Below are 57,506 nucleotides of genomic sequence, written 5' to 3' on the forward strand. Positions count from 1 at the left end.
TTCGGATAGCTTTCGATGACGGCGTTGATTTTTTCGATCGGGCGAAACAGGACGTTGACGAGCAATATAAACGCCATGAATTCGCCGTACTGCAAATCGTCGTTGAATACGAACCAGGCGCCGCAAATCATGACGAACAGCGTCACGAGCCTCATCAGCATATAGCTGAGCGAGCTGTTTTTGCCCATGATCTTGTAAGCGATCAATTTGGCGGTACGATAGCGCTCATTGTTGACGGCGAACAGTTCCTTCTCGTATTTTTCGTTGGAGAAGGCCTGCACGACGCGAATGCCGCCGATGTTGTCCTCGACCCGCGCGTTGAAGTCGGCCATGTCCGTGAACATGCGGCGGAACGCCTTCGTCATTTTCGCATTGAAATAAACCGCCAGCACGATCATGAACGGCACCGTGACAAACGTCAGCAAAGCCAGCTCCGGATGGATGTTCAGCATGAGCGCGAACGCGCCGGCAAGCGTCATCACCGCGATGAAGAGGTCTTCCGGACCGTGATGGGCGACTTCGCCGATTTCGTTCAGATCGTTGGTCATTCTCGACAGCAAATGCCCCGTCTTATTGTTGTCGAAAAAACGGAACGACAATTTTTGAATATGGTTGAACAACGTTTTGCGCATGTCCCGTTCGATGTTGATGCCGAGCATATGTCCCCAATACGCAACGACGAAGTTTAGTACCGTATTGATCGCATAAACGGCCAGCAGCCCGGCGCAAGCCCACAGAATCAGTTCCCAATTCTTGCTCGGCAGCAAATCGTCGACGACGCAGTTGACGGCAAGCGGAAACCCGAGCTCGAGCAGCGCGGCGATGACGGCGCAAGAAAAATCGAGAAAAAACAACGCTTTGTAAGGGCGATAATAGGAAAAAAACTTGCGAACCAACTACGAGGCACCCCCGAGATTCAATCGATTATGTATGAAGCGTCATGCGGCTAACGTCCTCCGATCGCCAAAAATGAGAATGGTTATCAATTGCATTCTATTGTACCGCATTCCCCGCCTCCTATCAACGGTCATTTACGATACTTGGATCGCGTGAAAACAATAAAAACGCCTCCGGCGGGTTTTCCCGCCTGGAGGCGCATTCTCGCGTATCCTCGAAGCCGTTATTCCGTTGCGCCGCTTGCGGCCGGGGATTCGGTTTCGGCGCTTGCGGCCGGGGATTCCGTTCCCGCGCTTGCCGAAGGCGCCGTTTCGGCCGCCGTCGCGTCTTCGCCGGTCAAAAGATTTTTGTATGCGGCGTCTTTCTTTGCCTGCTCGTACCATTCGTTGAAGCCTTCGTTCGCCTTGGCGTCCAGGTAAGCCGCCTTGACCTTGTCATGAACCTCTTCATAAGCCGGAACGGACGCTTCCTGCTTGTCGGTCACTTTTATAATGTGGAACCCGTTCGGAGATTCGACGACGCCGCTCAATTCTCCTACGTTCAGGGCGAATGCGGCCGTTTCGAACGGTTCGTTCATGACGCCTCTTCCGAAAAAGCCGAGATCTCCGCCGCTGTCCTTGGAGCCGGGATCCAGCGATTTTTCCTGGGCGAGCGTCGCGAAGTCGGCGCCTTCCTTCAACTGCTTGAGAACCGCTTCCGCTTCTTCCTTCGTGTCCAGCAAAATGTGCGAAGCCTTCACTTGTTCCTCGGTACCGAAAGAAGCTTGGTTTTCTTCGTAATACGCCTTCAAATCCTCGTCGCTGGGAGCCAGTTTCTCTTCGAAAATGCCGCGGAGCAGTAGTTGCGGACGAATCGCCTGCTCCTTGTAGTCTTCAAGCGTTAAATTGCTGTAAGCGAGCGCCTGCTCGAACTCCTCGTCGGTCGTAAAACCGTTTTGCTGCTTGATCTCCTCGATCGCCGCATCGTACTCCGCATCGGCTACTTCCACGCCGGCCTTCTCCGCTTCGTACTCGAACAGCCTGAGCAGCATGTATTGATCCAAAATTTGACCGGCTTGCGTTTCGCCCCCGATTTGCTTGACGATTTCATCGTAGAGCTCGGTTTTCGTCACCTGCTCGCCGCCAACCTCGCCCACCGCTTCGCTGGCTTCGCTTTCGCCCGCTCCGCCGAGGGAGGTGATGACCAGCGCGATCAGCGCGATTGCCGTAATGATCCACGGCAGAACCGAATTGACGCTCGCGCCGGATTTTTTCGCTGTCGGCGCGATTGGCGCGGCGACCGGCTTGTCCGGTTCCCCGCCGTTTTGTTGCCGTTGACCCTGTTCCTTTTCCAAATCGCTCATCCTTCAAAAATCCTCCCTCAATAAATTAATCTTTTCTCCGTTTTTCTCGCATTTTCTCAGGATTTCAACTTTGACATCCGAGGCTCCCTTGGATAAGATTTGACGCGGAGCGAATATTTGGGATCGACCTGTTGGCGGGAATAGAGGTGGGGACCACCCCGCTTTTTGAAAGCCGTATGGTCGCATATGGATCTCCACATGTGCCCTTGCGGTTTACCCTCCCATATCTCCCTGGGTCGTTGCCCTTACATTCCTTCGTTCTACCTCTCAAGGGGTGGAGGCCAGGTTAGCTCCTTTACGGGGTCGTTGCCCTAATGGAATCGATTACTCCCAGCCTATCCGTGCTTCGTTTGTCAAAGATCAACATGTGTGTAAGCGATGAAACCAAAGTGAGTTATCCATCTGTGAATGAATTAAGCTGCCGCTTGCAATTGAGCCTCCCGATGGGGCCGAGTACTTTGCTGACGTCATAGTTCTTCTGTTTACGGCCTAGCTCAAACATGACTCGAATGAGCTTGCTCGAAATCGCAATCATCGACTGCTTTTTTTTCAGCGGATTATCCCGGCGCGTCGTGAAGTACAGGTGCAGTGCGCGGAACTCCGGATTTTTGGCAACCAAGGTCAATGCCGCCCGGTACAGCAAAGCCCGGAGACGACAACGACCTCGCTTGCTGATGGTCGTTTCCCCTTTGTGAAGCCCGGAGCTGTTTTCTCGCAGGCTGAGACCGGCGTGACGAACGATTTGCCTGCTGTGATCGTAGCCGCTCAAGTCTCCGACTTCCGCCAGGAATCCTGCCACAGTGATGAGGCCGATACACGGAATGCTCATCATGTGGGTGGCGCCCGGAATCTGTTCCACCAGATCCGCCACATGCTCCATCAGTTGTTCGATCTGCCTGCACAGCATGGCGTACTGTTCCAAATACATGGCTAGCTCATGTTTGGCCGCCGTAGCGCCTTCCGTGAGGCCGATGGACGTTTGGGCTTTCCGGTAGAGCAGTCCCGCTCTCTTGGGGCCCACAGCTCGTTTCACATCGTTCTTCTTCCAAGTCGCCACGACTGTCGTTTCGCCGGCGGAGACGACGTCTTGTGGCAGCGGAAAGTGTTGCAACGTAATGAGCGAGGCCTTGCCTTCCCAGTCTTTAAACACTTGCCTATATTCGGGAAAGAAGCGATCCAGCCAATTGTGGATTCTTCCTTTCACCCGATTCAAATCCCCGCATAGACGGTCACGCTGGTTCATCAGTACACGCAGGTCGGCGTAAACACCCTCCGGCAGCTGCGGCTGTGTATAGCGTCCGTCGATGACGAGTTTGGCGACGACCTTCGCATCTTTGATGTCGTTCTTGGTCGGCGAGTTGTCGTCGAGTTCCTTGCTTTTCTTGACGTGATGCGGATTCACGAGCACCACTTCGATGCTGCGCTGCTTCAGGAAGTGAAACAGCGGGAACCAGTAGTGCCCGGTGGGCTCTACGCCAAGTAGTACGTCCGTCAGTCCATGTTCTTGCTGGATGGATTCGGCCCAGGCCAACAAGTCCAGTAGGCCATTCTCGTCGTTCTGGAACAGGCAACGCTTACCGAGCTCAATGCCACGGTAGGTGAAGGCCCGAGCGACATGGTTGTGCTTCGCGATATCCGTCCCGATGACCAATGTTGTTTCAGAAATTCTCGAAATCCGTTGATTTTGCTTGCTCGATTGGTTAAACTTCATAGTGAGCGTCCTCCTCTTAATTAGGGCAGTGAATGTGCACCATTCCGAGACCCAGCATACAGGAGGCGCTTTTTGTTTTGCAAACCGCATTTTAATTCATTACAGGAATGGCTCCTTGTATGAAATAAGCCTATTGGTCTACTATAACAAATTGTCGCGGATTTTCCTTAATGTAACCTAAAAATCGCAAAAAATAAGCGCCCGGACCGAAAAGAACCGAATACCCGTTTACAGATGAGCTCTGTCTATACTATAGTAGAAGAAAGTGAATGCAGACAGGCAATGAGGCCCATTCGGGAAATCGTCCCGAACCGGGTCTTTTTTTGTTTTTTCCAGCCTGCAGGCGCTTACCCGGCCGGATGCCGGAATCACTTCAAAGGAGAGAGGCAAGCGATGTTTAAAATGAATCCGAGAGTTCAGGGGACTTCCGAAGAAGTAATCGCGCTGTATCGGCAAGTGATGCCTTCCACTATCGGCCATATGACGGATTTCGGCTTTCTCAAGGGACTTCGCCCGCTGTTTCCCGGCTCTCGTCTTGTCGGCAATGCCGTGACGGTCCGCATTCCGCACATGGATTCGTCGGCCGTTCATCAGGCGTTGACAATCGCCGAAGCGGGAGACGTCATCGTGGTCGATATGTCTGGAGATACCGAAAGGTCTTGCTGGGGAGGGGTGCTGTCCTATATCGCTAGGCAAAAAGGGCTGGCCGGCGTTGTGGTTGCCGGGTGCGTGAACGACGTGGCGGAAATTATCGACCTGAAGTTCCCCGTTTTCTCTTTAGGGGTCAGTCCCTTGACCACCCGAATCGTCGGGATCGAAGGGGAAATCAATACGGTAATCAGCGTTTGCGGCACAAGCATCCGTCCCGGCGATCTCATTGTGGCTGACGACGACGGTGCGTTTGCCGTCCACCCGGCGGAAGCAGAGTCCTTCGGCCGCAGAGCGGTGGACATCCAGAACGCCGAGGTCGAGCTTAAGCGTAAGCTGCAAGCCGGAGCGACCATCGCCTCGATCAGCGGAGCGGAGGCATTTTTTACTCGGATTGAGGAGACGGGCGAACGGTAACAGCCAACGCGATGGCTTTCGGCTACCCCGTCGCCCGTTATGCGCATCGATTGCGCAAGTACTTCATCGCAGTAGAAAAACCCGGAGCGCCGCTCCGGGTTTGAGTTTTGGGTCGGAATGTTCCAGAGAGTGCCGAATCCCCGTTCCGCCGCCGAGACGGCTGCCGCCGCTCGGGCTCCGGAAGGTGATCTCGGATTTTCATCCGGCTACCGCCTCAGTTGCCCCCCAACCCCTCCAGAAAAAATTTAACGGCGGGAAAAAGCTTGACGCCTTCATGCTTGACGCCGGGAATCTCGTCGAGCCTGACCCGGATGCCGTGCTTCTCCATGCTCCTCTTCAAAGAGCGAATTCGCGCAATCCGGCTGTCGCCCGCATAGTCCACTCCCTCCTGCCAGAACGGACTCTCATCTCCTTTCGGCAGTGTCTCGCAATCTAGCGCTCCGACGACGAGCTGGACCGGGATGTCCCGGAGCTTGTCCTGCTCGATTGGGCTGCCGAATTGCTTCCGGAAATCCCGCGTGCCGACGAACCAGTCCAGCGAATCGTCGAGCAGCGTAACGTTGCCCGGGGAGGCGATCGAGACGGCGCTCAACCTTTCCGGATGCAGGTAGTAAAAACGATGAACGAACTGGGCTCCGCCGGAAAAGCCAAACAGGGCGAACCGGCCGAACTCGACGCCGTATTTCCCGGCCAGCTCCTCGACCATCGCCAGCAGAACAAGGTCGAACCGGATATCGTGGTATTTGACGAACTTGTATGCGTTCAGCTCGTTTTCCTCGATAATGCCGGCCGGAAAAAGCGGCGCCAGCACGAACGCGCCGTGCCGCTCGGCGAAATCGATCCATTCGTCCCGGTAGCGCTGGGCGGCACGGTCCGTACCGTGGACAAGGACGACGAGCGCATGCTTTCCGGGACGAACCTCGTCATAGCTCTTCGGAACGTAAGCGCAGTACGAAAATCGCTGATCGTAACGGGAGGCGCAAAGCATCGTCGCCCCCTTCTCCAGCCAGCGCCCTGATCGGGCGCCGCTCATGCCGTGGCCTCCCCGGCATTGCGCGGATGAAAACAGGCAGCCGCATGTCCGTTCGCGCCTTCCAACCTCGGTGCCGATATTTTGCACCTTTCGTCGGCGTACCTGCAGCGAGTGTGAAACGCGCAGCCCGGCGGCGGATTGCTCGGCGACGGCAGGTCGCCCGTCAGCACGATTCGCTTGCGGGTTCTTTCCTTGTGCGGGTCGGGCAGCGGAATCGCGGACAGCAGCGCCTCCGTATATGGATGCTTCGGCTCGCGGAAAAGCCGGGTGCTGTCGGCCGCTTCGATCAAGCGGCCCAGGTACATGACCGCGATGCGGTCGGAGATGTGCTTGACGACCGACAAGTCGTGCGCGATGAAAATGTAGGCGAGACCGAATTCCTTCTGCAAATCCTTGAACAGATTGACGATTTGCGCCTGAATCGACACGTCCAGCGCGCTGACCGGCTCGTCGCAAATGACGATTTTGGGCTTTAGCGCGACCGCCCGGGCAATGCCGATCCGCTGACGCTGTCCGCCGGAAAATTCGTGCGGGTACCGGTAGTAATGCTCCGGCTTCAACCCGACAATCTCCAACAGTTCCTGCACCTTGGTTCGGATGTCGCCTTTTACCCGATGGGATACGAACGGCTCCGCGATCAGATCACCCACGGTCATTCTCGGGTTAAGGCAGGCATACGGGTCCTGGAACACAATCTGCATGTCACGCTTGACCTGAAGCATCCGCTTCGCGCCGAAGCCGAGAATGTTCTCGCCCTCGAACAGCACCTCCCCGTCGGTCGGTTGTAGAAGCCGGAGAATAAGCCGGGCGAGCGTGCTTTTGCCGCAGCCGGATTCGCCGACAATGCCCAGCGTCTCTCCGGGCCGGATACTCAAATCGACGCCGTCCACCGCCTTGACATGACCGACCGTACGCTTCAAGAACCCTTCCTTGATCGGAAAATGCATTTTCAGATTTTTCGTCTCCAACAAATATGAGCTCAATGCTTGTTCGCCTCCTCTTCCTTCCGCATCAAGCGTTCCAACTCCTCCAGCGACAAATGACAGGCAGCGCGATGACCGGGAAGCTTCTCGGCCAGCTCGGGCTTTATCGCTCGGCATTTGTCCATGGCGAACGGGCACCTGGTACAAAAGGAGCAGCCGACAGGCAGATCGACCAGGCTCGGCGGCTGGCCTGGGATGGACGGCAGCCGCTGCCGGCCTTCATCGTCAAGGCGGGGCAAGGAACGGATTAGCGCCCAGGTGTAGGGCATAAGCGGCCGGTCGAACAGATCCTCGGTTCGGCCTTCCTCGACGACTTCGCCCGCATACATGACCATAATCCGGTCCGCCGCCCGCGCCACGACGCCGAGGTCGTGCGTGATGAGCAAGAGCGCCGTTCCATACCGCTCCTGAACGGAAGCGAGCAACTCGAGAATTTGCGCCTGGATCGTCACGTCCAGAGCGGTGGTCGGCTCGTCGGCGATCAGCACCTTCGGATTGCAGGCGAGCGCCATGGCGATCATCGCCCGCTGCCGCATTCCCCCCGAGAACTGGTGCGGGTACTCGTAAAACCGCTTCTCCGGATTGGCGATACCGACGTCCTTTAGCACTTGCACTGCCTTGGCCTCGGCTTCTTTGCGCGATACCTTCCGATGAAGGCGAATCGCCTCCGAAATTTGCCAGCCGACAGTGCGTACGGGATTCAGGCTCGTCATCGGATCCTGAAAAATCATCGCGATCTCATTGCCGCGTTTGCTTCGACGTTCGGTCTCGTCCATGGTCAGCAAGTCGCGTCCCTCAAGCACGATGCTGCCCCCCGGATATACCGTGGGCGGTACCGGGTTCAGTTGCATGAGCGACAGCGACATGACGCTTTTGCCGCAACCCGACTCGCCGACGATGCCGAGCGTTTCGCCTTTATCGACGGAAAACGAAACGCCGTTGACGGCCCGGACGACGCCTTCCCGCGTATGAAACTCGGTTTTGAGCCGACTGACTTCAAGCAATGCCATGTGCTTACCCCCCCTTCCGGTTGTCCGATATTGGCTCGGTCCGCACGGCGCGGGCGAATTTCGGCCGAAGCCTCTTTCTGAATCCGGCGGAATGGGGACCGGCCAAGTCCCTGAGCTTGTTGCCGAAAATATTGAGCGAAAGCACGACGAGCATCAGGACGATGCCCGGAAGAATCGAAAACCAGGGCGCAGTCGTCAAATAAATTCTCGATTCGCCCAGCATGCTTCCCCAGCTCGGCGTCGGGGGCTTGATCCCGAGACCCAGAAAGCTGAGCGCCGCTTCCGCGAGGATCGCCTCGGCAAAAATAAACGTCGCCTGAACGATAATCGGCGTCAACGCATTCGGCAAGATGTGCCTCGCCATAATGGCGGACGGCTTAGTTCCGATCGCTTTTGCCGCTTCGACATATTGCATATTCGCGATGAGGAGCGTCGAGGAACGCACGATTCGGGTCATGATCGGCCAAAACGCGATGACCAAAGCAACGACCAGATTAAACAAATTGCCACCCAGCGCGGCTACCATTGCAATCGCCAATAGGATGGAGGGAAATGCCATCATTCCGTCGATAATCCTCATAATGAACGAATCGGCCTTGCGATAATAACCGGCGACCAACCCCGTCGCCGTGCCCAGGACGACCGAGAACAGGGTGACGAGAAAGCCTACGCCGAGCGATATTTGCGCCCCGTACACAACTCTTGCGAAGATGTCCCGTCCGAAGTGGTCCGTTCCGAACGGATGTGTCCATGTCGGAGACAGCAGCCGGGCAGCCGACTGGATTTGCGTGGGGGACTGGACAACCCAGAGCGGCGCCGTAACGGCAGCCGCTATCGTAACGGCCAATATCGATCCGGCGATAGATGTCGCCGTATTTTTTCCTCTTTTTTTTGCGGTTGCAGCCATGCGTGCCCTCCTTTGTTAGTCGTAGCGAATTCGCGGGTCGAAGAAGGCATAGGCAAGATCCACCAGCAAATTCACGATAACATACACGACGGCGATAAACAGGACGCCTCCTTGCAGCGCCGGAAAATCCCGCCGCGAGATAGAATCGGCGATCAGCTGTCCCAGACCGGGAATCGCGAAGACCGATTCGACGACGATGGCGCCGCCCAGAAGTCCGGCTACGGACATGCCGACGACCGTAACGGTTGGAATCATCGCATTGGGGAGAATATGCCGGAGCAACACCTTCTTCTCCGCCGCCCCTTGGCCCGCGCCGTGCGGACGTAATCGTGACCGAGCACGTCCAGCATGCTGTCCCGCAGCATGCGGGCGATCAGGCCGATCTGCTGCACGGACAGAACGACGGCCGGAAGGAGCAGATGAGAAATCCAAGGGCCGAAGCCCTCGGCAAGCGGAACGTAGCCGGCGACTGGCAGCCAACCCAGCGTAACGGAAAACAACAATATGAGCAGCAGAGCCATCCAGAAGCCGGGCATGGAAATGCCGAACAAGGAAAACGATAAAAATACCGATTCGAACCATGAATTCCGTTTCCATACCGCAAGCAATGCCAGCGGCACCGCAATGACGAGACTAAGCAGCGTTGCCAGCAAAGCGAGACCCGCGGTCGTACCGAACCGGTTCAAAACGAGAGACAGCACCGGCTCGCCGGAGAACACTGATTCCCCGAAGTCTCCTTGAAGCACATTGACTAACCAATTCAGGAACTGCTCGTACAACGGAGCATTCAAGCCGAGCGACTCGCGCATCGCCTCGAGCTGCTCGGCCGATGCGGTATCCCCCAATATGGCGGTCGCCGCATCCCCGGGCGTCATATGAATAATGAGAAACACGACGATGCTGACGATCAGCAGCACCGGTATAAGGGAAACAAGCCGACGGGCAATGTAACGGGTCATTTCAAGATGCCCTCCCTTGCCGAAAAATCACCGTACCCGATTACTCGTTCACCCACGTGTTCCAAAAAATGATCCCCATCCATTGCGGCAGGTCGTGCAGCTTGTCGCTGTAAGCGTCCAGTCCAACCTCGTTGATCAGCTTGACGATCGGGATTTCCTCGTATACGATTTTGTTTGTTTCCTCCAGCAATTTTTTCTGCTCTTCGGCGTTGCCCGTCGAATTCCAGGCGTCCAGCACGGTGTTCATGGCTTCGCTCGTGTAATTTTCGGACCCCGCGTAGCCCGGTTCCAGCCACAGCGTCAGAGGCAGATCGAACACGGGCGCGAAGCCGATGACGAACAGGTCGAATTCGCCCGGCTGCGTAATCATCTCGGTCAGCGTCGTATATTCGTAGGTTTGCAGCTCGACATTAAAGCCGACTTCCTGAAGCTGCTGCATGACGATTTGTGCCGACTTGTAATGATCGTCGTAGCTTGTCGAAGCGATAATGCGGATAGGTTCGTTGTTATAGCCGGCTTCGGCCATCAGTTGCTTGGCCTTTTCCGGATCGAAGGCGTAGGCCTCCGCATTGGCCGTCGAGTACAATTCCTTTTGCGGTGGAAAGAAAATCGAAGGATCGACCTTGTAAAAATTGGGATCGCCGTACGTCACGAGACCGATTGCGTCACGGTCGAGCGCGTAATTGACCGCTTGGCGGAGACGGACATCGTTGAAAGGAGCCTCGGACTTGTCGGGAATGACCGTAAGGAACTTTTTCATTTCGTTGACCGGCGTTTGCACGCCCTCGAACGTTTGGACGAGCGAATACAAATCCTGCGGCACCGCCATCACATAATCGAATTGTCCCGAACGGAGGCCGTTGACCCGAACCTGGGGATCGGAGACAATGTCGAAGCTGATCTTGTCGGCATAGGCGACTTTCTTGCCGGTAAGCCCGCCCCAATCCTCCTCGCGGGAAACGTAGTCGTCGAACCGCGTAAGCGTAATTCGTTGGCCTCTTTGCCAGCTTTCCAACTTGTACGGCCCGGTGCCGACGACGAGCGAATCGTCTGTAAATCGCGTGTCGCCCGCGGCCTCGGCGATTTTCGCCGGCATAATGACAAGCGCGTTTTGCGGACCGGCAAAAAAGCGGATCAGCGGCATGTAGACTTCGTTCAAGCGGATCGTGAAGGAGTAATCGTCAACTTTGTCAATCGACTCGATTTTTTCCGCAGCGAGCTTGCCGAAGCGGGAGACGACCGTCCACCGGTCGATCGACGCGATAACGTCGTCCGCCTTCATCTCGGCTCCGTTGTGGAATTTGACGCCTTGCCGAAGCTTGATCGCGTACGTCAGCTGATCTTCGCTCAATTCGTATCTGTCGGCCAGCATCGGCTTGACCGAAAGGTCCTTGTCCAGCGCAAACAGCTGCTCGTAAATATGGTAGGCGACATTGGCGGTCGAAAAGGAGCCGGAGCTTGTCCAGTCGAGAGCCGGAAGATCGGCTTCGATGGCGACGGTGATGGTGCCTCCGGTTACAGGTTCCGTAACGGAAGAGGCGGAGGCTTCGGCAGAAACGGAAGATGAGGACGCGGGAGACGAGGTTGACGTCGGAGTCGCCGAATTGCCGCCGGTGCACGCAGCCAATGCCGCCATGCTTGCGATAAGCAGGGTGAGAATCGCTTTTTTGGACAAGCTCTTCGATTTCATTGGTTATTCCTCCTGAAATTTCGATTGATTTTTTTGAATTTTTAATTATTTGACCACAAAATCATGCTGCCGAATGCCGGCAAGATGAGAGCTTAAAGCCTGGGTGAAAAAAAGGACGTCGATAGGCGGTATCGTGAAAAAGGTACAGCCCCAGTCGGCATATCGGGCCACATCGTCAGCAGTAAAGGCCGGAATGCCGATGCCGACGCCGGCTTCGCGGGAAATCCGCACCGTCTCCTTCATCGCCTCGATCACTTCCGGATGATCGAATCGGTCCTGGTGTCCGAGCGATGCGGCCAGATCCGCCGGTCCGATGAACAGGGCATCCAGGCCGTCGACGGCGACAATATCGCGAATGCGATCCACCGCTTCCGTGTCCTCGATCATCCCGATGACGGTTACCCGATTGTTCTGGCGCTTCAAATGCTCCTGAAACGGCACCGCTCCGTAACGGGCGGCCCTGGACGACCCGTCAAGCCCCCGCTTGCCGAACGGACGGTATTTGGCAGTGTCGACCGTTCGCTGAGCCTGCTCCCGGGATGTCAGATGCGGAACCATAATGCCCTCCGCTCCCGCATCGAGAACCCGCAGCATTGCGTCGTAATCGTTTTTGGGCGTACGGATGATCGAATGAATTCCCGCTCCTTCCGCGGCGCGAAGCATATGCTCGGCCGTACCGAAATCCAGCGTCGTATGCTCCATATCGATCACCGCAAAGTCGTAGCCCGCATATCCGGCCATTTCGATAACGGCCGGGTCCTTCAATGTCGCAATCATGCCGTATGCCGGCTGTCTACCGTTTAACCCCGAACGAAGCAGATTCATGTCAGTCGGACTCCTTCTTGTTCCTCATTTCGCTTTTACGTATAAAGTTCGGTTCTTCTGTGTCGATGGGAGGGGAGGGTTTTCCGAACGCTTGCGATCCTGCCGAGGTCGATTTCGCAAGGAATGAGAGCTTCCGATTCTGGACCCGTGACAAGCTGCACGCCCATCGGATCGACGATCAGGCTCTGTCCGGTGTAAAAATCGCTCGCCTGGTTGCAAGCTACCACATATAAGGTATTTTCGAGGGCGCGGGTGGTAACGAGGTTCGTCCAATGAAACTCCTTCATCGGCCCCCGTACCCAGCCTGACGGAACGACGATAATATCCGCTCCGCGCAGCGCCTGGTAACGGGCGATTTCGGGGAACCTCAGCTCGTAGCATACAAAGACACCAAGCTTGCCGAACGGAGTGTCAATGGGGTCGAACAAGACCGGGCCGGGTTCGATCGAATCCGATTCCCGGAAGCCGAAAGCGTCGTACAGATGAGTCTTGCGGTAAACGCCGGCCACTTCGCCGTCGTCCGACACGACGACCACCGTGTTGTACACCCGGTCGCTACGATTCGGCAGCTTCTCCTTCATGCCAAACACAAGCCAGGTCCGGAAGCGGGAGGCAAGCTCCCGCAATTGCGCCGTGAACGGGCCTTCGAGCGTTTCTGCGTCTTCGACTATCGTTTCAATCGGCGTCCCGACGGGAAAATAGCTCATAAAAATTTCCGGAAATACGACCATTTGCGCCTGATACCGCGTAGCCGACCGTTCGACCGCGGCCGCCGCTTTTTCATAATTCGCGCGTTTGTCCGAAACGGAGCCCAATTGGGCCATGACGATTCGAAGCGGGGAGTCGGATGCCGGCAAATCGCTTCACGTCCTTTAGATTGGTTTTTTTGGATGCAAATTAGTATACAAGATATTTTTGGAAAGTTTTTTTGCCGGCCCTCTATGTTTGGAGATAGCCGGTTACAACTTTCCTTTATTCAAATGCTCCTCCAGCAAGAGGACGGCACGATCGGCGTCCTTATCGATGATCGCGTTCAAAATGTTCCGATGCTCTTCAATAAAAATTTCGAGTATGTCCGGCTTGTTTCGCAGCCATTTGCCCGAACGGACCGTAAACTGCCTGTCCCTCGCTTGCCGGTACATTTTGATGAACTGACGGTTTCCCACAATCTCAAGCAAATAATGGTGAAACATCGAATCTTTCTCCAGAAGCTCGTAAAAATCGTTCTTCCGGTAGGCCTCCTCCTGCATAGAGATGATCGATTTCAGTTCATCGATGTGGCGGTCGTGCAGTTGGTGTACCGCGAGCTTCAGGGAGTACGTCTCGATGGCTGCGCGCATCTCGATCAGCTCGTTTCGCTCTTCTACGGTCAGGTCGGTAAACACGATGCCCCGGTTTGGCATGATGCGCAGGAAGCCTTCGTGCTGCAGCCGGTTAAGCGCTTCGCGAATCGGCGTACGGCTCATCTCCAGTTCCTGAACAAGCGTATTTTCGGAGGTGTAGCCTTCTTCTCCCTTCATCATCTTCTCTTTAATTTTTTCATAAGCGATATCTTTTAGAAGAACTTTCCTTTTATCCTGGATCATCGACTCACACCTGTCTGCTATGTTATATACCAACTTGTATACAGCTTGGGGAAGATAAGTTGATTATAAAAGCAGACCCCCGCTTTTGCAATTCTTTTTATGAAACCAACGCGTCCAGGGGATTGACGTATTCGAAGCCCAAATCCTCGGCTGTCTTTCGGAAGGTCATGAAGCCGCCCGCCGTATTCAGCCCCGACTGCAAGGCATGCGATGCGCGAACGGCTTCAGCGGCGCCCCGTTCGGCAATTTGCAGCATATAGGGAACCGTTGCGTTCGTCAAGGCGATGGTGGACGTACGAGGCACCGCTCCGGGCATATTCGCCACAGCATAATGAACCACTCCATGCTTGACGTAAACCGGGGCGTCATGGGTCGTCACCCGGTCGGCCGTCGCGAAAACGCCTCCTTGATCGATCGCTACGTCGACGATGACCGAACCTTTTTTCATCGTTTGCACCATCGCCTCCGATACGAGCTTAGGTGCTTTTCCTCCCGGTATGAGTACCGCGCCTACAACCAGATCGGATTGCTCCAGGCAGCTCGCGATATTCGCCGGATTGGAGATCAGCGTTTGCAGCCGCCCCCGAACGTCCGTTCAAGTTCGCCTAGCCGGTCGCCATCGAGATCGAGCATCGATACGTCCGCGCCCATTCCAAGCGCGATCTGCGCCGCATTGCCCCCAACGACGCCGCCGCCGATGATCGTCACCTTCCCTTTCGGCACCCCCGGAATGCCTCCAAGCAGAATACCTCGTCCGCCTTCTTTTTTCTCAAGGAACCGGGCGCCGATCTGAACGGCCATTTTGCCGGCGATTTCGCTCATGGGCTTGAGCAGCGGGAGCACCCCATTTCGTTCGACCGTTTCGTACGCGATGGAGGTTACCTTGCTGTCGGTCAGCGCCCGAGCCAGTTCCGGCTCTGCCGCCAAATGCAAATACGTGAACAAGACAAGTCCCTCTCGGAAATGGACATACTCCTCGGGCAATGGCTCCTTGACCTTCACGACCATCTCCGCTTGCCAAACCTCGGCGGCGGACGGCACGATTTTCGCTCCGGCGGAGGCGTATTCCCCGTCGGCGAAGCCGCTTCCCTCTCCAGCGCCCCGTTCCACTGCGACATGGTGGCCGGCCCGAACGATCGCGGCCGTCGCCGCAGGGGTCAACGCTACGCGGTACTCGTTGTTTTTGATTTCCTTCGGCACTCCGATTCTCATGTTGATGTTACCCCTCCCGGAATAAGGTTGGCCTATCCTCAAGCTGCGGCATGCGGAAGCGGACGACCGACTCGACGGCGCAAGGCTTGCAGCATTGATTGATCTGCACGTCCCCGGCCACTCCCATCAGCATGTACGCATCCGTTTTCGAAAGCGACCATTCCTGTACGATCAGTTTCTGCATCGTTTCCGCCGCCAGCCGGACGGCCGTCAGCAGCTCGTGATTGGACGCGATGGCGTACCATGATCCGTCCTTGATCGCGATCGGCCATTCCGGCGCCGACGCGGTTTTAAGCACCGTCAGCCGGACGTCCGCGTAACCGGCAATCTCGATGCCGACGCCGCAAATTTCGCCGTCTCCCATCGCGGCGTGCAAATCCCCTAAGGCGAACAGGGCGCCCTTCGCGCGAACCGGCAAATACAATACCGCGCCGGACGTCAGGACGTTCGCATCCAAATTGCCCCCATGGGGACCGGGATGGCCGCACGGGATTTCCCCCTCTGCGGGCGCCGTCCCGATCACCCCGATCATCGGCCGGATTGGCAGCTCGATTCCGTCCGCAAAAAGGGCTTTCCCGTTACGAATCGGCACCGTTCGGACAGCGCTTTGCGCAGTGTGCTCCAGCGTTCCGATGCCGGGGATGGAAGTAACGACGCCTTGGCCGTCAAGACCGATATCCAAGATCTCGACCTTCAACACGTCTCCCGGCTTGGCTTCTTCGATACGGACGGGGCCCGCGGCCGGATTGATTCGGGAATAATCGATCCCTTCGACGGTTTGGCCGGGGGAAGAAATCGCACCGGAAAAGCAATCCAGCGTATGAAACCGAACGACGGTTCCGCTTCGAACCGTCAATGCGGGGACATGGTCCTTGGAAAAGCTGTAAATATGGGTATCTTGAATCGTTTCGAGCAAACCTCTCTCTCCTTCCGGTTATGGCATTACGAGTCCGACTCCGCTCGTCTCCTGTTCGATCATCGCCTTCAGCATGGCCCCGATATAGGCTCCGGCCTCCACCGGCGGCGTGCCGCTCCGATGAATATTCGAGATGACGTTGCGTCGGGATTCGAGCGTTCCTGTACAGGGCCGGTAACACATGTACGCGCTCATCGAGCTGGAGCAGACGAGTCCAGGGCGCTCGCCGATCAGCAATACGAGCGCCTCCGGCTGGAGCGCGTCCCCGATAGGGTCCATGCAAGCCACCCGGCCCCTTTCGACGTAAAACGTCGTGCCGCGGCTCAGCCCGTAATGCGTCAGCGAATCGTACAAAGCGGGAAGCACGTCGCCCAGGTTCGCGGTAATTGCGTTAGCGCTTAGCCCGTCGCTTACGACGATTTGCACTTGCGGCCTGCGCACGCAATTTTCGCGCAGCCATTCGGCGCCGGCCGCAGACAAAACTCGGCCTTCGTCCGGACGCCGGAGGTAGTCCTCCTTGGATAAGCTTGCGGTTTGAATGCTGTGCAGGCCGAACCGGTCGAGCAGCGCGGCGGGAACCTCGCTGTAGACCGCATCGACGGCGGATGCGTGGTCCACCCGAAAGTTCAGCATTTCCCTCGTCGTCGGCCTTGAGCCCGCTCTCCCCACGGCAATTCTTGCCGGCGTGGCGTCTTTCATTTTCCTCAACGCCGCGTTATCCGCCGGATTGGATAAGGACCGGATTTCTCCGGCCGCGCTTGATTCCGGCGTCTCCCTGTTTCGGTCCTTCATGCCGGAAATTCTCACCTCCTCTCGAGAACGAACGGTTTAAGCGAAAAACGAAGCGTCGCCGGCAAGCCCGGTCAGCCGCCCGTCCTTCATCAGGCCGTTGTCCGTCAGCCAGCGTTCGAAAGCCGGGGCCGGACGAAGCCCCAGCAGCTCCCTGACGGTCGCGATGTCGTGAAAGCTAAGTGACTGGTAGTTGAGCATGCAGTCGTCGCCCATCGCGACGCCGATCAAAAAGTTGACTCCCGCCGAAGCCAGCAACACGCCCAGATTTTCCATGTCGTTCTGGTCGGCCTTCATATGATTCGTGTAGCAAACGTCGACTCCCATCGGCAAGCCATGCAGCTTGCCCATGAAGTGATCCTCGAGACCGGCCCTTGTAACTTGCTTGCTGTCGTACAAATATTCGGGTCCGATAAAGCCGACGACCGTATTGACCAGAAAAGGATCGTATCTCCTCGCGAGGCCGTAGCAACGCGATTCCAGCGTCACCTGGTCGATCCCGTGATGGGCTTCGGCCGACAGCTCGGAGCCCTGCCCGGTTTCGAAGTACCACCGATTCGGCCCCGTTGCCGTCCCGCTTGCGCGAATCAGTTCGTCGGCTTCGTCAAGCAACGTCGCATCGATGCCGAACGAACGGTTGCCGGTCTCCGTTCCGGCCAGGCTTTGAAATATCAGATCCGCCGGCGCCCCCTGGCGGATCGCCTTCATCTGGGTCGTCACGTGCGCCAGCACGCAGTTCTGCGTGGGTATGCGCCACTTAACCATCGCGTCCTTGGTCGCTTCCAGAATCGAACGGACGCTGTCGGACGTATCGATGACCGGATTCACGCCGATGACGGCATCGCCGATCCCGTAACTGAGCGCTTCGAACAAGGCGGACACGATACCCTGAATCCGGTCGGACGGATGATTGGGCTGCGCCCTTCCGGTCAGCACTCCTTTTTGCCCGATGCTCGTATTACACGTCGTGATGACTTCGATCTTGGCGGAAGCCGCAATCAAATCCAGATTGCTCATGATTTTGGCGACGGCCGCGATCATTTCGCTGGTCAAGCCTTGCCCCAGGCGAAGAAGTCCGGCGGAATCGGTATCGTGGCTTAAGATATGTTCCCTCAGCTCCGCCACCGTCCATTCCTTGACCGCTTCATAGACTAGTTCGTCTACCCCCTCTTCGATCAGGCGGGACACCTCGTCGTCTTCCGGCGGCAGCAGCGGAAACTCCCGGAAATCCCGAAGCCGCAGTTGCGCAATCGCCAGCTTGGCCGCCATTCGCTCTGTCGCATCCGAGGCCGCAAGACCGGCAAGGCGGTCTCCGGACTTTTCCTCGTTAGCTTTTGCCATCACTTCTTTTAAATTGCGAAACGAATAGCGGGTTCCTCTAAGCGTGATGTCGGTTTTCAAAGGGATCCTCCTTTCGGCAAATCGTGAAAGAGCAGAGTTTTCACCGTTACCGGGATGGCCAGACCGCCCGCAAGCGGCATCCCTAAATCCAGGTAGTCTCCGCGGCTGCCGTCGACTTGATCGATGCAAATAATTTGCGGACCATCCGGACATCGGGAGCTTAGTGCATGCCCTAGCGCCTTGGCCATATCGAGCTCGCACAGCACGATCAGAATTCCGACTTTGCCGAAGCGGCGGATATAAGCGGCGGCCAGCGCATCGGCGAGCGCGACGGTGTCCTCATAGCCGAAATACGCGGGGCCGCTAATATAGACAGCCACCCCTTCCGTATTCGACTCGCCATAAAGCAGCGCCCACCCCCGAACGCTTCGTCGGCAAGCGCTGCAAACCGTTCGTTTTTCGACTCGGCGAAGCTCGGTCCGGCCAGCCGGAGCGGTGTCATCGGAATATTTCGCAGCGGCAAAAGGACGTTCTCGACAAAGCAGGTCGACCCGCTGATGTCGTTGTGCTGCGTGCCGGCCCCAATCACCGTGGCCCTGAACGCCTGCTCCGGAACAACGGGAACGATCCCCCTATTCTCACATTCCCTTTTAAGCATATGGGCCAGCAAAGGACCGATATCGCCATATCGGCTCACGGCTTCCAAATCTTGCGGAGGAGGCCCCTTCATGCATTCGGCGATCCCGCCGGAAAAACCCAATTCGGTTATCGGTGTCAGCGCGGATGTCGCAGGCATGTTCAGTACCAAGCTTCCGAAACCCGGTGCCACGTTCGTTCCTGTCAAGAAATTGATCAGTTCGACGGCAACGCGGCCGAAAATCCGCTCCAACAGACGGTAGGTAACGGTTTGCCCGATCGAGATCTCGAATGACCGGAGCCGGAGCCATCTGGAGAAAAAAGGAGAAAGCCCGGTGACGACGCCTTCTTTCGTAAGCCGCAGCATTCGACCTCCGACATGAAAGCATGCCGTATCGGAAACCGCTCCGGACCGGAACCAGACCGCATTGGCGGTGCCGCCACCAATGTCAATATTGGCCAACTCCCTGCTCGCGGCTGAGGACCTTGCGGCGACGCCTGCTCCTTTTCCGGCCAATATGCCCTCAAGCGCGTCTCCAGCCACTGCGACAACGAAGTTGCCAGCCTTTCCCGCCAGCAGATGCAAAATTTGGCGGGCATTTTTTTTGAGGGCCGTTTCGCCGGTAATGATCACCGCCCCGGTTTGAATGTCCTGCGGATCGATGCCGGCTTTGGCGTACTCCTCTTTAAGCCACTTCCATAGCGGCTGGACAGCAATCAGAAAATTTTTTTTTACGGGCGTTTCGATAACCGGACTTGCGTACAAAAGATCCCGGCCTACGGTTTCATACCGCGGCAACGAAGAATAGGAGGAGGTTTGCTCGATGACGAGCCTGGAGACAACCATTTTCGTCGTGCTGCTTCCCAAATCCAAGCCTACGCTTAAAACGGAATAGCTACGTTTCATGAACCATCTTCCCCGCCAGCCGATGTTTGGATATCCCCGTGGACATGCTCGTTCGCAGCAGCATCCGATGAGCCTCGTCTTCCGTAATCCTCAACTGCTTCATCAACTTTGCTTTCGCGCGCTCTATCTCTTTATTTTGTTGAAGCAGAAAGCGCAGTTTCTCGAATTTTTGGATCAAAACCTGCAGCCTGCGGCGATAAAACAAGGCGCTTTCGATGGCGGCCGCAAGCTCTCCGCCTCTTTCCGGCTTGATCGCATAGGCCGCCTTCCCTCTCTTTGCGGCTTCGCGAACCTCGTGCTTCTGCCGCTCACCGGCCAGGAGAAGAACAGCGCTATCGGTAAACTTCCCGATCAATTCGGCGGCCTTGAGCGCATCTTTTTCCAACCAATCCATATCCAGAATAATCAAATCCGGTCGATCAGCATGTGCCCTTTCCACAACGGCCTCACCCCTAACTGCTTCATGATCAAGTCGGCAATCGGAGGGTATCCAGTCTTTGAGTATGGAAGTCAAGTCGGGCCCGCATGCCGCTAGCGCTGTGTACGCCACAAAAGCGGCCTCCTTTTTTTCTAGATTTATATTTGAAATTATAGAAACAAACTTGTATTCCAACCGGTATACAACTTATTATAGTAAGAGAAAGTGGTTTTGCAATGGTTTTTTTGAAATTTAAAAATTATTCATAAAGGCGAGGTTGGCTTCGGGATTAATTATGGTAAACATTCGATAAAATAAAACTCTGGATATGAAAAAACACCGCTTATCTGCTGGTTAAGCGCAACCAATAGATAAGCGATGTTTGCAGAGAATCACTCATTGATTTCCTTAATTGAAAACTTTAGCTCACCTTATGCTCGATCCGCAGCTTATCCGCCACCATCGCGATGAACTCGCTGTTTGTCGGCTTCGATTTGCTGATATTGATCGTGTAGCCGAACAGGTGGCTGATGCTGTCGATGTTGCCGCGCGTCCAGGCGACTTCGATCGCGTGGCGAATCGCGCGTTCGACGCGGGACGGCGTCGTTTTGAATTTTTCGGCGATCGCCGGGTACAGCGTCTTCGTAATCGCGCCGAGGATTTCGATGTTGTTGTACACCATCGTAATCGCTTCGCGCAAATATTGATACCCTTTAATATGAGCGGGTACGCCGATTTCGTGAATGATGCTCGTAATGTTGGCGTCGAGGTTTTTCGGTTTGCCGATCGGCACGATGTTCGAACGCGCCACGCTGGCGATCGAGGACGTCGATACCGGAGCCGAGACGGCCGAATATCCGGCCAGTTGACGAATTCGATTGGCGAGCACATCCATGTCGAACGGTTTTAATATGTAGTAGGAAGCCCCAAGTTGAACCGCTCGCTGCGTGATGTTCTCCTGCCCAAACGCCGTAAGCATAATAATCTTCGGCATCGGAGACAAATTCATATCCCGAAGCTTTTCAAGCACGCCTAGTCCGTCCAAGTGCGGCATGATGATATCGAGAATCATCACATCGGGTACGAGACGATTTTCTTCCAATTGGCGGATGACTTCTTCTCCGTTGTACGCCACCCCGATGACCGTCATGTCATCCTGCTCTTCAATGTAATCGGACAACAAATTCGTAAATTCTCGGTTGTCGTCAGCCAGAAATACTTCGATCCGCTGCAAGGTTGGTCCTCCCTTATCTACATTTAGGTTAGTGTTGCTCTGTGTATCCAAATTCGACACGACCACTTTGAATCCTTCTTGATTAGAATTTTTTTCTTTATTTTTTATCCGAGATGCTCTATAATGAAGTTTTGTGCCAAATGACGTCTTTTTTCGAACTTTTTCGACAAAAGTTCCTGCTTCTCCCAATAACGCAAACATCCAAGGCGTTAAACCGCCTTAGATGTTGTTTGGTTCGGTTGCAGGACGATGCCGGCGTCTTGCAGCATCCATTCGATATAACAGCCGTATCCCGAAGTCGGATCGTTAACGAATACGTGGGTTACCGCTCCGACCAGTTTTCCTTTTTGAATAATCGGGCTTCCGCTCATCCCTTGCACGATCCCGCCCGTTCGTTCAAGCAGCCGCGGGTCGGTAATTCGGATGACCATGCCTTTCGTTGCAGGCGACGTTTGTTTGGCGACATGAACGATCTGAATGTTGAACTTCTCCACTTTTTGTCCGTTGACGACCGTTAAAATTTCCGCCGGACCTTCCTCGACTTCCTCGGCGAAAGCAACCGGCACCGGCTTCTGATGAAGGCCGTGATCGGGAAGTTCGCGCATTTTGCCGAAAATGCCGAACGATGTGTTGCGTTCCACGCTTCCCAGCGTTTTTCCTTCTTTTACGAAGTTGGCCCTCTTTTCGCCCGGTTCGCCGTTCTGGCTTTTGGAAATCGACAGCACGTTCGATTGCAAAATTTGACCGTCGCCGACGACGATCGGCGTTTGAGTATCCATGTCCGTGATGACATGGCCCAGCGCTCCGTACACGCCTTGATCCGGCGCATAAAACGTAAGCGTTCCGACGCCGGCGGCCGAATCCCGGATGTAAAGCCCGAGCCTCCACACCTTGTCCTCCAAATCGAACGCCGGCTTAAGCTGCGTGCGGAAACGGCTTTTGCCCCTTTGGACGACAAGATCGAGCGGCACGTTGCTTTTGCCGGCTTGTTCGGCCAGCGCCGCCACCTTCGAAACGTCGTTTAACGGCTGCCCGTTGATCTCGACAATCAGATCGCCGAGCCGAAGCTTCGCTTCCTCGCCGGGAGACATCCGGGTTTCCGGGCTCGTGCGGATCAAATGATGTCCGACGACCATGATGCCCGCGGATTTGACTTTGACTCCGATCGTTTGCCCGCCAGGAACGACGCGCAAATCGGGCACGACCTGCAGCTTAACCGTCTTAAACGGGATTTTGCCGAACAACCGGAGCTTCAGTTTCGTGACTCCGCTGTTTTTGGACTCGATCGATAACGGTTTGTTCAAATCGACAGGGAAATGCTCCCGATTCGCGCCGTTGACGACCGCCACCTGAGGATCCAGGCTCCCTTGGGCATGGACGGGCATGGCGTAATGAAGCCGCTTCGATTGGCCCTCGAACAGGCGGAGCTCGTCAGGAAAAGCGGCATAATGCCGAATCGGACCCGAGGAAGCGGCTAGACAAAGAAATAAAACGAGAACGATGCCGATTTTGCGTCGTATGGAGGCTGTTCGGTTCAAATTCTCACGCTCCCTTACAGTCTTTCCGGCATTTCGATCAGCCGGCAACGTAACTATAAGGTAACCGTGCCCCCCTGCTTTTATGTTCCCAAAAAGCTTCCTAAACCTTTAAATTTTCGCGCCGTTACGCGTTTTTTAGGCGTTTAGCCAGCGCCAGCATTTCCTGAGCGTGGTGACGGGTTTTTGCCGTTACTTCCACTCCGCCGAGCATTCGGGCTAGTTCCTCCACCCGTTCCTGGCTGGAAAGCTCGCGCACGGCCGTTGCCGTTCTTCCGTTGTCGGTAATGCTTTTGGCGATTTCGTACTGATAATCGGCCATGCATGCCACCTGGGGCAGATGGGTGATCGAAAAAACCTGGCAATGCTTCGCAAGCAGCGACAATTTCTCCGCGACGGCTTGAGCGGCACGGCCGCTTACGCCCGTATCGACTTCGTCGAAAACGAGCACCGGAATCCGGTCGATGCGGGCGAAAATCGCTTTGAGGGCGAGCATGACGCGGGACATTTCCCCGCCGGAAGCGATTTTGGACAACGGCTTGGGCGGCTCCCCCGGGTTCGTCGACAGCAAAAACTCGGCGCTGTCGGCACCCGTGGCGTCAAACGGAACAGGCTCCAGCTTGACTTCGAATATCGCCCGCTCCATTTGCAAATCGCGTAGCTCCTGAACGATGATCGCCGACAGCTTGTTCGCCGCGTTTCTTCGGATGGAGGTCAGCCGATCGGCAAGCTGCGACAGCTCGCGCTCGAGCTTTTCTTGTTCGTCCGCAAGCTGCTGAAGCCGTTCGTCGCGATTTTCCAGCTTGTCCGTTTCGGCTTGGATTCGTTTCCGGTAGGCCAGAATATCTTCGATCGTTTCCCCGTATTTGCGTTTCAATCCGCTCAGCAAATTCAGCCGCTCTTCGATAAAGGCGAGCCGTTCCGGATTGAATTCGATTTGGTCGCGGTACCCGCGCAATTGATACGCCGCGTCTTCCGCGCCGTAATAGGCCGATTGCAGCTGCTCCACGAGCGGACCGATTTTCGCCGGATCGACTTTGACGATGTCCTCGAGCCGCGCGATCGCCCGCGAAAGGACGGCAAGCCCCTTGGAACCGTAAAGCAAATCGTAGGCTTCCGATACGGAATCCGCCAGCTTTTCCGCATGGCTTAGTTTGCGTTTCTCGTCGGCCAGGGATTCGTCTTCACCCGGCATAAGCCGGGCTTCTTCGATTTCTTCCAATTGGTACCGGTACAGGTCGAGCATTTGCATTTGCTGGCGGGACGATTCCTCGAGCTCCTTGCGCTCGCGCTCGATTTGCCGGAATCGCCGGTACTTGTCGGCGTAGGCGTTTTTGTCGGGGACGATTTCGTCTCCCGCGTATTGATCCAGCCACTCGAGATGCCGATCCGTTCGCAGCAGCGATTGGTGCTCGTGCTGCCCGTGGATATTGACCAGATGCTCGCCGACTTCCCGCAGCATCGACAGCGTCGCGCTTTGGCCGTTCAGCCGCGCGGAAGATTTGCCGTGCAGCAAAATTTCCCTGCGAATCAACAGCATTTCGCGCGGATTCGCGTCGATTCCGAATCGGTTCAGCGTCGCCCATACCGGATGATTTTCCGGCAAGTCGAAGCTTGCCTCGATGACCGCGCGGTCGCGCCCGTGCCGAATCATGTCCGCCGAACTTCTTCCCCCGGCGATAAGCCCCATCGCATCGATGACCATCGATTTACCGGCGCCCGTTTCTCCCGTCAACACGTGAAATCCGCGATGAAACCCTACGGTAACCTGTTCGATTACCGCCAAATTGCGAATAGACAGCTCCCGAAGCATTGCCTTGCGGCCTCCCCTCTTTTGCTGACGCCTGCGCTTTTATTGCATCATTTCATGGATCCGCTTGACCATCACGGGTCCCTGCTCCTTCGACTTGCAGATCAATAGCGTCGTATCGTCGCCACCGATCGAGCCCAGCACCTCCGGCCAGTCCATGCCGTCGATCAACGCGGCGATCGTGTTGGCCGTTCCCGGCAGGCAGCGGACGACTACCAAATTTTCGGCGGCATCGGCCTGAACGAAATGGTCGAGCAGCGCCCGCTTCAGCTTCAGCGCAGGATTGAACCGCTGATCCTGCGGCATCGAATATTTATATCGGCCGTCTTCGAGGGGCACTTTGATCAGCTGCATTTCCTTGATGTCGCGGGAAACGGTCGCCTGTGTCACATGAACGCCTTCGTTGCGCAGCGCTTCGACCAATTCCTCCTGCGTTTCGATTTCCCGCTTGCCGATCATTTCCCGAATTTGCCGTTGTCGTTGAACTTTCATTCCTTGTCATCCTCCACTTTAAATCGCACCGTACGCACGGTCCGTTCTTTGGGATCGGCAACGATAATCCCCGCGCTTTCCGGAAACAGCAGAGCATAAGGCAGCAGACGCTCCCTGAGCCCGCTGGCGCTCCACTCGGTCGGCTTTCGGGGCCGTTCGAGCTTGACTAAATAGTATTGTTGATCCTTTTTGGCCAAATAATCGAAATAAAGGCGCGTAGGCTGCGAAGGAAAGTCGTCGACGGTCACGCGAAGCGGAATGCGATGCTTGCCGGACAACACCTCGTAACCGTGCTCTTCCAGCAGCGTTACCGCATCGGCCGGTTCCACTTCTCCCGCATGCGCGAGCTTCCGAAGCCTGGCGCTGGGCGGCTCTAACAGCCACAAATGCAGCCGCCTCGCCAGCCACCAGACCAGCAGCCCCGCAACCGTCAAAAACAACAGCCAATCGCCGAACCGCTCCACGATCGCTCCCCCTCCGCATCGAACGTCGGCGTTATCGATTGTCGAGTTCCTGGAGGTTCGCCGCATCTAATCGTAGTTCGCGCCGCAAGCCCTGAATTCCTTTTTTCCGCGAAGGAACGCAAAAACGGAGCATGCCCGCGAGAAACCGGTTATTCGATCCGGCCGTTCTTCGGCAGCTCCGGGACAGATGTTCCCTTGCTTATTTCGTGCTAAGATCAACCTTTGCGGTGAAAAGCGTTCGAGGCCTCGTCCACGACCGAGCGAACGAGCGACGGAACGGAATCCGGAGAACTTTCGTCCTCTAACGTTTCCGAAGCGTTCGCTTCAAGCCGCCAATAGGCCAAAAATTCGATGTTGCCTTCGCCCCCGGTAATCGGGGAATAGGTCAGCCCTTGCAGCCGAAATCCAAGCTTCTCCGCGTGAGCCAGCACTTCGATCAGCACCGATTCGTGAACGCCCGGATCCCGGACGACGCCGGATTTGCCTACTTGCTCGCGGCCTGCCTCGAATTGGGGCTTGATGAGCGCGACCGTCCCGCCGCCGGACTGAAGCAGCTCGGCCAGCGTCGGCAAAATCAGCTTCAGCGAGATGAACGAAACGTCGATCGTCGCAAATGCCGGCGCCGGCCCGTCCAACTGGTCCGCGGTCATATGACGGAAATTCGTCCGTTCCATGACCCGGACCCGCTCGTCCTGGCGCAGCGACCAGTCCAGTTGGTTGTACCCGACATCCACCGCGTAGACGAATGCCGCGCCGTTCTGAAGCGCGCAATCGGTAAACCCTCCGGTGGAGGCGCCGATGTCGAGCATAACCGCATCCTTCAAATCGAGCCCGAAAAATCGGATCGCTTTCTCGAGCTTGAGCCCCCCGCGGCTGACATACGGATGGGGCGCTCCTTTGACGACGATGGCGGCGTCGCGCGGCACCTTCGTCCCCGCCTTGTCGACGCGCTCCGTGCCGACTTGAACGAGCCCCGCCATAATCGCCGCCTTCGCCTTTTCGCGACTTTCGAAATAGCCTAACTCCACAAGCAAAACGTCGAGCCGTTCCTTGACGGGTACGTTCATCACGTCGCTCTCTGGCGCTTGCGGACGACGCGCTTGCGCAGCTCCTGCGCGACGTTTTCGGGCGTCAGCCCGACTTCGGCCCGCTGTTCCTTGATCGTCGCGTGCTCGATGAAACGGTCGGGAACGCCGAGCATGCCCACCGAGATGTGCTGCTGGCCCGCCAATGCGTAAAACTCGAGAATGGCGCCGCCCAGTCCCCCTTGCTCCGATCCCTCTTCGAGCACGAGCAGCGGGATGTTTTCCTTGGCCAAGGAGAGCAGCATCTCCTCGTCCAGCGGTTTGACGAAGCGGGCGTTCACGACCCGGGCCTGAATGCCTTCGCGCTTCAGCAGTTCCGCGGCTTCTTCCGCGACTTGAACCATCGGGCCGATCGCGATGATGGCGGCGTAATCCCCGTCGCGAACCGTTTCCCAGCTGCCGATCGGGATCGGCCGAAGCTCCGGATCCATCGGGACGCCAAGTCCGTTGATCCTCGGATAACGGACGGCGATCGGGCCGTCCTCGTATTCGACCGCGGTCTTGAGCATGTGCCGCAGCTCATTCTCGTCCTTCGGCATCATGATGACCATATTCGGAATATGCCGCAAGAATGCGATATCGTACACGCCTTGGTGCGTCTCCCCGTCTGCGCCGACAAAGCCGGCCCGGTCGATCGCGAACACCACGTTCAGTTTCTGGCGGCAAATATCGTGCACTACCTGGTCATAGGCGCGCTGCAGGAACGTCGAATAGACGGCGAATACCGGCTTCATGCCTTCCAGCGCCATGGCTGCGGCCATCGTGGCGGCATGTTGCTCCGCGATGCCGACGTCGAACATCCGGTTCGGGAAGCGTTCCGCGAAACCGAGCAGTCCGGAACCTCCCGGCATGGCCGGGGTAATCGCCAAGATGCGGTCGTCCCGCTCCGCGAGTTCGATCAGCGTTTTGCCGAAGACGTCTGTATAAACGGGAGGTCCGACCGACTTGACGACTTGTCCGGATTCGATCTTGTACGGCGTGATGCCGTGCCATTTGAACGAATCCGCTTCCGCGGGCGAATATCCTTTGCCCTTGATCGTGAGGATGTGAATGAGAACCGGACCGTTCACCTTCTCGGCTTGATGAAACGCCTCGACCAGCTTCTCGATATCGTGGCCGTCGACCGGCCCGAAATATTTGAGCCCGAATTCCTCGAACAGCATGCCCGGGACAACCAAATATTTCAGGCTGTCCTTGAGCCGTTCGGCCGTCTTGGCCAGCTTGCCGCCGATGGCGGGAATTTTGCGGACGAGCGTTTCGAATTCGTCCTTCGCTTTGCGATAGGTTTTGTCGGAACGAACCTTGCCCAAGTAGTTGTGCAGAGCGCCTACGTTCGGCGCGATCGACATCTCGTTGTCGTTCAGGACGACGATCAGATTGCGCTTCTCGTGACCGATATGGTTCATCGCTTCGAGCGCCATGCCCCCGGTCAGCGCGCCGTCCCCGATCACGGCGATCACTTTGTTGCTTTCGCCCTTCAAGTCGCGCGCAAGAGCCATGCCGGCCGCGGCCGACAGCGAAGTGCTGCTGTGCCCGGCTTCCCATACGTCATGCTCGCTTTCGGAACGCTTGACGAAGCCGCACAGGCCGTCCTTCTGGCGCAGCGTGCCGAAGCGGTCTTTGCGGCCGGTTAAAATTTTATGAACGTAGGCCTGATGGCCGACGTCGAAAATGAATTTGTCCCGCGGGCTGTCGTACAAATAATGGAGCGCGAGCGTCAATTCGACGACGCCCAAATTCGGCGCGAGATGCCCGCCGGTCGCGGATAAATTTTCGATTAAAAACTGGCGGATTTCTTGCGCCAACTGAGGCAGCTCGGCTAAGGAAAGCTGCTTAAGATCAGATGGGCTGTCGATACGGTCGAGCAGCAATGGAGTTCCCCGCTTTCCCGGATAAGTCCGTGTACGTTACAAAATTTGATATCATTATAACACATGCGGCAGACAAATGCCCAATACGGGGCCAAGCTTGGCAGATCTTGACGAAATGCGGACGCAAGCCCCCGCGACGGTCCGCTGCGGTTATGGTATCCCATTCCATACGTTTAACCGTGAAAATCGTTCCGGGATTTTGCTGCAAGGCGAAGTGTTTATTTGTACGGGTTGAATACTTCGGTTCGGAAACTTTAATTCAAGATTGGCGCGAGGATCCGGCCCGGTTTCTAGTTCGCAAGTTGGGGTGGAAGTTTGTGTATCCTCAAAGGTTCGAAAGGGTTCCGGGTGAATTCGGCGTGAGTTCGGCGATTGCACGCAAAAACGATCACCTGCCGTTTTCCGCCCCCGACTGGCGTTAGCCGTCAAAGGCAAGGATCCTCATCCATGGGCGCTCGGCACGGCCAAAAAAAAGACCGCCCCGGCGCGTCGACAACGTCGACATCCGCTCGCCGGGCAGTCCGGATAAAGCGCAAATTCTTTTAAACCGGTGCAACGGCTAGTGATCCCGATTCATGATGGAGCGCGCGATGCCGGCCAGCAATTCCGGCTTGGCAAAACCCGCGGCCATTACCGCCTCGATCGCCTCTTCCGTAAGACGGGACACGCGCTCCCGGCTCGCGTCCAGCCCAAGCAGAAACGGGTACGTCACTTTGCCTTGGCGCTCATCGCTTTTCAGCGGTTTGCCCAGTTTCCCCTCGTCGCCGATCACGTCCAAAATATCGTCCTGAATTTGGAAGGCGAGGCCGATATTGCGGCCGAACAGCTCGAGCGCCGCCAGCTTGTCGGCTTCCGCTTCGGCCGCGTGCCCCCCCGCCCGCAACGAAAACGCGATCAGGTCGCTTGTCTTGTGCAAATGGATCGACTCGAGCTCCTCGAGCGAGGTGATTCCCTGCTCTCCCAGCATATCGCTCGCTTGGCCGCCGACCATGCCCGAAAGTCCCGCAAACCGGGCCAGCTCCGAAACGACGGCGAGCGCCCGGTCTGCCGGAACGCCCAAAGAAGCCGCCTGCGAAGCGACGAAGAAGGCGTGCGTCAGCAACCCGTCGCCGGCGAGAATCGCCATCGCCTCTCCGAACACTTTGTGGTTGGTCGGACGTCCGCGGCGAAAATCGTCGTTATCCATCGCCGGCAAGTCGTCGTGAATGAGCGAGTAGGTGTGGATCATTTCGACGGCGACGGCAAACGGCATCGCCCTGGCGTGGATCCCCTCGTCGCCGCCGACGCTTTCCGCCGACGCCAAAACCAATATCGGCCGCAGGCGCTTGCCCCCGGCTTCCAGCGAGTAAACGGCCGCGTCCCTCAGCGGGGCCGGAATGCGCCATTCGGCCGGTATCGCTTCGCGAAGCCGTTCTTCGACGCGTTCTCGCAAAGCCTTGATATACGCTTCGATGTTGCCAGATACCGTCACTTCCGCTACTCTCCTTTATCCGCTTCGGCCTCGCCCTGCAAAGGCGCGAACGGCTTGCGCTGAAATCCGGTTTCGTCCTCCATCAGCATTTCGATCCTTTTTTCCACTTGTTCGAGCTTCTGCCCGCAAAGCCTGGACAATGCGATTCCCTGCTGATAAAGCTCGATGGCGGTTTCCAGCGGGACGTCCGAATGCTCGAGGCGGGCCACGATTTCCTCCAGCTTCTCCATCGCTTCCTCGAAGGAAATAGCCTGCGCGGCATCCGCGCTCGCCGCCGTTTCCGCGCCTGCCGTTTCCCGTTCCGGTTTAAGGCTCATTCCCGACTCCCTCCTCCTGCAATCCCCATACTTGGCAATCCAGCGTTCCGTCCGCCAAGCGGACTTTGACCCGGTCTCCCGGCTGAACTTCCTCTATCGAACGAATGATAGCTTCTTCCTGTTCGTCATAGACGAGACTGTAGCCTCTGCCCATAATTTTGAGCGGGCTGAGCGCGTCAAGCTGGCGAACGAGCGCGCCGAAGCCGCTTTGCCGTTCGCGCAGCACGCTTCGCATCGACTGCGACAGCCTGGCCGCAGCCGCATCGGCCCGCTTGCGCGCGAACGACGCTTGCGCCCGCGGGCTTGCGGCCGACAACCGGCCCGCCAGCCGCGCAAGCCGCTCTTGCGACCGGGCGAATCGCCCCTCGGCGCGGAACTGCAGCCGATCCCGCAGCCGGTCGAGCCGTTCGGCCTGCGAGAGCAACGCCCGCTTCGGCTGCAAAAAATACGGCGACTTGGCCGCGCGCTGCCAGCGTTCCCGCGAATGGACAAGCTTAAAGCGCAGCGATTTGTCCATTCGCCGCCGCAGCGACTCGATCGTCTGGCGCAGCTCCGCCGCGTGCGGAACCGCGAGCTCCGCGGCCGCGGTCGGCGTCGGCGCGCGCAAATCGGCGACGAAGTCGGCGATCGTGAAATCCGTTTCGTGGCCGACCGCCGAAATGACGGGAATGGCCGACGCGCGAATGGCTCGGGCGACGATTTCCTCGTTGAACGCCCAAAGCTCTTCGAGCGATCCGCCCCCGCGGCCCACGATCAGGACGTCGGCCTCGCCGAGACGATTCATCGCCTCGATCGCCTGCACGATCGAGGCCGCCGCCGCCTTCCCCTGGACCGATGCCGGATAGAGAAGCACCGGGACGGACGCGAACCGCCTTTGCAGGGTAATGATAATATCCCGCACCGCCGCCCCCGTCGGCGACGTAATAACGCCGATCGCTTTCGGGTATCGGGGAATCGGCCGCTTGACCGCCTCGGAAAACAAGCCTTCCTCGCCAAGCTTCCGCTTCAACTGCTCGAAAGCGAGATAAAGGCTGCCGACGCCGTCCGGCTGCATCGCCGTAACGTAAAACTGGTACTGGCCGTCCCGCTCGAAGACGGACACCCCGCCTCTCGCCAGCACCTTCATGCCGTCCTTCGGCCGGAAGGGCAGCCGCTGATTGTACGAGCCGAACATGATGCTTTTCAGTCTGCCGCTTTCGTCCTTGAGCGTAAAGTACATATGTCCGCTCGAATGATGGGTGAAATTCGAGATTTCCCCCCGGATCCATATATCCTGAAGCTTGGCGTCTCCTTCCAGCTTCAGCTTGATGTACCGGTTCACATCGCGGATGCTCAGCACGCGCGAAGGCTCCAAACGCGCCGCCTCCTCTCCTTGGCTTCGAACGCGACCGTTTGCGTCTGTATTTCGTTTACTTGGCTTTGCCCAATGCCGCTTTCAGCGTATTTTTCATCAGCATCGTAATCGTCATCGGCCCGACGCCTCCCGGAACCGGCGTAATCCAGCCCGCAACTTCGGAAGCTTCGGCAAAATCCACGTCGCCGCACAGCTTGCCGTCAGGCAGCCGGTTGACGCCGACGTCGATCACGACGGCTCCGGGCTTGATCCAGTCGCCTTTGACCAGCTTCGGAACGCCGACCGCCGCCACGACGATATCGGCTTGGCGGGAAACTTCCGCCAGATTCGGCGTGCGCGAATGGCAAATCGTCACCGTCGCATGCTCCCGAAGCAGCAGGAGCGAAACCGGCTTGCCCACGATGTTGCTGCGTCCGATGACGACCGCATGCTTGCCGGCGGGAGAGTTGCCCGTCCGCTTCAGCAGCTCGATAACGCCCGCCGGCGTGCAAGGCAGCAAGGCGTCGTCTCCGATGACCATATTGCCGACGCTGACCGGATGAAAGCCGTCCACGTCCTTTTCGACCGCGATCGCGTCGATGACCGCCTTCTCCTCGATATGCTTCGGCAGCGGCAGCTGCACGAGAATGCCGTGCACGCTGTCTTGGGCGTTCAACCGGCCGATCAGCTCCAGCAATTCCGCTTGCGAGGTCTCCGCGGAAAGGCGGTGCACCTCGGAATAAAAGCCGAGATCTTCGCAAGCTTTCGCCTTATTGCGAACGTAAACCTGGGACGCCGGATCTTCCCCGACCAGAATGACGGCAAGCCCCGGTTGAATGCCCGAACTTTTCAGCTTTGCGACTTCGTCTTTGATTTCCGCCCGGATTTGGTCGGAAATTTTTTTGCCTTCGATCAGCTTTGCGCTCATTGCGGTTCCTCCTCGCCATTCGTTTCGAATTCGGGCTTCGGATCTTTTGCGGATTCCGGCTTTCCGCCCCCGTCTCGCGCAGCATGCGTCCGAGCACGCCGTTGACGAATTTGCCGGATTCGTCCGTGCCGAAGCGCTTCGCCAGCTCGATCGCTTCGTTTACGACAACCTTCGGAGGCACTTCCTTCCGGTGGGCGAGCTCGAAAGCCGCAAGCCGCAAAATCTGGCGGTCCACCCGCGACAGGCGATCCACCTGCCATCCGGTCAAATACCGGGCCAGCGAGCGGTCGATTTCTTCCCGGTGGGCCGTAACGCCCTTTACCAGCTCGCGGGTAAACCCGTCGACCGCGCCGACGTCTTCGACGTTCGCGCCGATTTCGTTTTCTTCGCGCGCTTCCGTCAGAACGGTCTCCACCGCGGCCTGCGCGTCCACGCCGTTCATTTCCATCTGGTACAGGCTCTGCACCGCAATTTCCCTTGCCAATCTGCGCTTCATGAATCCTCCCGCTTCGACAACTTGTTTTTTGGGCCAACCGAAATAGCATTCAGAAAAAACGACGAGCCGTCCCGCCCGATCCCGAAACGGGATGGCGGCGCGAGGCGCCGCTTCGGGCAAGAAGGCTTCACGGCTTGCGAATCAGCGCGGCCACGGCCACCGATCGGACATCCAGGAGACCAGCCGGTCCCACGGCAGCAGAGGGCCCCGCTTCTTGTCTTTGTTATATCCGATTCCATATCCCAAACCGACAAGCAATATACAAAACAGCATATCCCAAAATCCGCTAATTAAATAGATGACCGCGCAAAAAAGTCCCGCCAAAATGCCAAGCGCCCGTCCTCCGTAGGCTTCCAGCCATTCTTTCCACATGGGCGGCCGTCCCCCTATTCCACTCGGCTTTTATACGTGGTCGGCGACTGCGTCACGTTGGCGATAAAGACGGAAACCTCGGAAACGGGAATTCCGGTCGTCTGCTCCAAATGTTCGGATACGGCTTTTTGCATTTCTTCGGATATCGAAGGAATGGAGTTTTCCCCGTCGACGAAAGCGCGGATCATGATTTGCAGGCCGGATTCGGAAGCGCGGACCCGCGCGCGCAAATCCTTGACGCCCCGGGAACGGGATGCGGCCTTGAGCGCCAAATTCTCGATCGTCTCGACCGAAATGCGAATATCTCCGTGCTCGGTGCGCTGAGTGATCGACTCGGACGAGCCGCCGGTGCGCCGAAACGAAACGACGAACAGCCGGAAGCTGATCAAAAACAGCACGACGCCGACCGCGATGACCGATGCCTGAACCGCCCGGTAGCCTCCCGCGGCCTCCTCGACGAACTGCTTCAGCCATTCCGTATCGAAGCCGCCCAGCGCGACGACGACGGCGATTACGGAAGCGGCGCCCACCGCCAGCGTGTATAAAAATAACAGCAGCCTGTCCAGCATTCTAATCAACGACAGTCTCCTCCAGTCTCGACGCGCGTATGCCCCGCCTTACGAAAAGGCGCCGAAGCTCGGCCTCCCCCTGGGTTCGGCCGCTACGGCGCCGTCATCCGCATTCCGGTAATCGCTTACCTCAGGGAATCCCGGGGGGCGCTATCGGACACGCGCATGCGAATCGTCTTCTTCCGGTTTCTCCGGAGTTTTGAAATGAACGTCGTGAATATGTACATTCACTTCCACCACGTTCAGCCCCGTCATCGTTTCGATCGAACGCTTGACGTTGCGCTGAATTTCAGCCGCGATTTCGGGAATGCGCCTGCCATATTCGACGACGATATTGACGTCGACCGCCGCTTCGCGCTGGCCGACTTCGACTTTCACGCCTTTGGACAAATTTTTGCGTCCGAGAAGTTCCGCAATTCCGGAGGAGATACCGCCGCTCATTCCGGCAACGCCTTCCACTTCGACCGTCGCGAGACCGGCGATCACCTCGATGACTTCCGGCGCGATTTGAATGGTACCCATTTCCGTGCGTTCGTAATCGGTCACCAATGTTTCCATTCGTGAATCCACCTCCTTCAAAATGGTACGGCTCTTCGCCCAAGCATCGGCTGTCAGAGGCGCCGGCAGCCCTCGGCATGGCGGCTGGGCCGTCATGCCGGATTGGGCCATGCACCTCTTTATTATTCATACTATAGCATTGCGCGTTGATTATGACAAACCGGGATCATAGATATCGTGTTCTTCGAGAAACTTGATATCGAACGTGCCTTTTTGGAACAGGGGATGATCCAGCAGCTTCAGATGAAAAGGGATCGTCGTTTTGACCCCTTCCACGAAAAACTCCGCGAGGGCCCTCCGTCCGCGAGCGATCGCTTCGCCGCGCGTCGGCGCCCAGACGATCAGCTTCGCGATCATCGAATCGTAATGCGGCGAGATCGTGTAGTGGGTGTAAGCGCCGCTGTCCACGCGCACGCCGGGACCGCCGGGCGGCAAATAAAAGCCGACGCGCCCCGGAGACGGCATGAAATTGCGTTCCGGATCTTCCGCATTGATCCGGAATTCGAACGCCCAACCGTCCCATTTGACGTCTTCCTGCGCAAAGGAAAGAGGCGCTCCTTCCGCGACCGAGATCATTTCCTTGATCAGGTCGACGCCCGTGATCATTTCGGTGACGGGGTGTTCGACCTGGATGCGGGTATTCATTTCCATAAAATAAAATTGGCCGTCGGGACCCAGCAAAAACTCGATCGTGCCCGCGCCGCAATAGTCGACGGCTTTGGCCGCCCGTACGGCGGCTTGCCCCATCCGTTCGCGGAGGGCCGGCGTCATGACCGGGCACGGCGCTTCCTCGACGAGCTTCTGGCGCCGGCGCTGCACCGAGCAGTCCCGTTCGCCGAGGTGAACGACGTTGCCGTGCTTGTCGGCGATGACCTGAATTTCGACGTGCTTCATGCCGGTCAAATATTTCTCGATATAGACGCCGGAATTGCCGAACGCCTTCTGGGCTTCCTGCTGGGCGGTCGTAATCTCGCGAACGAGCATTTCTTCGTCGTCCGCAAGGCGAATGCCGCGCCCGCCGCCACCGGCCGTCGCCTTGATGATGACCGGATACCCGATCTCGCGCGCTACCCGGACGGCTTCGTCCAGATCCTCGACCAGGCCGTCGGAACCCGGGATGACCGGAACGTCGGCCTCCTTCATCGTCTGCTTCGCCACGGACTTGTCGCCCATCCGACTGATCGCTTCGGCGGAAGGGCCGATGAACGTGATGTTGCAGCTTTCGCAAATATCCGCGAAGTCGGCGTTCTCCGACAGGAAGCCGTAGCCCGGATGAATCGCGTCGCATTCCGTCAGCGTAGCCACGCTCATAATGTTGGTCAAGTTCAAATAGCTGTCTTTGGAGGCCGTCGGACCGATGCAGTACGCTTCGTCGGCCAAGCGGACGTGCAGCGATTCGCGGTCGGCTTCGGAATAGACCGCGACGGTCGAAATTCCGAGCTCCCGGCACGCCCGGATAATGCGGACGGCAATCTCGCCGCGGTTGGCCACCAAAATTTTATGGATTTTCAAAACAGGAGATCCCCCTTCGTTGATACCAGTTGACGCTCGAAAGCCGGAAATCCTTTATTCCGGTCTGACGAGGAACAGCGGTTGGCCGTACTCGACCAATTGTCCGTTCTCTACCAGAATCTCGACGATCTCGCCTTTCACTTCCGCTTCCAGCGGATTCATCAGCTTCATCGCTTCCAAAATGCAAACGACCGTCTTCTCGGTCACCTTGTCGCCGGCATTGACGAAGCTCGGGGCATCGGGAGAAGGAGCCCGATAGAACGTTCCCACCATCGGGGAAACGATCTTGTGCAGGCCTTCGCGTTCGGAAGACTCGCTCTTGGGCGCTTCCGGGGAAGCCGCCGCTTGGGCGGGCGCCGCGGCCGGCGCGGATGCCGCCGCGGGCAAGTATGTATGTGCCGCCGGAGCCGTTTGCACGTTGACGACTTCGGTCCGGCCCGGTTTGCGAATGGCGAGCCTTGCCCCTTCGTTTTCGATTTCCAGCTCTTGAACGGACGTTTGATCCACCAATTTGATCAGTTCTTTGATTTCGCTAAGTTTAAACATTGTCTCGGACACTCCTTGGTTCGGGGTTCCTTTGCAGGCCATGCTTGTTCGTTCCCATAACGAAGTTATTATATCACATTCGACTGAAATGGAAAGAGTCCGGCCTTATGGCCGAACTCTTTGCCGCAGCGCGCCGTTCGTTCAAGGAATGTATTGCACGGTCAGCCTGTCGGGCGAAACCTCCAGCTCCTTCATGGCAAGCTCGACGATGGTTACGGCTTCGTCCTTCTCCAGCTTGTCGGCCTGAACAACCACCTTGTAGTTGCTTTCTTCCTCTTCCACGACGACGTTGCCGTAGGTGGCGACCAACTTTTCCTCCAGGGAAGTCATCCGCTCTTCGATCGCGTCGAGCCGGCTCAGCTCCTCCATCGCGGACTGGGCTTCCTCGGGCGTCGTGTTTTTGCTGTCGGCGATAATCGCGTTCAGCCGTTCCTGCTCTTGCGAGTAATTTTCCAATCTTTCAAGCGCGATCCGATCGATATATTCCCTGCCGCCCAAATTGTTGTTCATTCCGTTCAGCACGGCTTCGTCCTCCGGACCGCCCGTTTCGGGTTCCGCCGCCGACTCTTCGCCCGCGCTTCCCGCTTCCGGCGACGGCTCGCTCCCGGAAGCCGGATCGCCGGATTCGGAAGGCTCTTCGGCGCCCGTTTGCGAATCGGGAGAGGCGGACGGGGAGGCCCCGGCTTCGGTTTCATCGCCGTATGCTCCGTCGACCTGCGTGATTTCCACGCCGCTTCCGGGATCCGCCTGGGCATACCCGCCGGCCTGGTCGGCCGTCTGTCCGGCCGGATTGACGTCCTCCGTAAACAGGTAGTATGCCGACAGAATGACCATCAAACTGAGCATCGACACCAGCCAAATCGTTTGCCTTTTGTTGTTCATGCTCTCCTTGCCTCCTTGGATTTTGGGCTTTTTTTGAACCGCCCCGGATGGGCTGCGTTATTCGATTGTGCGTTTATTTCGTCTCCTTATTGCTTGCGCGGAACGACCGATATCCGGTGGATCGGGACGTCCAGTCCCCGGGAAACCGCTTCGGCGATCAGCTTGTGCACGGTGGCGTTTTCCCCGCCTTTGGCTACGATCAGCACGCCCCGGACGCGAGGCTTGATTTTCTTGACCACGATCGGCGTCTGGCTGCCCGACACTTCGTACAGGACGACCTGGCCGTCCCTCGTCACGTCGGTAATGTGCCGCTTGGCCCCGTTGCGGTCGGACTCTTCGGTAATCGTCGACGTATCCCGTTCGTTCTGCTGAACGACCGTCTCCTCCGTCGATTCCACGGTAACCATCACGTCCGCCGTCCCGACGCCGACCATGTTTTCGAGCATCTCCTTCAGCCGGGTTTCCAGCGTCGTTTCGATTTCGACGAACGGATCGTCGACCCGGGCCGCTCCCGCGGTCATCGTCTGCTGCTCGGGCGAATCGTTGTCGCCCAGCGGAGCGTAATCTTTGTCGCCCGACGGATCGATCGTCTTCACGTTGAGGAGATTGGCGACGAGAATGAGGGCGGCTCCGATGAGCCCAATCAGCACGAGCCAGCGGAACGCCTTGACCCGGCGCGGTCCTCCCGGTCCTCCTCCGATGAACGTTTCCAACTGCTGCAGCCATTTTGCCATGGAACACCCCCTTATCCCGAATTTCCGCCGCCGGCCTCCGTCACGACCGCGATGCGGTCGGCCGAAACCCCCCACCGCGCGGCGAGCTGCGCGGCAATCTTTTGCCTCGTCCGGCTGTCGGCCTCCGATTCGCCCTCAAGCCGTTCCGGGGAAGCTTGTTCCGGTTCGACGCCCGCTCCGTTTTCGGCGAAGACGGGCAACTCGTCCGTCCCGATCCGGACGTCGACGGGCGCTACCGGCTCCACTTCCGCAATGCCTCTGCCCGGCGACGATGCCGGGCCGGCAGGCTCGGCGGGGGCGGCGAGAACGAGCGTTATCCCCGCAACCCGCTGCCCTTCCGGCGTCGTTTCGACGTCCACCTCCACCCGGCGGACGTCCACCCCTTGTTCCCGTTCCACTTCGCGCTCGATCTCCCCGGCAAGCCGATCCGTCGCGAGCGTTGCCGCCCGCTCCGCCCACACCGCCTGCAGCCGCTCGCCGTCTTCCCGGATGCGGGCCAGCTCGTCCGCCGACGACTCCGGCGAGCGGCTTGCCGATTCGATCCCCATCGCCAGCCGTTCCCCGAAATCGCCGCGTATCCATTGCAGGAGCGGCGTCACCATCGTCAGCAGAATGAACAATCCCGCGACGAGCCGGACATAGCGCTGCATCACCCGGTTCGGCAACAGAAGGTCGGCGAGCGAAGCGAGCAGCACGACGGCGATGATTTGCTGAAGCCACTTGGCCAGCGCGTCGATCATGCGTTCACCTCCCGCGTCGTCAGCGCAGCATCACCGAAGCGTTGCCCGCCGTCAAAATAATCGTCACGGCAAGGAAGAACATCAGCCCGACCGAAGCCAGCGCGGCAAAGACGTAAATGAGCGTTTTCCCGATCGTTTGCAGGCAGCCCGCGATCGGCGAGTCCCCGAGCGGCTGCAAAACGGCTGCCGACAAGTTGTAAATCAGCGCCAGCGTCAAAATCTTGATCGCCGGGAACGCGCACAGAAAGAGCAAAATGATGACTCCCGTAAGTCCGACCGCGTTTTTGACGAGCAGGCTGGCCGACAAAACGGTATCCGCCGCGTCGGAAAACATTCTGCCGACGACGGGCACGAAATTTCCCGTGACGAACTTGGTCGTCTTGAGCACGATCCCGTCCGCCACCGCCCCGGTCGCCCCCTGAACCGAAAGAACGCCGAGAAACAACGTGAGCAGGATGCCCAGCATGCTGACGCTGACGCTGCGAAGCAAATTGGCGAGCTGCGTCACCTTGTACCGGTCCGACACGGCGCTGGCCAAATGCAGGACGGCGGAAAAGAACAGCAGCGGAAAGACGACCAGGTGAATGAGCGTGCCGATCGAGTGAATCATGAACACGATCAGCGGATGCATGACCGCGACGGTCGTGACCCCTCCCGAACCGGCAAGCAGCGTCAGCAGCAGCGGGACCATCGCCAGCATGAACTGCACCATGCCGCTGATCGCTTCCTCCGCGTAGGCCGTGGCGCTGCGGAAGCTGTTGACGGCGATGATGAGGAGCACGATGTACGCGATCGAATAGGCGACCCGGCTGACCGCGTTCCGCTCGAACGCGTTTTGCATCGTTTCCAGGATCATCGCGAACACGGCGAGCAGCACGATCGTCACGACGAGCTTGCCGCTGTACAGCAGCTCGTGAAGGAAGTACCGCGCGAGTCCTCCGAGCGCCTGGGAAACACTCCAGGGCTTCCCTTCCGGAAACATCATTTGACTGAGTTCCGGTATTTGTCCTTCCGGAAAGTAGCCGCCGTATTCGCGCCCCAGCTTGTTCCAAAATTGCTCGATCTGGCTCATGTCGACGTCCCCGGACTGCTGTACGGCGAGCTCCCCCGCCAACTCGCCCGCATCCGGTTGACCGGAAACCTCTTGCCGCCCTTCGGCCGCCGGCGCCGCGGAGAAGGCGAGCCTGTCCGTTCCGGCCCGCTCCCCGGCGGAAGGAGGCGGTTCGGAAGATGCGAACGCCTGCGCGGCATGCGGCAAAAACGACAGCGCCAATGCCGAGAGCAGCAGCGCCAGCTGCGCCCAGGCCGAGTTTTTTGCGAGAAGCGCCCGGTTTCGCATCGTTCCCCCCCGTTCCCGTTCCTCCTCAAGCCGGCAACAGGTTCAAGACCGTCTCGATCAAAACGCCGATGATCGGCACCGCCATGACCAGGATCAATACTTTGCCGGCGAATTCGATTTTGGACGCCACGCTTTCGAGTCCGGCGTCGCGCACGATTTGCGCGCCGAATTCCGCGATATAGGCGATGCCGATAATTTTGAGCATCGTCTTCAGGTACACCGACGAAATGCCGGACCGATCCGCCAAATCCTCGAGCACCGACACGACGCCTTCGATTTTTCCGATCATCGTCAGGAAGATGGCGACGCCGACGAACGCCGCCAGCAAAAAGGCGAACATCGGCTTCTGTTCCCGTATGACCAGAATGAGGATGGTCGCCAGCAGTCCGATGCCTACAATTTGAAGGATATCCAGCGTCCTCACCCGCTCGTTCCCGCTTCGCGCTACTGAAACAGGAATATCGTCTTGATCTCCTGGAACAAGTCGTTCAGCATTCTGACAACCATAAACAGCACGACGACGAATCCGATCACCGTCACCCAATGCGCCATATCTTCCTTGCCCATCTGTTTAAGCACGGTATGGATCATGGCTACGATAATGCCGATCCCGGCAATCTGAAAAATGGTGCTGACATCGATGTTCATGACTAACGGCCTCCCTGCTTACAGCATCAGGATAACGACCAGGGCCGCCCCAAGCACTCCCAGATTGCGGCTAAGCTTCTCGTAGCGCTGCTGGTCTTCCCGTGCCGAAGCCTCTTCCGTCTGCAGCTGCAGCACCGCCAAACGCATATGCTTGAGCTGATCTTCCCGCCCGCTGCCGCCGAGCGACGCTCCGAGCCGGAGCATCGCTTCCTTCTCGCCCGCCCGCATCGCCGTTTTCGGCCAGCCCTCGTGAATCGAGCTTTCCCAGCATTGCTGCACCGTCGCCCCGGTCCCGTCCCGCAAGCGCTCCGAAGCGCCGGCGAACAAAGCCGCCAGGGGCGGCGGGTGAAGAAGCGAGGAAATGCGGTCGAGCGCGTCCGGCAGCGGCGTCTGCCCGTAGCCGATTTCCGTCTCCAGCCTTTGCATCGCATGCAGCAGCTGGCGGATCTGGCGCGGACGTTCGGCGAACTTGGCCGCCTGAAGAAAACCGAGCAACGTTCCGGCAAACAGCACGAGCGCCGCTCCGACAAGCTTAAGCATGTTCCGCCTCCCGTCCGGCATCTTCCGCCCGGGACGGAGAGCGGATGCTCGGAAACGGCCGCGGGACTCCGCCCCCGCCGCCCGGCGATCCCGCCGCCGAACCGGACCGCGTTTCCTCCGTTTCGGGCGGCGCGTCGCGCGGCGAAGCGCGCGAACGCGTTCCGCCGCCGCGCCATTTCTCGTCCGCATCCCGGTCGGAATAGACGAGGTGCCGCACTTTGTCGCCTTGGCGGGACAACAGCACATAAGCGCCGAACACGCGCTCCCGGGCGAGCTCCGACAGCACCGGGCGCATAAGCACGTCGTCGAGGCCGGCCGCGTGAGCAGTGGCGATCACCCTTACGCCCGCGTGAAGCGCTTCGCGCAACGCGTACGCATCCTCGCCGCGGCCGATTTCGTCGACGACGACGACCTCGGGAGACATCGAGCGAATCATCATCATGATGCCTTCGGCCTTCGGGCAGGCGTCGAGCACGTCGGTGCGGGGGCCCAGATCGAACGTCGGGATTCCTCTTTCGCTGGCGGCGATTTCCGACCGCTCGTCCACGATCCCGACTTTCCGTCCCCCCCAGCCCGCCGCCTGCGGATGCCCCCATTCCCCGGAGCTGACGGCTCGGGCCATATCGCGAAGCAGCGTCGTTTTGCCGTGCTGCGGCGGGGACACGATCAGCGTATGCTTGACCGTCCGGGCGGCCGGATCGAGCAAGCTGGGCAGAACGGCCGCCGCGCAGCCGACGCGAGGACGAGCTATGCGCACGTTAAAGCCCGCGATGTCTTTGACCTGGCGGACCGCGCCGCCTTCCGTGACGGTTCTTCCGACGAGGCCGATCCGGTGCCCTCCCGAAACGGTCACGTATCCGCGGCGAAGCTCCTCCTCCACGGCATAAAGCGAATGATTCGTTATCGTTTCGAGCAATGCCCTGCATTGGTCCCGATCCGGCTTATAGGCGGATTTGAAATCGCCGGTTACCGAACCGTCGGACCGGACGAAGCCGTAGCGCCCTTCATAGCCGATTTCCAGCGGACGATTTTCCCGAATCCGGATTTCCTCCAATGTCCCGGCGATCGCTTGCGGCAGGCCGGCCAAAAGGCTTCGCAAAACGGAAGGCATCAGGTCCAACCAGTTGGGCGCCATCAGAGATTCCCCCCTTTTTTCGAGACGTTGTCCATTTCTGATTCATATGTATGCTTGTACGAGGCGATTATGTCACCTTGTCCGCATTTCGCCGCGTCCGCCGCTACTTTTTGAGAACGCCGACGAGCAGGCAGGCGACGCCCGCGGTCACCCAGATGAAACGGCCCGGGGACAGCTTGTCCGAAATGCCCACCAGCCCGATCGTCGTCGTCGCGACCAGAACGAGCGGCCCGACCAGGGCCAGCATCGAGTTGACGACAAGCGCCTTCTGCACGTCGTTCAGCTTCAGCATGACGAGCGCGGCCGTGAGCTCGATGCTTCCGGAAAGAAGGCGCAAAATCGCCATTCCGAACACCGTTTTATCCATGAACCGATCGTCTCCTTCCGGCAAGAGATAGTCCTTTTTTGTACTATATGCGCCGCCTGCGCCAAACAGGACAACCTTCCGGGAAATTCGCGGGCCGGGACGAAAGTCGAGGGACACCCGCCTACGCCGGGCCGCATATATTGCTCTTGCAAGGAAGTCGCGCCATGCGCCGCCGCGCCTCGCAAGGGGAAACGAACGGCGGCAACCTCAACCTTTCCAACAAGGAGAGCTGCTTATGAAATCGACGATCGGCTCGCCGTGGCATCCGCGCCTCACGGACCCGAGCGACAGCCGCGAAGTCAAACCCCGGACCTCGGGTCTGACGATGGTCATCGACAAAGGGCTGGGCCCCCATGCCTTTCAAGACCTGCTGACGACTTCGTCCGGCTACTTCGACCTTCTCAAATTCGGCTTCGGCACCTCGTCTTTGTACCCGTCTCCCCTGCTCAGGGAAAAGCTCGCGCAGGCGAAAAACGCCGGCATCGCCGCGTTTCCCGGGGGGACGCTGCTGGAAGCCGCGTTTCGGCTGCGCGTCGTGCCGGATTTTTTCCGCTCGGTGCTGGAACTGGGCTTTGACGGCGTCGAAATATCGGACGGAACCGTTCATTTGAAGCGTTCGGAACGGGACGAATTGATTCGGGAAGCCGGCTTGCTCGGGCTTCGGGTGTTTACGGAGTACGGCAAAAAAACGCACGGAGCCCGTCTCGATATCGACGATCTGTGCAGAACCTTCGAACGGGATTTGAATTGCGGGGCGGAATTGGTCACGGTCGAGGCGCGCGAATCCGGCCAAGGCGTCGGCCTGTTCGACGACGACGGGGCCTGCCGCGAGGACGAATTGGAGCTCGTTTTGAAACGAATACCGGACCGTACGAAGCTGATGTGGGAAGCGCCGCAAAAGGATCAGCAGGCCGCGCTGCTCCGCATCGTGGGGCCGGATGTCAACCTGGGCAACGTTCAGCCTCAGGAGGCGTTTGCGCTCGAAACGATGAGGCGGGGGCTTCGTTCGGATACGTTCGGCTTGCACCGCGTCATTTCGGATTACGTCATTTAAACCGCCAAAGCCCCGGCTGCCGTTCTAGTGCCGGGGCTTGTTCCATATTCCTATTATAACGGAACCAAATTGAAATGAAGCCGGGAGCGTGGCGAACGTTGAACGGAGATATCGTACTGGTTGCTCTAATCATTATCGGATTGATAGGCCGTTCTCCGATCATTGCGACGGCGGCGTGCTTTTTGCTGATCATCAAGCTCGTCCATTTGCAGCGGTTTTTGCCTTCGATCGAGCGGCGGGGCCTCGAGCTCGGGCTGCTTTTCCTGACGATGGCCGTGCTCGTGCCGTTCGCGTCCGGCCGCGTGCAGGTAAAGGACGTCATCAGTCCGTTCACGACCTGGACAGGCTGGGTGGCGCTGATCGGCGGGGCGCTCGCGACCTACTTGAACGCCAAAGGGCTCGATTTGCTCAAAATCGATCCCCAATTGATCGTGGGGCTTGTCATCGGCTCCATTTTCGGCATCATCTTCTTGCGCGGCATCCCCGTCGGTCCGCTCATGGCGGCCGGACTCACCGCTTTGTTCCTGAAGCTGTTCCAATTTTTCGCGGAAAAATAGCGGCCACGGCACGCTGTACTTAACGTTCCGCGATATCCGAGCTGCCGTCGTTTTCGCCTGAATCCGGATCGAAAAAAGCCCCTCGAGACGTTGGCCTCGGAGGGGCTTGCTCATGCCGTCGCCCATTAACGGCGTTCCTGCGGGCCGCCGACGAAGGCGGTCGTCGCCGCATCGAGACCGTAGGCGGTGTGAAGCGCGCGCACGACCTCCTGCAGCGAATCCGCGGAAATGACGCACGAGCATTTGATTTCCGACGTGCTGACCATCTTAATGCTGACGCCGAGGCCGGCGATCACTTCGAACATTTTGGCCGCGACTCCGGGATTGGACACCATGCCCGCTCCGACGATGGACACTTTTACGAGCCCCTCTTCGAACGTCGCTTCGCGGTACGGGACGTTTTCGCGGATGTTTTCGATCACTTGAATCGCTTTGGCCCGATCGCCGGTCGAGACCGAAAAGGCGAAATCGGCCTTGCCGTCCTGCACGCCGCTTTGCACGATGATGTCCACGTCGATGCCTTCGGACGCCAGCGCGCCGAATACGTTGGCAAGCACGCCGGGAACGTCTTCCACTCCCAAAATGCTGATTCTCGCCACGTTTTTGTCGAATGCGATGCCGCTTACGACGACTCCTTGCTCCATTGCCGCTTCCTCCCTCACCAACGTGCCTTCGTTCTGCGTGAAGCTGGATCTTACGACCAGGTTCACTTTGTTGTGCTTTGCGTATTCCACGGCGCGGGGATGAAGCACGGCAGCCCCCAAGTGCGCCAGTTCGAGCATTTCGTCATAGGAAATTACATCCAGCTTGCGCGCGTTTTTGACGATGCGCGGGTCGGTGGAATAAATGCCGTCGACGTCGGTATAGATTTCGCAAACGTCCGCTTCGAGCGCCGCGGCCAAAGCGACGGCCGTCGTATCGGAGCCGCCGCGCCCCAGCGTCGTGATCTCGCCGTCTTCGGTCATCCCCTGGAAGCCCGCCACGATGACGATTTCCCCCTGATCGAGCGCCGCGTGAACCCGGGTAGGCTTAATGTCCAAAATTCGCGCCTTTCCGTGAACGGCCTCGGTAACGAAGCCCGCCTGCCAGCCCGTGAAGGATTTGGCCGCGTGCCCGAGTTTATGAATGGTCATCGCCAGCAGCGCAACGGAGATCTGCTCGCCGGTCGTCAGCAGCATATCCATTTCCCGTGCGGGCGGCGAATCGTTTAATTCCTTCGACTTGTCGATCAAGTCGTCCGTCGTGTCTCCCATGGCGGAAACGACGACGACGACGCGGTGGTCCTGCAGCTTTTTATCCACGATCCGCTGCGCCACTCGCTGCATCCGTTCCGTCGTGCCCACGGAACTGCCGCCGAATTTCATTACGAATAACGACAACTCGCCTTCACTCCTCAAAAAGACATCAGTTGCATACAGCAGTATATTATAGCATAAGTTCAAATGCCCATAAATGAAAAAAATCCTTGCTTCGCGGCGCGCGCGGCGCGGGAAGCAAGGATCGGCCCGGCCGTCAGGCGCGGGAAATGTATTTGCCTTCGCGGGTGTCGATCAGCAGCACGTCGCCTTCGTTGATGAAAAGCGGCACTTGAACGTTGAGCCCGGTTTCGAGCTTGGCGTTCTTCGTCGCGCCGGTCGCCGTGTTGCCCTTGATGCCCGGCTCGGTTTCGACGACCTTCAGATCGACGTTGTTGGGCAAGTTGATGCCGATGATTTCGCCTTGGTAGCTGGCGATGTTGACGGTCATGTTTTCTTTCAGGAAATTGATTTCCCACTCGAGCTGCTTCTTGTCGAGGGTAAATTGGTCGTACGTTTCGTTGTCCATGAACGTATACTCGTTGCCCGAGTTGTACAGGTATTGCACGGCGCGGTTTTCCACGTGGGCGCGCGCTACGTTTTCGCCTGCGCGGAACGTTTTTTCGATGACGTTGCCGTTGCGCAGATTTTTCAGCTTGGAGCGGACGAAGGCCGCGCCTTTGCCGGGCTTGACGTGCTGGAAGTCGATAACCGTGCACAAATCGCCATCCACTTCGATCGTCAGACCGGTTTTGAAGTCGTTAACCGAAATCACTGTAAAAATTCCCTCCTGTGGAAACGTGCTCCCCTAATCCAGAACGATAAGCTCCTTCGGGGAATGTGTAAGTATTTTAATCCCGGTATCGGTAACGACGACATCGTCTTCGATCCGAACGCCTCCGAAGCCGGGCACGTAAATGCCGGGTTCGACGGTGACAATCATGCCGGGGGTTAAAACCGTATCGTCCGTTCGGGACAGCCGGGGAGATTCGTGAATCTCCATGCCGAGCCCGTGTCCGGTGCCATGTCCGAAATGGTCACCATAACCATACCTCGTGATGATATCTCTCGTCAAGGCGTCTCCTTCCTTGCCGGTGAGGCCGGGACGGAGATGCTCGAGCGCGTAAAGCTGGGCTTCGAGCACGATATCGTAAATTTCCTTCTGCTTGTCGGAAGGCTGACCGACGACGACGGTGCGGGTCAGGTCGGAGCAATAGCCTTTGTAATAGGCTCCGAAATCGAGGGTGACGAATTCGCCCTTCCCGATGACGCGGTCGCTCGCGACGCCATGAGGCAGCGCCGACCGCGGGCCCGATGCGACGATCGTATCGAAGGATGTCGAGGTCGCGCCGTGCTTCCTCATAAAAAATTCCAGCTCCAGCGCGACGGCCGCCTCGGTCGCGCCGGGCTTGATGAAATTCAAAATATGGGCAAACGCCCGGTCCGCCAAGTCGGCCGCTTCCTGGATGACGGCGACCTCCTGCTCGTCCTTGACGATGCGGAGCTGCTCCAGAATCGCCCCCGCCGCCGCGATTTCGGCCGGCTTCAGCTTGTCTTTCATCGCCGCATAGGCGGCGAAGGATACGTGTTTGTCTTCGAAGAGCAGGCGCGCGACGCCCCACTGGCCGAGCAACTCCGCGACCGTCTCGTAGACGTCCGGGGCGTGCTCCACGATTTCGAAGCCGACGGCCTGCATCGGCGCCTGGTCGCGATAGCGGAAATCGGTCAGCAGCGCCGCTTTGTCGCTTGTTACGAGCACGACGCCCGAAGTTCCCGTGAACCCCGTCAAGTAGCGCCGGTTGACGGCGTTCGTGACCAGGATCGCCTCTTCCCCTTTGTCCTTGAGCAAGGCGCGAAGCCTGGCTACCCGCGTATTCGGCATCTCGTTTCCCCCATTCGATTTAATGAGCGATTCCCAAATGTTCGCACAAGGCGAGCAGGCCCAATTCGTAGCCGTACGCGCCGAAGCCGGCGATTTGCCCGAGCGCGACCGGGGCCGTCAGCGAAACGTGACGGAACGCTTCCCGCTTGTGAATATTCGAAATGTGCACTTCCACGACCGGCAGCCCGACGGCGGCGAGGCCGTCGCGCAACGCATAGCTCGTGTGCGTATAAGCTCCCGGATTGATGATGATTCCGTCGTGCTTGCCGAATGCGGCATGGATTTCGTCGAGCAGCGCCCCTTCGTGATTCGACTGAAAAAACGCCAGCCCGACGCCCAGCTTGGCGCCGAGCTCGCGCAGCTTCGCCTCGATCTCTTGCAGCGTTCCCGAACCGTAAATGCCGGGTTCGCGGACGCCGAGCATATTGAGATTCGGCCCGTTTAGCACCAGAATGCTGGACATGTCCGTTCTCCTCCGATTATGTAGTCCGCTCCGATTCACTCGCTTATTTTATCATAACCGGAGGAGCGGCGACCAGCGGAATTACGAAAAGGACGGCTCGCGCCCGGATTGGGGGTTTCCTTTTTCGTCCGGCTCCCGGCCCGCTTCGTCGTGATATTCGAACGCGATGCTGTAGCCGATGAACAAGCCCCATGCCACATAAATGCACAATTCGGAAATCAGGCTCTTCCAGCCGATCTCGCGCGCCGGGAGCGTGGCCCCGCTCATCGGGCCGACCGCGAAAAACAGCGCGGCCCACCATGCCGCCCCGTAAACGATACCCGGCCACGGCCCCCGCAACGCTCTCAGCAAGAGCCAATAGACGAAACCGGCCAACGCCGACATCAGCATAAACAGCAGCAGCCCGCCCCATTGCCAGTACCAGTGGCCCAGCGCGGCTCTGCGAACCCACGGATCGGCCAAAAAAGCTTGCGGAACGTCGGTGAATTTCAGGGCGACGACAAGCCAGCGTATCAACCCCCAGATGAATCCCGCGTACAGTCCGATGAGCGTCGAGTAGACCGCCGGGTGAAGCGAACGGGGCTTTTCGGCGCTCTTGCGCGCCTCGCTATTGCCTCCGTCGGTGCGTTCCTTTCTAGTCGGATCGCGATCGTCCGCCATTTTCGCGCCCCCTTCGAGCTTTTTTTCCGTTAGTATGGACCGGCGGACGCCGGCATAACCGGAAAAGCGAACGCGCCCGTTTCCTGTGGCATTGATTCGGGTTATCCTGTAAAATAAAGCATAGCTTGATAAAGCGCATCGAAAACAAAGAAGGTGAAGAGCGTTGGCACAGCAACCGGTTACCGCTTACGGAGGACAGGCCGTGATCGAAGGCGTCATGTTTCAGGGCAAACACGTGAACGTCACCGCCGTTCGCCGCAAAAACCAGGAGATCGATTTTTACGAAGTACCCCGAGGTGCTACGCCGAATATCGTAAAGTGGTTAAAAAAAATCCCGTTCGTCCGCGGCGTGGTCGGCCTGATCGAATCGTCGGCGAAGGGGTCCCAGCATTTGAACTTTTCCGCCGAAGCGTATGCGGAAGACGAAACGACGCCGGAGGATGCGGCCAAATCCTCCAAGGAAAAGGAAAAATGGAGCCTTACGATGGTGCTGGGAGTCGCCGTCGTCGGCGTCCTTTCGTTCGTTTTCGGAAAGCTGATTTTCACATCGGTTCCCGCGTTTTTGGAAAGCCTGTTATTCGAGTGGGCTTTCGACAACAAGATTGCGCATAATATTCTCGAAGGCGTGATCAAAATTGCGCTGCTCCTGTTCTATCTCTGGATCATCTCCAAGACGCCCATGATCAAGCGTCTGTTCCAGTATCACGGAGCCGAGCACAAAGTCATCACGGCGTACGAGGCCGGGCTCGAGCTCACCGTCGAAAACGTCCAAAAAATGAGCCGGCTGCATTATCGCTGCGGCAGCAGCTTTATTATTTTTACGGTCATCGTCGGCGTCGTCATTTATTCCTTCCCGATCTTCACTTGGGAGACGATCTGGGACCGCATCTGGATCCGCATCGCCTTGCTCCCGGTCGTGCTCGGCGTTTCCTACGAAGTGCTCAGACTGACCAACGCGGTTCGCGACATTCCGGTGCTGCGGTTTCTCGGATATCCGGGCCTGTGGCTTCAACTGCTGACGACGAAGGAACCTTCCGACGACCAGGTCGCGGTGTCCATCGCTTCCTTTAACCGTATGAGAGAGCTGGAACGCCAATATAATCCTGTATAAAGGTGCGCGCATGAGCCGATCCGCGACACCATATCACAAGGAGTGATCGCATGCGCAAACGTTTCGGTCCCATTCATTTTTTCCTGTTGGCCCTCATGCTCATCGGGCTGACGAGCTGGCTGCTCAACGGGCTGAATTCGCGCCAGCTGCTCACTCCGCTAATCATCGTCGCCATCGTCTTCCTGCTCTACAAGTTTCCGCCTTCCCGCTGGTCATCCAAAAGGTCGGAAAAAGCGCGTTACCGCGAGGCGGCGATGAGAAGCCAGCGGAGGCATGCGAGCCGCCCGACGGGCAAAACGAAACGCAAATCGTTTCCGTTCAAAGTGATCGAAGGCAGCAAAAACCGCGACGACGAACCTCGACCGCCCTATCATTGAAACCAAAAGCCGATCTATCGTGCAGCGGCAGCGCTGACGAACGGATCGGCTTTTGCATTTGTTCATCTGGCGGAAAAACGGATTAGAACGCCCCCGGCCCGCTCTTCCTGCGGCGAGCCGCGGCTTCCGGCCGGCCGCAGCATTCCGGTTTTGCGGTCCCACTGCTCGAAAAACCGTTCTCCCGCGGCGAGGCCGGACAGATACAGCCGCTCGCTCTCCTCGGCCGACAGATGAAAATCGGTCGTCCCGATGCCGAGCGTCGGAATTTTGATCGTCCGGATCGCATTGTACCGCTCGATATAGCGCTCGTCGTGCGCGCTCAGCATCGTTTCGAACATCGCCTGAAGCATCGACAACGGACCGCCGATCGTTCTGGGCTTGGCCTCGCTCCGCCCGACCATCTGAAAGCCGATGACCGGCCGCCCGTTTTCCTCGGCTTCCCGATCGAACAGCCACAGCGGAAAATTGCTCAGCAACCCCCCGTCCACGACGCATACCGTCCGAACCGCCTTCGCTATTCGCCGCCGCCTTCTCTCTCCCGTCCCCTCGGGTCTTAGCGGAAGCAGCACCGGCTCGAAAAAAAACGGAATGCTCGCGCTCATCCGCACCGCCCGCGCCACTTCGAACCGCTCCGGATCGAGCCCGTATTCGGAAAGATCGTCCGGCAGCACCATCAGCCGGCCGTTCGTGATGTCGGAGGCGACGATTTTCAGCTTCCCCTTTTCCAGATCGCCGAACGTGACGACCCCCTTTTGCCGCAGCAGGTTGCGAATCCATCGCTCGAGCGCGTCGCCGGAATACAGCCCCTTTTTGAACAGCAGCCTTAAAGCCGGCCCGACCAGAGGCAGGGCGAACGCTTTCGATCTTCGCAAAAAAGAGGCGGACGGCGCGGATTCGATGATGAGCTTCATCTCCGCGGCGGTGTAACCGGTTGCGACAAGCGAAGCGACGATGCTTCCGGAAGACGTTCCCGCCACGCGATCCAGTTCCACCCCGTTCAGCTCGGCGGCACGCACCGCGCCGACAAGCGAGATCCCCTTGACGCCCCCTCCTTCAAATACACCGTTTGCTTTTATCCGTCTCCCCCCCCCCCGTCGCCAGTCTCCCGAAATCCAGCTTATGCGGCGGGCGGCGAGATGGGACTGCGAAACCGTGGGCAGGTCTTTAAAAAACAAAAAGCGGCTCCGAGGGGCGCGCTCTTTGCCTTGTTATTCGGTATCCAATTCCGCCTGAATGCGCCGCAGTTCGGCGACGCGATTTTCGTCCCGGCGAAAATATTCGACCAGCGTTTCGATGCATGTTATGGAGTCCCAGCTCAAATGGTGCTCGATTCCTTCGACATCGCGGTAAATATTTTCTTCCTGCACGCCGATCGTCTGAAGGAACGATTCGAGAAGATGATGACGATCCACTAGCCGCTTGCCGATCTTTTTGCCCTTGTTCGTCAGAACGAGTCCGCGATACTTTTCGTAAATCAGGTAATTGTCCTTGTCCAGCTTCTGGATCATCTTCGTCACCGAGGATGGATGCACTTCCAATCCTTCGGCTATGTCCGAAACGCGCGCATACCCCTTCTCGTCGATCAGACGGTAAATGCGTTCCAAATAATCTTCCATGCTTGGGGTCGGCACCGCGTAGTCCCCTTTCCGACGTTTTGCTCTTAAGTATCATACACCGGAGCGGGGGGAAGGGGCAAGCTCGACAAGCGCCGAATCCCCGTCCCCGGCGTATGGAAGCCGCATTTTAGAAGCACACTTTGTTCTACGGAAGGAGGAGATTAAACGTTGAGCACCGATATAAACACGTCCCGCCGAACGCCGAAGGAAACCGCGATTTTCGTGCCGGAGCTCGTTTATTTCGAGCCTGCCGCGCTCGACTATCCGAAAGGCAAGCGGATTTGGGAATGGGTCAAAGAACGCGGCCTGCCGCACCGGACGACCTCGTCGCACAACCGGATTACCGGCCTGCCCGGCGAAACGGAGCTGGAGCAGTACAAAATCGCGAAACGAACGCTGGTCGTAGGCGTCCGCAAAACGCTGAAGTTCGATACGTCGTTGCCATCGGCGGAATATGCGCTGCCTCTTTCCACCGGCTGTATGGGGCACTGCCATTATTGTTACTTGCAGACGACGCTCGGCGCAAAGCCTTACGTGAGGGTTTACGTCAACACGGAGGAAATATTGGGAGCGGCCCGAAGCTATATCGAAGAGCGGGCTCCCGAAATCACCCGCTTCGAGGCTGCGTGCACGTCCGATCCGGTCGGGCTCGAACATATAACCGGATCGCTCGCGGAAACGATCGAATTCATGGCGAAGCAGCCGCTGGGACGGCTCCGGTTCGTGACGAAATACCACCATGTCGATCCGCTTCTCGGTTTGACCCACAACGGACGCACGCGAATCCGTTTCAGCGTCAATTCGGATTACGTCATCCGGAACTTCGAACCGGCGACGTCCCGCTTCGAGGAGCGCATCCGGGCGGCCGGCCGCATCGCAAGAACCGGCTACCCGCTAGGCTTCATCATCGCTCCGATTATTTGGTATGACGGCTGGGAAAACGGATACGCGGAATTGCTCGAGAGGCTCGCGGCCGAGCTGCCCCCCGAAGCGAACGACGATCTCACGTTCGAGCTTATTCAGCACAGGTTTACGAAGACGGCGAAATCGACGATCGAAAAGCGATATCCGAAAACGAAGCTGGAAATGGACGAGGCGATTCGGAAGAAAAAATGGGGCCGCTACGGCCGGCACAAATACGTGTATCCCGACGAGAAGGCCGAAGCGTTGAGAGAATATTTAACCGAGCGGATTTTCGCTGCGTTTCCCGCCGCGAAAATCGAATATTTTACCTGACGGCGGCGGCTAGAACAGCATCCATTCCGGCGTAATGCTGTTGAGCCAGATCGTAATGTAAGTCATTCGGTCGGTAAACAGCAACACGCCCATGACGAGCATCAAAGCCCCGCCGATCTTCATCAGCCGTCCCGAATAGCGAACAATCCACTTCGTCGAACCGATAAAAAAGGCAAGCACGAAAAACGGCACGCCGAAACCGAGCGAGTATGCGGCGGTCATTTGCAGCCACGTGCCCGGCTGACTTCCGGCGAGCAGCAAAATCGAGGACAGAATCGGGCCGACGCAGGGCGACCAGCCGGCCGAAAAGCCGACGCCGAAGATGAACGAGCCCAAATAGCCGGCCGGCCGCCAGCTGACGTTCATCTTGCGTTCCTTCATCAGGAGGCGCGGCTGAAAAATGCCGAGCAGGAACAGCCCCATCAGCACGATCAAAATCGCCGAAATCTGGCGGATCAAATCCTGGTATTCGCGAAATGCCGCCGCGAACGCGTTGGCCGTATAGCTGAGCGTAAAAAAGACGAGCGAAAAACCCAATATGAAAAAGAACGTATGGGACATCGTTTTCAGCCGCACTTCGCGGCTCGTGTCGGTTTTCAGCTCCGTGACGGATATGCCGGTAATATAAGATAAGTACGAGGGATAAAGAGGCAAGCAGCAGGGAGATATAAACGAGGCGATCCCCCCGGCGAATGCGATCCCGATGTTCAATTCGTTCAAGCCGACCTCTCCTTTGCCTAGAGTCCGCAGCCGTTCCCCTGCACGCTGATTTTACCTATTGTCGGCAAAACGAGCAACGCCGGTCGTGTAGGAGTATAGCCGCCGCCGCATAGGATGTCAAGCGGCAAGGGACCGATTCGCCGGCGGACGAGAGTCCGCGGGAAGGATCGGTCCCTTTGTTCGGTTCAGCCGGAATTCGTCCCGGGCTTTTATTTGACGATCGCGCCGTTCGGCATGCCTTCCGGCACGGTGGCGAGCGTAAGCTTCTCGCCCTCCGAGGCAGCGAGGATCATGCCGTGCGACCATTCCCCGCGCAGCTTGACCGCCTTCAGGTTCGTCACGCAAATCACCTTGCGTCCGACGAGTTCCTCCGGCTTGTAATGCTTTGCGATGCCCGAGACGACCTGCCGCGTTTCGAAGCCGAGATCGAGCTGAAGCTTCAGCAGCTTGTCGGCTTTCGGCACCGGCTCGCACGCGACGACCTGCGCCACGCGCAGCTCGACCTTCGCGAAATCGTCGATCCCGATTTCGTCCTTGCGGTCCGCCGGCGGCGCTGCGGGCTCCGCTGCCGGTGCCGGGGCCGCTTCGGCGGCCGGGGCGGCCTTGGCGCCGCCTCCCATCGCCCCGGCGATCCAGGCGATCTCTTCGGCCATTTCGAGACGCGGGAACAGCGGTTCGCCCTTGGCGACGCGCGTGCCGGACGGGATTCCTCCGCCGAAATCGCTCAGGCTGTCCCAAGCCGTCGCCTGCCCCTCCGCAAGTCCGAGCTGCTCCCATATTTTGCGCGGAGTATGCGTAAGGAACGGCTGCAGGAGGATGGATACGATCCGCAGGCTTTCCGCCAGGTGCGCCATGACCGACGCCAGTTCCGGTTTCGCCGCTTCGTCCTTCGCCAGCGCCCAGGGCTTCGTTTCGTCGATATATTTGTTCGTCCGTCCGACCAATCCCCAGATGGCCGCGAGCGCGACGGAAAACTCCATCTCTTCCATCGCCGCTTCCACCTTCGCCACCGTCTCCGCCGCCGCTTGCTCAAGCTCGCCGTCGAAGGCTGTTGTTTTGCCGGCGTAGTCCGGCACGATGCCTTCGAAATATTTTTCGACCATGGCGACCGTCCGGTTCAGCAAGTTGCCCAAATCGTTCGCCAGATCGTAATTGATCCGCTCGACGAAGTTGTCGGGCGTGAACGTGCCGTCAGCGCCGAACGGCACCTCGCGCAGCAGGTAGTAGCGGAGCGCGTCGAGGCCGTAGCGGTCGATCAGCGTCACCGGATCGACGACGTTGCCTTTGGATTTGGACATTTTGCCGTCCTTCATGAGCAGCCAGCCGTGCGCGAACACTTTTTTCGGCAGCGGCAGCCCGAGCGCCATCAGCATGATCGGCCAGTAAATCGTATGGAAGCGGACGATTTCCTTGCCGACCAGGTGGACATCGGCCGGCCAGAACGTCCGGTACAGCTCGTCGTCCTCCGAGCCGTAGCCGAGCGCCGTGATGTAGTTGGACAAGGCGTCGATCCAGACGTAGACGACGTGCTTCGGATCCCCTTTGACGGGCACGCCCCAGTCGAACGTCGTCCGCGACACGGCCAGGTCCTCGAGCCCCGGCTTGATGAAGTTGTTGATCATTTCGTTTCGCCGCGATTCCGGCTGGATAAAGCCCGGATTTTCCTCGTAATACTTCAGCAGCCTGTCGGCGTATTTGCTCATCCGGAAAAAATAGCTTTCTTCCTTGACCAGCTCGACCGGATGGCCGCTGTCCGGACTTTTCGCGGCGACGATGTCGCCCTGCTCGTTGCGCTGGATGTCCACCAATTGCGTTTCGGTATAATACGTTTCGTCCGGAATGCTGTACCAGCCTTCGTACTCGCCTTTGTAAATATCGCCCTGGCGAAGCAGCTGGTCGAAAATTCGCTGCACGACATCCTTGTGCCTGGGCTCGGTCGTCCGAATGAAATCGTCGTTCGAAATTTCCAGCTTCCGCCACAGCTCCTGAATGCCGGACACGATTCCGTCAACGAACTCCTGCGGCGTTTTCCCGGCTTCCGCGGCTTTCCGCTGGATTTTTTGCCCGTGCTCGTCGGTTCCGGTCAAATACCGCACCCGGTACCCTCGCAAGCGCTTGTAACGCGCCATGGCGTCGCCCGCGACGGTCGTGTAGGCATGCCCGATGTGCAGCTTGTCGCTCGGATAATAAATCGGAGTCGTTAGGTAATACGTCTTCCTGTCATCCGTCATGAAACGTTCATCTCCTTTGAAATCGGTCGATCGCCGGGGCCCCGGAAAACACAAAAGCCCCCGTCCGCATGGGACGGGAGCGCGCGCTCACGTGGTACCACCCAATTTCCCCCAACGCCTTGCAGAAGCATACGGGGCTCGTGCCTGCCGAACCGATCGGCAGTCCGTTAACGCCGGAACCGCGTCGCCCCCTTACCGCGCCCCGGCCGAATACGGCCGCGCGGCTCGAAAGCGATTCCTCCAGGACCATTTTCCGCAGGCGTCGTGCGCCGGTTCCCAGCTGCTCCGGCTCTCTGTGGCAGACCGCTCAGTCGTACTTATCCCTTCGACGGAAATATGCAAGTTATGCTATTGGCCCCAATATACCGAACTCGGAACCCGAATGTCAAGCGGTTACGGCGTGTTGCCCGTCGCGGAAGACCGCGATCCGCCCTTCGGAGGGACGGGATCGATGCCGCCGGGGTGAAACGGATGGCATTTGCAGATTCTCTTGACGCTTAGCCACGTTCCTTTGACCGCGCCGTGGGTTTCCAGCGCTTCCAGCGCGTACTGGGAACAGGTCGGATAAAACCGGCAAGTGGGCGGCTTCAAGGGCGAAATGAACTTCCGGTAAAAGACGACAGGTGCTTGCAAAGCCCGGCGCATCATTTCTCCCGCCTCCTCTCTATCCGCAGTTTCGTTTTTATTCATCATGAACCATCGGACTCGGCAAAGTCAATGCCGCGACCGGCGAAACGGATTTCGGGCAAGCGGGCGGCCGCCCGCAACGACGACAAAGCCGCCCCTCGACGGGCGGCTTTGAAAACGAAACGCGGCACGATTATTTGATCGGAATAAAGAGCAAATTCATCGGCAGATAAGAGCCGAGCGCCGTAATGAACGAGATTTCGACGACTTCGTCGTAAGGCCCCGTCCGGTACAGAACGGCGGCTTCGTTCGGATTTTTGAGCATGCTGTTGTTCGCTACGATAACGTCCGTCCCGTTGATCTGGAACGCCCCCGAATATTCGCCCCCGCGGCCGTTGGCCGCGATCAGCGTATTCGCTTTGACCGTTACGACCGTGTGATAGACGACGCCGTAGTTGCCCCAGTTGTTCTC

At 58.0% G+C, this 57,506-nt stretch carries 58 protein-coding genes and 4 pseudogenes (2 of these 62 cut by a window edge); 6 read left to right on the plus strand and 56 right to left on the minus strand.

The genetic code is table 11. From position 1 onward, the window contains the following. The 3 genes from JW799_RS25035 to JW799_RS25045 all read right to left on the minus strand — a co-directional run. Positions 1–896: the 5' portion of an ABC transporter ATP-binding protein gene (locus tag JW799_RS25035; protein ID WP_205432214.1), read on the minus strand. The gene continues 826 nt to the left of window position 1, outside the view; only the first 896 of its 1,722 coding nucleotides appear in the window; it begins with the start codon at positions 894–896; the stop codon falls past the left edge of the window. Between the two features lie 224 nt (positions 897–1,120). Next, positions 1,121–2,239 (minus strand): peptidylprolyl isomerase, encoded by a 1,119-nt coding sequence (locus tag JW799_RS25040; RefSeq protein WP_205432216.1) that lies wholly within the window; start codon positions 2,237–2,239, stop codon positions 1,121–1,123. A 394-nt stretch (positions 2,240–2,633) separates the two neighbouring features. Next, entirely contained in the window at positions 2,634–3,950 is a 1,317-nt protein-coding gene (locus JW799_RS25045) for an IS110 family RNA-guided transposase (RefSeq protein ID WP_205432218.1), read from the minus strand. A gap of 393 nt (positions 3,951–4,343) precedes the next feature. On the opposite strand from JW799_RS25045, the gene JW799_RS25050 reads away from it, so the two are divergent. Then, complete coding sequence (locus JW799_RS25050) at positions 4,344–5,015, plus strand: RraA family protein (RefSeq protein WP_205432220.1); 672 nt, start codon at positions 4,344–4,346, stop codon at positions 5,013–5,015. Positions 5,016–5,229: 214 nt separating this feature from the next. Here the strand turns inward: JW799_RS25050 and JW799_RS25055 are convergent, their stop codons facing one another. From JW799_RS25055 to JW799_RS25255, 42 genes and pseudogenes are all read right to left on the minus strand, one after another. Next, complete coding sequence (locus JW799_RS25055) at positions 5,230–6,048, minus strand: alpha/beta hydrolase family protein (RefSeq protein ID WP_205432222.1); 819 nt, start codon at positions 6,046–6,048, stop codon at positions 5,230–5,232. Continuing rightward, on the minus strand, positions 6,045–7,031 hold the full coding sequence (locus JW799_RS25060) for an ABC transporter ATP-binding protein (RefSeq protein ID WP_205432224.1): 987 nt from the start codon (positions 7,029–7,031) through the stop codon (positions 6,045–6,047). The genes JW799_RS25055 and JW799_RS25060 overlap by 4 nt, the downstream gene beginning before the upstream one ends. Further along, positions 7,028–8,041: an ABC transporter ATP-binding protein gene (locus tag JW799_RS25065; protein WP_205432226.1), complete on the minus strand. Its 1,014-nt coding sequence runs from the start codon at positions 8,039–8,041 to the stop codon at positions 7,028–7,030. Before JW799_RS25065 ends, JW799_RS25060 begins: the two co-directional genes overlap by 4 nt. A gap of 4 nt (positions 8,042–8,045) precedes the next feature. Continuing rightward, positions 8,046–8,948, minus strand: coding sequence for an ABC transporter permease (locus tag JW799_RS25070; protein ID WP_205432228.1), 903 nt, complete (start codon positions 8,946–8,948; stop codon positions 8,046–8,048). Positions 8,949–8,963: 15 nt separating this feature from the next. Continuing rightward, positions 8,964–9,907: pseudogene (locus JW799_RS25075) on the minus strand (ABC transporter permease). Positions 9,908–9,947: 40 nt separating this feature from the next. Further along, positions 9,948–11,597: an ABC transporter substrate-binding protein gene (locus tag JW799_RS25080; RefSeq protein WP_205432231.1), complete on the minus strand. Its 1,650-nt coding sequence runs from the start codon at positions 11,595–11,597 to the stop codon at positions 9,948–9,950. A gap of 45 nt (positions 11,598–11,642) precedes the next feature. Next, a complete protein-coding gene (locus tag JW799_RS25085) occupies positions 11,643–12,422 on the minus strand; it encodes an HpcH/HpaI aldolase family protein (protein WP_205432233.1) in 780 nt (259 codons plus the stop codon). Between the two features lie 35 nt (positions 12,423–12,457). After that, positions 12,458–13,279, minus strand: a complete 822-nt coding sequence (locus JW799_RS25090) for a carbon-nitrogen hydrolase family protein (RefSeq protein WP_205432235.1) — start codon at positions 13,277–13,279, stop codon at positions 12,458–12,460. A 102-nt stretch (positions 13,280–13,381) separates the two neighbouring features. After that, complete coding sequence (locus JW799_RS25095; RefSeq protein WP_205432237.1) at positions 13,382–14,008, minus strand: GntR family transcriptional regulator; 627 nt, start codon at positions 14,006–14,008, stop codon at positions 13,382–13,384. 97 nt (positions 14,009–14,105) lie between these two features. Then, a pseudogene (gene ald, locus JW799_RS25100) lies at positions 14,106–15,220 on the minus strand (alanine dehydrogenase). Positions 15,221–15,227: 7 nt separating this feature from the next. Further along, complete coding sequence (locus JW799_RS25105) at positions 15,228–16,136, minus strand: acetamidase/formamidase family protein (protein WP_205432239.1); 909 nt, start codon at positions 16,134–16,136, stop codon at positions 15,228–15,230. An 18-nt stretch (positions 16,137–16,154) separates the two neighbouring features. Continuing rightward, positions 16,155–16,928 (minus strand): ethanolamine ammonia-lyase subunit EutC, encoded by a 774-nt coding sequence (gene eutC / locus JW799_RS25110; RefSeq protein WP_205432241.1) that lies wholly within the window; start codon positions 16,926–16,928, stop codon positions 16,155–16,157. A gap of 36 nt (positions 16,929–16,964) precedes the next feature. After that, positions 16,965–18,326 (minus strand): ethanolamine ammonia-lyase subunit EutB, encoded by a 1,362-nt coding sequence (locus JW799_RS25115; protein ID WP_205432243.1) that lies wholly within the window; start codon positions 18,324–18,326, stop codon positions 16,965–16,967. Then, the gene (locus JW799_RS29420) at positions 18,323–18,811 is read right to left on the minus strand and encodes an ethanolamine ammonia-lyase reactivating factor EutA (RefSeq protein WP_205433087.1); all 489 of its coding nucleotides are present in this window, start codon (positions 18,809–18,811) and stop codon (positions 18,323–18,325) included. Before JW799_RS29420 ends, JW799_RS25115 begins: the two co-directional genes overlap by 4 nt. Beyond that, positions 18,763–19,809, minus strand: a pseudogene (locus tag JW799_RS29005) (ethanolamine ammonia-lyase reactivating factor EutA); the annotation flags it as partial. The pseudogene JW799_RS29005 and the gene JW799_RS29420, both read right to left, overlap by 49 nt. After that, a complete protein-coding gene (locus JW799_RS29425) occupies positions 19,799–20,359 on the minus strand; it encodes an ANTAR domain-containing protein (protein ID WP_205432245.1) in 561 nt (186 codons plus the stop codon). The gene JW799_RS29425 and the pseudogene JW799_RS29005, both read right to left, overlap by 11 nt. A 289-nt stretch (positions 20,360–20,648) precedes the next feature. After that, positions 20,649–21,461: a sporulation transcription factor Spo0A gene (gene spo0A, locus JW799_RS25130; protein WP_080838394.1), complete on the minus strand. Its 813-nt coding sequence runs from the start codon at positions 21,459–21,461 to the stop codon at positions 20,649–20,651. Positions 21,462–21,670: 209 nt separating this feature from the next. Continuing rightward, positions 21,671–22,999, minus strand: a complete 1,329-nt coding sequence (spoIVB, locus tag JW799_RS25135) for a SpoIVB peptidase (RefSeq protein ID WP_205432248.1) — start codon at positions 22,997–22,999, stop codon at positions 21,671–21,673. 124 nt (positions 23,000–23,123) lie between these two features. After that, positions 23,124–24,809 carry a DNA repair protein RecN gene (gene recN / locus JW799_RS25140; protein ID WP_080838390.1) on the minus strand — a complete coding sequence of 562 codons (1,686 nt, stop codon included), beginning with the start codon at positions 24,807–24,809 and terminating at the stop codon, positions 23,124–23,126. Between the two features lie 39 nt (positions 24,810–24,848). After that, on the minus strand, positions 24,849–25,298 hold the full coding sequence (ahrC, locus tag JW799_RS25145; RefSeq protein WP_080838388.1) for a transcriptional regulator AhrC/ArgR: 450 nt from the start codon (positions 25,296–25,298) through the stop codon (positions 24,849–24,851). Next, positions 25,295–25,762 carry a hypothetical protein gene (locus JW799_RS25150; protein ID WP_080838385.1) on the minus strand — a complete coding sequence of 156 codons (468 nt, stop codon included), beginning with the start codon at positions 25,760–25,762 and terminating at the stop codon, positions 25,295–25,297. The genes ahrC and JW799_RS25150 overlap by 4 nt, the downstream gene beginning before the upstream one ends. Before the next feature lie 215 nt (positions 25,763–25,977). Then, entirely contained in the window at positions 25,978–26,829 is an 852-nt protein-coding gene (locus JW799_RS25155; RefSeq protein ID WP_205432249.1) for a TlyA family RNA methyltransferase, read from the minus strand. Beyond that, the gene (dxs, locus tag JW799_RS25160; RefSeq protein ID WP_205432252.1) at positions 26,829–28,718 is read right to left on the minus strand and encodes a 1-deoxy-D-xylulose-5-phosphate synthase; all 1,890 of its coding nucleotides are present in this window, start codon (positions 28,716–28,718) and stop codon (positions 26,829–26,831) included. The genes JW799_RS25155 and dxs overlap by 1 nt, the downstream gene beginning before the upstream one ends. A 559-nt stretch (positions 28,719–29,277) precedes the next feature. After that, complete coding sequence (locus JW799_RS25165) at positions 29,278–30,189, minus strand: polyprenyl synthetase family protein (protein ID WP_080838379.1); 912 nt, start codon at positions 30,187–30,189, stop codon at positions 29,278–29,280. A gap of 5 nt (positions 30,190–30,194) precedes the next feature. Then, positions 30,195–30,506: an exodeoxyribonuclease VII small subunit gene (xseB, locus tag JW799_RS25170; protein ID WP_080838376.1), complete on the minus strand. Its 312-nt coding sequence runs from the start codon at positions 30,504–30,506 to the stop codon at positions 30,195–30,197. Then, positions 30,496–31,860: an exodeoxyribonuclease VII large subunit gene (xseA, locus tag JW799_RS25175; RefSeq protein ID WP_080838373.1), complete on the minus strand. Its 1,365-nt coding sequence runs from the start codon at positions 31,858–31,860 to the stop codon at positions 30,496–30,498. The genes xseB and xseA overlap by 11 nt, the downstream gene beginning before the upstream one ends. A 55-nt stretch (positions 31,861–31,915) precedes the next feature. Continuing rightward, positions 31,916–32,767, minus strand: a complete 852-nt coding sequence (folD, locus tag JW799_RS25180; RefSeq protein WP_205432254.1) for a bifunctional methylenetetrahydrofolate dehydrogenase/methenyltetrahydrofolate cyclohydrolase FolD — start codon at positions 32,765–32,767, stop codon at positions 31,916–31,918. A gap of 73 nt (positions 32,768–32,840) precedes the next feature. After that, a pseudogene (gene nusB / locus JW799_RS25185) lies at positions 32,841–33,263 on the minus strand (transcription antitermination factor NusB); the annotation flags it as partial. Positions 33,264–33,404: 141 nt separating this feature from the next. Next, complete coding sequence (locus JW799_RS25190; protein ID WP_080838370.1) at positions 33,405–33,635, minus strand: DUF2273 domain-containing protein; 231 nt, start codon at positions 33,633–33,635, stop codon at positions 33,405–33,407. Positions 33,636–33,649: 14 nt separating this feature from the next. After that, a complete protein-coding gene (gene amaP, locus JW799_RS25195; protein ID WP_080838367.1) occupies positions 33,650–34,213 on the minus strand; it encodes an alkaline shock response membrane anchor protein AmaP in 564 nt (187 codons plus the stop codon). Between the two features lie 141 nt (positions 34,214–34,354). Continuing rightward, entirely contained in the window at positions 34,355–34,762 is a 408-nt protein-coding gene (locus JW799_RS25200; protein ID WP_080838365.1) for an Asp23/Gls24 family envelope stress response protein, read from the minus strand. Positions 34,763–34,912: 150 nt separating this feature from the next. Continuing rightward, positions 34,913–36,274 (minus strand): acetyl-CoA carboxylase biotin carboxylase subunit, encoded by a 1,362-nt coding sequence (gene accC / locus JW799_RS25205; protein ID WP_205432256.1) that lies wholly within the window; start codon positions 36,272–36,274, stop codon positions 34,913–34,915. A 54-nt stretch (positions 36,275–36,328) separates the two neighbouring features. Next, positions 36,329–36,820: an acetyl-CoA carboxylase biotin carboxyl carrier protein gene (gene accB / locus JW799_RS25210; protein ID WP_080838359.1), complete on the minus strand. Its 492-nt coding sequence runs from the start codon at positions 36,818–36,820 to the stop codon at positions 36,329–36,331. A gap of 141 nt (positions 36,821–36,961) precedes the next feature. Next, positions 36,962–37,702: a SpoIIIAH-like family protein gene (locus JW799_RS25215; protein ID WP_080838356.1), complete on the minus strand. Its 741-nt coding sequence runs from the start codon at positions 37,700–37,702 to the stop codon at positions 36,962–36,964. Positions 37,703–37,788: 86 nt separating this feature from the next. Continuing rightward, entirely contained in the window at positions 37,789–38,436 is a 648-nt protein-coding gene (gene spoIIIAG / locus JW799_RS25220; protein ID WP_080838353.1) for a stage III sporulation protein AG, read from the minus strand. 11 nt (positions 38,437–38,447) lie between these two features. Beyond that, the gene (gene spoIIIAF / locus JW799_RS25225; protein ID WP_080838350.1) at positions 38,448–39,176 is read right to left on the minus strand and encodes a stage III sporulation protein AF; all 729 of its coding nucleotides are present in this window, start codon (positions 39,174–39,176) and stop codon (positions 38,448–38,450) included. Between the two features lie 19 nt (positions 39,177–39,195). Then, entirely contained in the window at positions 39,196–40,515 is a 1,320-nt protein-coding gene (gene spoIIIAE, locus JW799_RS25230) for a stage III sporulation protein AE (RefSeq protein ID WP_205432259.1), read from the minus strand. A 25-nt stretch (positions 40,516–40,540) separates the two neighbouring features. Next, positions 40,541–40,930, minus strand: coding sequence for a stage III sporulation protein AD (gene spoIIIAD / locus JW799_RS25235; RefSeq protein WP_205433090.1), 390 nt, complete (start codon positions 40,928–40,930; stop codon positions 40,541–40,543). Between the two features lie 29 nt (positions 40,931–40,959). Next, on the minus strand, positions 40,960–41,163 hold the full coding sequence (gene spoIIIAC / locus JW799_RS25240; RefSeq protein ID WP_080838344.1) for a stage III sporulation protein AC: 204 nt from the start codon (positions 41,161–41,163) through the stop codon (positions 40,960–40,962). An 18-nt stretch (positions 41,164–41,181) separates the two neighbouring features. Then, positions 41,182–41,703, minus strand: a complete 522-nt coding sequence (gene spoIIIAB / locus JW799_RS25245) for a stage III sporulation protein SpoIIIAB (protein ID WP_080838341.1) — start codon at positions 41,701–41,703, stop codon at positions 41,182–41,184. Beyond that, a complete protein-coding gene (gene spoIIIAA, locus JW799_RS25250) occupies positions 41,696–42,838 on the minus strand; it encodes a stage III sporulation protein AA (RefSeq protein ID WP_205432260.1) in 1,143 nt (380 codons plus the stop codon). The genes spoIIIAB and spoIIIAA overlap by 8 nt, the downstream gene beginning before the upstream one ends. Positions 42,839–42,941: 103 nt before the next feature. Then, positions 42,942–43,205, minus strand: a complete 264-nt coding sequence (locus JW799_RS25255) for a YqhV family protein (RefSeq protein ID WP_080838336.1) — start codon at positions 43,203–43,205, stop codon at positions 42,942–42,944. Between the two features lie 235 nt (positions 43,206–43,440). Between JW799_RS25255 and comA the strand changes: the two genes are divergently transcribed. Together comA and JW799_RS25265 are read left to right on the plus strand one after the other, a co-directional pair. Next, positions 43,441–44,259, plus strand: a complete 819-nt coding sequence (comA, locus tag JW799_RS25260; protein ID WP_205432263.1) for a phosphosulfolactate synthase — start codon at positions 43,441–43,443, stop codon at positions 44,257–44,259. 98 nt (positions 44,260–44,357) lie between these two features. Then, positions 44,358–44,816, plus strand: a complete 459-nt coding sequence (locus JW799_RS25265; RefSeq protein ID WP_080840921.1) for a DUF441 domain-containing protein — start codon at positions 44,358–44,360, stop codon at positions 44,814–44,816. A 125-nt stretch (positions 44,817–44,941) separates the two neighbouring features. On the opposite strand, the gene JW799_RS25270 is transcribed toward JW799_RS25265, so the two are convergent. The 5 genes from JW799_RS25270 to JW799_RS25290 form a co-directional block, all read right to left on the minus strand. Next, positions 44,942–46,195 carry an aspartate kinase gene (locus JW799_RS25270; RefSeq protein WP_080838331.1) on the minus strand — a complete coding sequence of 418 codons (1,254 nt, stop codon included), beginning with the start codon at positions 46,193–46,195 and terminating at the stop codon, positions 44,942–44,944. Positions 46,196–46,328: 133 nt separating this feature from the next. Further along, complete coding sequence (gene efp / locus JW799_RS25275; RefSeq protein WP_080838328.1) at positions 46,329–46,886, minus strand: elongation factor P; 558 nt, start codon at positions 46,884–46,886, stop codon at positions 46,329–46,331. A gap of 33 nt (positions 46,887–46,919) precedes the next feature. Further along, a complete protein-coding gene (locus JW799_RS25280) occupies positions 46,920–47,993 on the minus strand; it encodes a M24 family metallopeptidase (RefSeq protein WP_080838325.1) in 1,074 nt (357 codons plus the stop codon). Between the two features lie 19 nt (positions 47,994–48,012). Continuing rightward, on the minus strand, positions 48,013–48,456 hold the full coding sequence (aroQ, locus tag JW799_RS25285; RefSeq protein WP_080838322.1) for a type II 3-dehydroquinate dehydratase: 444 nt from the start codon (positions 48,454–48,456) through the stop codon (positions 48,013–48,015). Positions 48,457–48,537: 81 nt separating this feature from the next. Continuing rightward, complete coding sequence (locus JW799_RS25290; protein WP_080838320.1) at positions 48,538–49,116, minus strand: YqhR family membrane protein; 579 nt, start codon at positions 49,114–49,116, stop codon at positions 48,538–48,540. Between the two features lie 217 nt (positions 49,117–49,333). On the opposite strand from JW799_RS25290, the gene JW799_RS25295 reads away from it, so the two are divergent. Continuing rightward, the gene (locus JW799_RS25295; RefSeq protein ID WP_205433091.1) at positions 49,334–50,227 is read left to right on the plus strand and encodes a DUF1385 domain-containing protein; all 894 of its coding nucleotides are present in this window, start codon (positions 49,334–49,336) and stop codon (positions 50,225–50,227) included. Positions 50,228–50,277: 50 nt separating this feature from the next. Next, complete coding sequence (locus JW799_RS25300) at positions 50,278–50,604, plus strand: hypothetical protein (RefSeq protein WP_080838318.1); 327 nt, start codon at positions 50,278–50,280, stop codon at positions 50,602–50,604. A 62-nt stretch (positions 50,605–50,666) separates the two neighbouring features. On the opposite strand, the gene JW799_RS25305 is transcribed toward JW799_RS25300, so the two are convergent. Further along, positions 50,667–51,680 carry a patatin-like phospholipase family protein gene (locus JW799_RS25305; RefSeq protein ID WP_205433092.1) on the minus strand — a complete coding sequence of 338 codons (1,014 nt, stop codon included), beginning with the start codon at positions 51,678–51,680 and terminating at the stop codon, positions 50,667–50,669. Positions 51,681–51,812: 132 nt separating this feature from the next. Continuing rightward, positions 51,813–52,235 carry a transcriptional regulator MntR gene (gene mntR, locus JW799_RS25310; protein ID WP_080838315.1) on the minus strand — a complete coding sequence of 141 codons (423 nt, stop codon included), beginning with the start codon at positions 52,233–52,235 and terminating at the stop codon, positions 51,813–51,815. A 165-nt stretch (positions 52,236–52,400) separates the two neighbouring features. Here mntR and splB point away from each other — a divergent pair, with 165 nt between their 5' ends. Further along, the gene (gene splB, locus JW799_RS25315; RefSeq protein WP_176220950.1) at positions 52,401–53,456 is read left to right on the plus strand and encodes a spore photoproduct lyase; all 1,056 of its coding nucleotides are present in this window, start codon (positions 52,401–52,403) and stop codon (positions 53,454–53,456) included. A gap of 9 nt (positions 53,457–53,465) precedes the next feature. Here the strand turns inward: splB and JW799_RS25320 are convergent, their stop codons facing one another. The 4 genes from JW799_RS25320 to JW799_RS25335 all read right to left on the minus strand — a co-directional run. Continuing rightward, positions 53,466–54,176, minus strand: coding sequence for a cytochrome c biogenesis CcdA family protein (locus JW799_RS25320; RefSeq protein ID WP_080838308.1), 711 nt, complete (start codon positions 54,174–54,176; stop codon positions 53,466–53,468). Between the two features lie 209 nt (positions 54,177–54,385). Then, positions 54,386–56,407: a methionine--tRNA ligase gene (gene metG, locus JW799_RS25325; RefSeq protein WP_080838305.1), complete on the minus strand. Its 2,022-nt coding sequence runs from the start codon at positions 56,405–56,407 to the stop codon at positions 54,386–54,388. Positions 56,408–56,800: 393 nt separating this feature from the next. After that, complete coding sequence (gene yidD, locus JW799_RS25330; protein ID WP_205433093.1) at positions 56,801–57,052, minus strand: membrane protein insertion efficiency factor YidD; 252 nt, start codon at positions 57,050–57,052, stop codon at positions 56,801–56,803. A gap of 175 nt (positions 57,053–57,227) precedes the next feature. Further along, positions 57,228–57,506: the 3' portion of a copper amine oxidase N-terminal domain-containing protein gene (locus JW799_RS25335; protein WP_176220840.1), read on the minus strand. 1,656 nt of this gene lie beyond the right edge of the window; 279 of the gene's 1,935 nt are visible here — the last part of the coding sequence; the start codon falls outside the window, past its right edge; it ends in the stop codon at positions 57,228–57,230.

This window comes from Cohnella algarum, from assembly GCF_016937515.1.
GTDB classification, from domain to species: domain Bacteria; phylum Bacillota; class Bacilli; order Paenibacillales; family Paenibacillaceae; genus Cohnella; species Cohnella algarum.

Excerpts from the sequence above, each read along its gene's own strand:
- JW799_RS25040 (WP_205432216.1), bottom strand. The coding sequence starts at position 2,239 with ATGAGCGATTTGGAAAAGGAACAGGGTCAACGGCAACAAAACGGCGGG.
- JW799_RS25045 (WP_205432218.1), bottom strand. The coding sequence starts at position 3,950 with ATGAAGTTTAACCAATCGAGCAAGCAAAATCAACGGATTTCGAGAATT.
- JW799_RS25050 (WP_205432220.1), top strand. The coding sequence starts at position 4,344 with ATGTTTAAAATGAATCCGAGAGTTCAGGGGACTTCCGAAGAAGTAATC.
- JW799_RS25055 (WP_205432222.1), bottom strand. The coding sequence starts at position 6,048 with ATGAGCGGCGCCCGATCAGGGCGCTGGCTGGAGAAGGGGGCGACGATG.
- JW799_RS25065 (WP_205432226.1), bottom strand. The coding sequence starts at position 8,041 with ATGGCATTGCTTGAAGTCAGTCGGCTCAAAACCGAGTTTCATACGCGG.
- JW799_RS25070 (WP_205432228.1), bottom strand. The coding sequence starts at position 8,948 with ATGGCTGCAACCGCAAAAAAAAGAGGAAAAAATACGGCGACATCTATC.
- JW799_RS25080 (WP_205432231.1), bottom strand. The coding sequence starts at position 11,597 with ATGAAATCGAAGAGCTTGTCCAAAAAAGCGATTCTCACCCTGCTTATC.
- JW799_RS25085 (WP_205432233.1), bottom strand. The coding sequence starts at position 12,422 with ATGAATCTGCTTCGTTCGGGGTTAAACGGTAGACAGCCGGCATACGGC.
- JW799_RS25095 (WP_205432237.1), bottom strand. The coding sequence starts at position 14,008 with ATGATCCAGGATAAAAGGAAAGTTCTTCTAAAAGATATCGCTTATGAA.
- eutC (WP_205432241.1), bottom strand. The coding sequence starts at position 16,928 with ATGAAGGACCGAAACAGGGAGACGCCGGAATCAAGCGCGGCCGGAGAA.
- recN (WP_080838390.1), bottom strand. The coding sequence starts at position 24,809 with ATGCTTCGGGAGCTGTCTATTCGCAATTTGGCGGTAATCGAACAGGTT.
- ahrC (WP_080838388.1), bottom strand. The coding sequence starts at position 25,298 with ATGAAAGTTCAACGACAACGGCAAATTCGGGAAATGATCGGCAAGCGG.
- JW799_RS25155 (WP_205432249.1), bottom strand. The coding sequence starts at position 26,829 with ATGAACGTACCCGTCAAGGAACGGCTCGACGTTTTGCTTGTGGAGTTA.
- xseB (WP_080838376.1), bottom strand. The coding sequence starts at position 30,506 with ATGAGCCTTAAACCGGAACGGGAAACGGCAGGCGCGGAAACGGCGGCG.
- folD (WP_205432254.1), bottom strand. The coding sequence starts at position 32,767 with ATGAGCGCAAAGCTGATCGAAGGCAAAAAAATTTCCGACCAAATCCGG.
- JW799_RS25190 (WP_080838370.1), bottom strand. The coding sequence starts at position 33,635 with ATGTGGAAAGAATGGCTGGAAGCCTACGGAGGACGGGCGCTTGGCATT.
- JW799_RS25200 (WP_080838365.1), bottom strand. The coding sequence starts at position 34,762 with ATGGAAACATTGGTGACCGATTACGAACGCACGGAAATGGGTACCATT.
- accB (WP_080838359.1), bottom strand. The coding sequence starts at position 36,820 with ATGTTTAAACTTAGCGAAATCAAAGAACTGATCAAATTGGTGGATCAA.
- JW799_RS25215 (WP_080838356.1), bottom strand. The coding sequence starts at position 37,702 with ATGAACAACAAAAGGCAAACGATTTGGCTGGTGTCGATGCTCAGTTTG.
- spoIIIAG (WP_080838353.1), bottom strand. The coding sequence starts at position 38,436 with ATGGCAAAATGGCTGCAGCAGTTGGAAACGTTCATCGGAGGAGGACCG.
- spoIIIAF (WP_080838350.1), bottom strand. The coding sequence starts at position 39,176 with ATGATCGACGCGCTGGCCAAGTGGCTTCAGCAAATCATCGCCGTCGTG.
- spoIIIAE (WP_205432259.1), bottom strand. The coding sequence starts at position 40,515 with ATGCGAAACCGGGCGCTTCTCGCAAAAAACTCGGCCTGGGCGCAGCTG.
- spoIIIAC (WP_080838344.1), bottom strand. The coding sequence starts at position 41,163 with ATGAACATCGATGTCAGCACCATTTTTCAGATTGCCGGGATCGGCATT.
- spoIIIAB (WP_080838341.1), bottom strand. The coding sequence starts at position 41,703 with ATGCTTAAGCTTGTCGGAGCGGCGCTCGTGCTGTTTGCCGGAACGTTG.
- spoIIIAA (WP_205432260.1), bottom strand. The coding sequence starts at position 42,838 with ATGGCGCCCAACTGGTTGGACCTGATGCCTTCCGTTTTGCGAAGCCTT.
- JW799_RS25255 (WP_080838336.1), bottom strand. The coding sequence starts at position 43,205 with ATGGATAAAACGGTGTTCGGAATGGCGATTTTGCGCCTTCTTTCCGGA.
- comA (WP_205432263.1), top strand. The coding sequence starts at position 43,441 with ATGAAATCGACGATCGGCTCGCCGTGGCATCCGCGCCTCACGGACCCG.
- JW799_RS25280 (WP_080838325.1), bottom strand. The coding sequence starts at position 47,993 with ATGCCGAATACGCGGGTAGCCAGGCTTCGCGCCTTGCTCAAGGACAAA.
- aroQ (WP_080838322.1), bottom strand. The coding sequence starts at position 48,456 with ATGTCCAGCATTCTGGTGCTAAACGGGCCGAATCTCAATATGCTCGGC.
- JW799_RS25290 (WP_080838320.1), bottom strand. The coding sequence starts at position 49,116 with ATGGCGGACGATCGCGATCCGACTAGAAAGGAACGCACCGACGGAGGC.
- JW799_RS25295 (WP_205433091.1), top strand. The coding sequence starts at position 49,334 with ATGTTTCAGGGCAAACACGTGAACGTCACCGCCGTTCGCCGCAAAAAC.
- JW799_RS25300 (WP_080838318.1), top strand. The coding sequence starts at position 50,278 with ATGCGCAAACGTTTCGGTCCCATTCATTTTTTCCTGTTGGCCCTCATG.
- metG (WP_080838305.1), bottom strand. The coding sequence starts at position 56,407 with ATGACGGATGACAGGAAGACGTATTACCTAACGACTCCGATTTATTAT.
- yidD (WP_205433093.1), bottom strand. The coding sequence starts at position 57,052 with ATGCGCCGGGCTTTGCAAGCACCTGTCGTCTTTTACCGGAAGTTCATT.